Raw genomic sequence first — 57,671 nt, 5'->3', positions numbered from 1 at the left:
TCCATAACTTGTTACAATATATTATATAATAAACTTGCTAAAAAAGTAAATTTTTTACGAATAAATCAAGAAAGAAGAAAAAGGAGAAAAAATGTCAGAGTTTAAATTTGAGATAGAAGAAAAATTATTGGTTTTGTCAGAAAATGAAAAAGGCTGGACAAAAGAATTGAATCGAGTGAGTTTCAATGGTGCGCCAGCAAAATACGATATCCGTAGCTGGAGTCCTGACCATACAAAAATGGGGAAAGGGATTACGCTTTCCAATGAAGAATTTCAAGTATTGGTAGAGGCTTTTAAGGCTTAGTAAAGCGTAAATAGAATAAAGGCAAGAGAGTGAGAGACAGACGATCTATAAATGTAACTGTTGATGACTCTCTTTCTTGTTGTAAAAAATAAGGAATTTTACACAAAAACTTGAAAATACGCTTTCAAAATATTATACTATTAAATATAGACAATATATATAATATAGTGAACTTAAAATTTCAGGAGGTTTAGGATGCTTGAAATTCAGAATTTAGAAAAAAGTTTTGGGCAAAAACAAGTTCTGTTTGGTGTTGATTTTAAGGCTGAATCAGGACAAATCCTTGGTCTGATTGGAAAAAACGGTGCTGGGAAAACAACGATTTTTCATAGCATTCTGCGTTTTTTAGAATATAGCGGTAGGATTTCTTTTGAGGGCAAAGCTATTTCTCAAGACACTTATCGGGAAATTGGCTATTTACCAGAAGAACGAAGTTTGATGCCTAAGTTGACTGTCTATGAGCAGGTGCGTTATTTGGCGAATTTAAAAGGTGTATCAAGTGCAGTTGTGAGAGAAAAATTGCCTCAGTGGATGGAACGATTGCAAGTTAAAGGAAAATTGACTGATAAAATCAAGAGCTTGTCAAAAGGAAATCAGCAGAAAGTGCAGCTGATTATTACACTTTTACATGAGCCAAATTTGATTATCTTAGACGAGCCTTTCAGCGGTCTTGACCCAGTTAATACGGAGATTTTAAAGCAAGTTATTATTGAAGAAAAAGAGCGCGGAGCGACCATTATCTTTTCTGATCATGTCATGACAAATGTGGAAGAATTATGTGATAAGATCATCATGCTTCGTGATGGTAAAGTCATTTTGGATGGTAGTGTACAAGAAGTTCGTAATCGCTATGGGAAAACACGACTCTTTGTATCTAGTGCGCTTTCTCAAGCTGAATTAGAGGCGCTTCCTCACGTAAGCAAAGCCAGTCTGACCAATCAAGGAACATGGCGATTGATATTAGATGACGAAACAGCTGGGAAGGACTTGTTTGACTTGCTGACTAAAGGACAATATATTGCAACTTTTGACCAACAAGCTCCAACAATTGATGAAATCTTTAAATTAGAATCAGGGGTGGAAGTATGAAACAGACGTTAATTGTAATCAAAGAGACTTATCTTCGTCATGTCAAGTCATGGAGTTTTGTCTTCATGGTTCTTTCTCCTTTCATCTTTATTGGTCTTAGTTTTGGAGTTGGGTATCTTTCTTCCATGTCAAGCACCAATTCTAGCCGTATTGCTGTTGTAACAGACAATGCACAAATCAAGGAAGTTTTAAAAGATATCAAGAATCTGGACTTCGATTATAAAGATGAAGCAGCAGCCAAGAAAGCTATAAAAGACGGTGATGTCGGGGGGTATTTGCTGCTATCAGAAGCAAGCGGTCAAATTAAAGCAACCTATGTCGCTGATACAGGGATGAATGGCACTACAAAGGCAGCAATTTCACAGAAATTACTACAGTTACAGCAGGTTGCAAATATCAGCCAAGCTAATTTATCAGCAAACCAAGTTAAACTGCTTTCAAGGGGGATTGATTTTAAGGAAAAAATTGACGAAAAGAAAGAGGCTAAGAAAACGATTCAAACAGTTGTTGCAACAGCAATTGGTTTGATATTGTACATGATTCTCATTGTTTATACAAGCTCAACTGCGCAGGAAATTGCAAGCGAAAAAGGAACAAAGATTATGGAGGTTATTTTCTCCAGTATCAAGGCATCTGAATATTTTTATGGTCGAATGGCTGGAATTTTTGCAGTAATTTTGACACATGTAGGAATTTACGTGATAGGAGCAGTGCTCTTACTAATATTTTCTGACAAGGTTTCTTTTGTAAAAGAATTTTTGCAAGCTAATCCAAATTTGATGAAGCATCTAGGTGAAGCCATTTCTTTTAATACCATTGCTTTCATTACTTTAAGTGTCTTTTTGTTCGTTGTCCTATCTGCCTTTTTAGGCTCGATGGTAACGAGAATTGAAGATGTTGGGAAAGCTGTTCAGCCTGTTGTGATGCTAGTTGTACTAGGATTCTTGGGTGTAACAGCTCTTGGAAATGCAGGTGATACGATTTTACTTAAAGTTGGCTCGTATATTCCATTTATTTCAACCTTTTTTATGCCTTTCCGTGCTATCAATGGTTATGCAACTAGTTTGGAAGCGTGGATTTCCTTTGTGATTGCGTTCTTATTTACCACTGGAATGACGGTTTATATTGGTCGAATTTATTCCAGCTTGATTTTGCAAACAGATGATATTGGTATTTGGAAGAGTTTCAAAAAAGCTTTAGCTTATCGTTAAAAATAGTTCTCCACAAGTATTCTTGTGGGGATTTTTCTTGAAAAGGCATGCAGTCAATCGCTGTTGAAAAACTTTAAAAATGATATAATTAAACTATATTTTGACAGAAACAGGATGCTCATGAAATTACTTTATACAGATATTCGCAATCCCTTAACGAAGATTTTGGTGAAAGAAGCAGAACGCTTGGCACAGGAAGGTAAGCGCGTGTTTTATATTGCACCTAATTCTCTTTCATTTGAAAAGGAGAGCACTGTTTTGGCTCTTTTAGAAAACCATGCTTCCTTTGCTATTACAGTGACACGTTTTGCGCAGATGGCACGTTATTTTGTCCTCAATGATGTGCAAAAGGGAGAAAACATAGATGATATTGGGCTTAGCATGCTCTTTTATAAAGTGCTTTCAGAAATGAATGAGCATGATTTGAGGGTGTATGGTGGCATTCGGACGGATGCACAATTTATTCAGCAATTGGTTGAGCTCTATCATGAACTGCAAGTCGCTCAGATGAGTTATACAGACCTAGACTATTTGGAAGAAGCAGAGAAAAAAGCAGATTTAATCAAGATTTTTCAAGTAGTGATGTATCAGCTTAATCAGAGTGAATTTACTTCTGATTCAAATATCATAGCCTTTACCCATCATATTATAGCAGGTGATGTGGATGAGGAACTGCAGGATTTAGTCTTGGTTATTGATGGGTTTACGCGCTTTTCGGCTGAGGAAGCTTATTTGATCGAGATTTTGCATAATAAGGGTGTGGAAATTATCATCGGTGCTTATGCAAGTGAAAAAGCGTATCGTGCAAGTTTTCGAGAGGGCAATCTTTATCAGGCGAGTGTTGATTTCTTGCGACAGTTGGCAGGTAAATTTGAAGTGAAACCTGAATATATACCAGCAAGCCAGCCAGATGATGCTTTTGGAAAGATTTCAAAACTGTTAGAAAGTCGGTATGATTTCTCAGATGTTGACCTAAAGCTAACGGAGCAGGATCGCTCGCATGTGCAGATTTGGTCAACAGTCAATCAAAAAGAAGAATTAGAATATGTGGCAAAAAGCATTCGTCAGTTAGTTCATGATGGAGTTCGTTATAAGGATATTCGCGTTCTTTTGGGAGATGTGGAAGCGTATCATTTACAGTTAAAGACGATTTTTGATCAGTATCAAATCCCTTTTTATCTGGGACGAAGTGAGGCTATGGCCCATCACCCTTTGGTGCAATTTATTGAAGCTTTAGTGCGCCTAAAACACTACAATTTTCGAACGGAAGATTTGCTCAATCTCTTAAAAACAGGTCTTTATGGTCATTTAAAGCAAGAAGAACTAGACTTGTTTGAGCAATATATCCGTTTTGCAGACGTGAGAGGAATGAGTAAGTTTTCTAAAGAATTTACTCATAATCAACAACGAAAATTTAATCTAGTTCATATCAATCAATTAAGAAAAAATATAGTCACTCCTCTCTTGGAATTTTTTAAATCTCGCAGTCAAACAGCGACAGGCCTGCTTCAAAAATTTCATCAATTTTTAACAACAATTTCTTTTTCTCAGAATTTTGCTAGTTTAGTAGATTTTACGAATCCGCAAAATCAAGAACGGCAAGAAGAAGTTTGGAAAGCTTTTTGCCATGTTTTGGAACAATTTGCCAATGTCTTTTCAGCTAGCAAAGTCAATCTAGATGATTTTCTGACTCTGGTGCAGTCAGGAATGCTGTTATCTAATTATCGAACGATTCCAGCAACAGTAGACGTTGTGACCGTTCAGTCTTATGACTTGATTGAGCCGTTGTCAAGTCCTTTTGTTTACGCGATTGGTTTGATCCAAGACTATTTTCCCAAAATTGCACAAAATAAGACTCTTTTGTCAGATGAAGACCGTTTGTTGCTAAACGAAGTGACAGATGAGCATTCGGAATTGCTGATTGCTGCTCAGGAAAATCTCAAGAAAAATCGTTTTGTCGCCTTGTCACTTCTAAATGCTGCAACGGATAGATTGGTACTTTCCACTCCTCAGATTGTCAATGAAATAGAGAATGACATTTCTCCATATCTGTTGGAACTGCGTGAGCAACCAATTGCTTTGCCAATTGAGGTGAAGCATCCGCAGGCAACAAGTGATGATATTGGTACTTATCGTGCTTTATTGGCGAGGGTTATTGAGTTGAATCAAGGAGATATTGATAAAGAGCATTCTTTGACTGAGAAAGAACAGACTTTTTGGTCAGTAGCTGTACGAGTTTTGCGCAAAAAATTGGAAAGTGAAGGCATTTCGATTCCGAATGTCACGTCAAGTCTTGAGACAGAAACCTTGTCAGAGCAGACTTTGCAAATCCTTTATCCGCCTCATCAAGCATTTCTATTGTCGACTTCAGCTTTGACAGAATTTTATCGTAATCAGTATGCTTATTTTTTGAAGTATATTTTGGCTCTGCAAGAAGAAATGACAATTTACCCAGATGCGCGCAGTCATGGAAATTTTCTGCACCGTGTGTTTGAAAAAGTCGTGCACGATCAATCGAACGAGCAATTCGACATCCGTCTAGAAAAAGCCATTCAGGAAGTAAGCTGTGAACCGGAGTTTGAAGCTCTTTATACCGAAAGTGCCAAAGCATTGTTTGCTCATGAAGTTTTGCTTGACGCAGCGCGTGCGACAGGGCGTGTTCTAGAAAGAAATGATTTAGTAGAAACTATTCAGGAAGAGGCTGTTTTTGGGCAAGAGAGTGCAGAATTTTTAACCTTATCAGACGGACGCAACCTTCAAATTCGAGGAAAAGTTGACCGTATTGACCGATTGAGAAGTAATGACAGTCTGGGAATTGTGGATTATAAATCAAGTGACACAGATTTTGATTTTCAAAAATTTTTCAATGGTTTGAATTCTCAATTACCTACGTATCTAATGGCATTGAAACAAGAAAAGTGGACGAGTGATGAAGCACAGGTTTTTGGCGCCATGTATTTGCAGATGACCAATCCACTCGTACCTTTAGCGAAGACCAAGTCGCAGAGTGATGCAGTCAAAGAGGTGATGAAAACGTTAGAATACAAGGGGCTATTTCTATCGGAGCAAGCTTATCAGCTCAATGATTTGTATAATAAAAAGAAAGTCAATTTATTAAGTCAAGAAGAGCTAGAAACTTTGTTAGCTTATAATGCACTCTTGTACCGTCGTGCTGCCGAGCAGATATTGACAGGGCATTTTAAGATTAATCCTTATACAGAAAATGGCAAAAGTATTGCACCTTTTGTGGAACAATATAAGTCCATTACAGGTTTTGAAGCCAATCTTCATCTTTCTAGTGCCCGACATTTAGTGAAATTAGAAGGTAAGAACTCAACGGGTGAGAAGAAGCGTCAAGCATGGATAGAAAAGATGAAGGAGGAGTTAGAAAAATGAGACAAATTCCATTTTTGACTCAAGCAGAGATTCGTGCTTTGCAGGATCAGGAAGTTCAGTCTGACAAAGTTCAAAAACGTACACCAGAACAGATTGAAGCCATTTACTCTTCCGGTCAAAATATTCTGGTTTCTGCTTCTGCGGGATCAGGAAAAACCTTTGTTATGGTGCAGCGGATTATTGACCAAATTATGCGGGGCGTTCGTATTGAGCAGCTCTTCATTTCAACTTTCACCGTCAAAGCAGCTAGTGAATTAAAAGAGCGCTTGGAGAAAGAGCTGTCCAAGGCTTTGAAAGAAACAAATGATGAGGAATTAAAACAACACTTGGCTCAGCAATTAGCCGATATTCCGAATGCAGATATTGGAACCATGGACTCTTTTACCCAAAAAGTCCTGAATAAATATGGTTATCTATTGGAATTGGCGCCAAATTTTCGCATTTTGCAAAATGCGAGTGAGCAGTTATTGCTACAAAATGAAGTTTTTGAGCAAGTTTTTGAAGACTTCTATCAATCTGATCAGGCTGCTTTGTTTAAAAAATTAGTCAAAAACTTTACAGGTCAGAGAAAAGATTTGCTTGGTTTTCGCGAGCAGGTTTATAAGATTTATTCTTTTTTGCAGTCTACTAGGAGTCCAATAGAATGGTTGGAAAAAGACTTTTTGAAAGGCTATGAGTTTGCAGATTTCCAAGAAGAAAAAGCGCAACTTTTAGCACAAACAAAAGAAGCCCTCTTTGATTTAGAAGATTTTTTTAGCTATCATTTGGTTCATGAAGCCAAGGAATTTTCCAAAGCAAAATATCTTGAAAATGTGCAGCGTGTGCTTGATGACCTTGCAAGTTTACAAGGGCATTCCTCTGAGGAAGCCTATCTCACAACGCTCAATAACATTGTAGAAATATCGCGTGCCAGCAATGGAAAAGCCTTGACGAACAGCGGACGAAAAGAAGAATTAAAAGAAATTATTAACGCCTATAACGAAAAACGCAAAGAAAAAATTCAAGTTTTACGAGACTTGGCAGATCAATTTTATCGTTTTGAATTTCAAATGACCTACCATGAGGAAGCAAAAGAAATTTTACTTGTTTTGCAGCAATTTATGAAATCGTTTGTTACAAGCTATTTGAATCGCAAAAAAGAAGAAAATGCTTTTGAATTTGCGGACATTAGTCATTTTGCTATTCAGATTTTAGAAGAATGTTCGGATGTGCGTCAGTTTTATAGGAACAAATACCATGAAGTCATGGTAGATGAGTATCAAGATACTAACCACACGCAAGAGCGGATGCTAGAACTGTTATCAAATGGGGGTAATCGCTTTATGGTGGGGGATATTAAACAGTCTATTTATCGTTTTCGTCAAGCGGATCCGCAGATTTTCAATGAGAAATTCAAATTGTATCAAAGCGATAGTCAACAAGGGAAATTGATTGTCTTAAAAGAGAATTTTCGCAGTCATTTGGAAGTCTTGGAAGCCACCAATGATGTTTTTAAGCGCCTCATGGATGAAGAAGTGGGAGAAATTGATTACAATGAAACGCATTATCTGGTAGCTGGAAATCCTGATAAAAAAGAACCAAATCCCTTGTATCAGACAGAATTTCTCATTTATGATGGAGCGCTTGAGACAGATAATGAGGAGAACGACAAAGATGTTTCTTCTGTTTCTGCAGGAGAAGTGGCGCTGGTTATCAAAGAAATTATTCGCCTATACAATGAAGAAAATGTCCAATTTGAGGATATTACTTTGCTAACAGCTTCACGCACACGCAACGATGCGATTTTAGCTGAATTTGCTAAATATGGTATTCCTGTTGTTTCAGACGGTGGTGAGGACAATTACCTTCAGTCTGTTGAAGTCATGGTGATGTTAGACACCTTGCGTACGATTAACAATCCTCTTAATGACTATGCTTTAGTGGCGCTTTTAAAGTCGCCCATGTTCAACTTTACAGAAGATGAATTGGCACGTTTAGCTTTGCAAAAGAAGGTGACTGAGGCAAATTATGTTGTCCATCAGGAAAATCTATATGAGAAGTTGAAGAATACTCTGAATGGGTACGGTCAATATCCTGAACTTATCACGCCTCCTCTTTTAAAAAAAATCCAGCAGTTTCAAGAAACACTACAGGCTTGGCGAGAGTATGCAAAAACAAATTCGCTCTATGATTTGCTTTGGAAAATCTATCAAGATCGTTTTTATTACGATTATGCGGGAGCTTTACCAAATGGAGCGGGACGTCAAGCTAATCTCTATGCCCTTACTTTGCGAGCAAATGATTACGAAAAAATGAGTTTTAAAGGCTTGTCACGTTTTATCAGGATGATTGATAAGATTTTAGAAACTCAAAATGACTTGGCAAGTGTCGTTGTTGCAGCTCCGAAACACGCGGTTCGCCTGATGACAGTTCATAAGAGCAAAGGTTTGGAATTTAAATATGTCTTTTTGCTCAATATGGACAAAGTTTTCAATCGTAAAGATAGCAGTTCTGCTTTGATTCTCAGTCGTCAAAATGGCGTTGGTATCAAGTATGTAGCTGATGTAGCAGTAGATGTTGCTGATAAGTTAGCTCCAAACCATGTTCGTTTGTCTATTAATACTTTGCCTTATGAGCAAAATGAGCGTGAGATTCATCTAGCCAGTATTTCTGAGCAAATGCGTCTACTCTATGTCGCCATGACACGCGCTGAAAGGAAACTGTATTTAGTTGGTAAAGGTCATCAGAACAGTTTGGAGAAAAAAAGCTTCCCTACTCCAGTGAAGGGGCATTTAGCTGCATCTATCAGGCAAAGTATGACAAGTTTTCAAGATTGGATGTGGGCTTTACATGTAGTATTTGAGAAAGATAATCTAGCCTTTTCAACACATTTTGTGACAGATAGTGATTTGATGGATGAAAAAATAGGTCAACTGAAATTGAAAGACGCGATTATTGAAGAGAGTATGGTGCATAATCGCCAATCTGAGGATATTCGTAGGGCTTTGGATATTTTGGAAAATGTAGATCGATTGAATACCAAGTATCAAGCTGCCATCCATTTACCGAGTGTCCGAACACCGAGTCAAATTAAGAAATTTTATGAACCGATTATGGATACAGACGGCGTTGAAATTATGGAGAAAAGGAATCCGACCATTGTAGGAAAAGCTTCTTTTGAGCTACCAAATTTTGCTAAAAAAGCTCCAGTTACAGGAGCGCAAATCGGTAGCGCTGTCCATGAACTGATGCAGCGTATTCCTTTGGATCAAGCCCCTACGATAGCTATTTTGAGAAAAATTTTAAAACAGGTTCAGGCAGAAGAAAGTGTTAAAAAGAAAATTGATTTGCAAAAGATAGCTAGTTTCTTTGGGACTGAACTTGGACAGCTCCTTTTGAAGCATACAGACAGAGTATATCGTGAAGCTCCTTTTGCTATGTTAAAGCAGGATCCAGCAAGTGGACAATATTTTGTAGTCCGTGGGATTCTGGACGGTTATCTACTGCTGACGGACCGAATCATTCTCTTTGATTACAAGACGGATCGATATACAAATTCAAGTGAATTAGTGGAGCGCTACCAAGCACAATTAGCACTTTATGCTGAAGCTCTTAGTCGTTCATACAGTATTGAAAAAGTTGAAAAATACTTAGTGTTGTTAGGTGGAGCACAGCTTCAAATGGTGAAAGTAGAATAGATAAATCGCCCTCTTATTCACGAATGTTTTCTTCATAAAAATTAAAAATAGTTCCTAAATTTTGTGTTTTATTGAAAATATTGCTTGAAAATTTCAGAAAAGTTCGATAAAATAATAGTAAATCAGAGAGTGGAGGAAAAATATTTGAAATTAGATCGTAATTTTGCGATTTGCTACTATAAAATAAATAGAAAAGGCAGCATTGTGCGGCCTTTTTATAAAGCTATATAGACCTTTATGAAAATTTTCATTTAAGTAGCTTTGATATGTTAGTGGCTATTTAGTAGGAATGGAATGAAAATTTTAGAATTCCAACAAAATCTAGTTATTTTTAATAATAGTGAGTATTATTTGAAGAAAAGTTCGGTTTTGCGAATTTTTTGTAATAATATTGGAAATTTACTTGAAAAGCAATAGGAAAAATAGTAAAATAGAATTATAGAAAACGCTTACAAAGCGAGGTGAAAAAATGGATAGACAAGAAGCATTGAGAACTTTTACCACAGGTGAAAATTTCCATTTACAACACTATTTGGGGGTTCATCAAGATGAAGTTGATGGACAAAGCGGCTATACATTTCGTGTATGGGCGCCAAATGCTCAAAGTGTGCATTTGATTGGAGACTTTACTGACTGGTATGAAAATCAGATTCCTATGACACGCAATGAAGGTGGTGTTTGGGAAGTATTCACGGATTTGCCAAAGGAAGGAGATATTTACAAATACAATATTAGACGAAGCAGCGGTCAAGAAATTTTAAAAATTGATCCTTTAGCTATCTATTTTGAAAAACGTCCTGGTACAGGTGCAGTTGTTCGGACAATTCCTGAAAAGAAATGGAAAGATGGCTTGTGGTTAGCTCGCAGAAAACGTTGGGGATTTTTCTCACGACCTGTGAATATTTACGAAGTTCATGCAGGTTCTTGGAAGCAAAATGAAGATGGCAGTTCCTACTCATTTGCTCAATTAAAAGAAGAACTAATTCCTTATCTGGTTAAAATGAATTATACTCATGTGGAATTCATGCCACTAATGGCGCATCCACTTGGACTGAGCTGGGGTTATCAGCTGATGGGATATTTTGCACTTGAGCATACGTATGGAACTCCTGAAGAGTTTCGTGATTTTGTAGAAGAATGTCATGTGAATAATATTGGAGTTATCGTAGACTGGGTGCCGGGACATTTCACTATCAATGATGATGCTTTGGCTTATTATGACGGTACGCCTACATTTGAGTATCAAGATCATGACCGTGCCCATAATTACGGCTGGGGCGCTCTTAACTTTGACTTAGGAAAGAATGAAGTGCAGTCTTTCTTGATTTCTAGTATCAAGTTTTGGATTGACTTTTATCACTTAGATGGAATCCGTGTGGATGCTGTTAGCAACATGCTCTATCTAGATTATGATAGCGGTCCATGGCAACCAAATATTGACGGTGGCAATCGCAACTACGAGGGCTATTACTTCCTTCAACGCTTGAACACGGTTATCAAACTGGCTCATCCAGATGTCATGATGATTGCAGAGGAAAGCACGAGTGATACAAAGATTACAGGTATGGCAGAAATGGGTGGTCTTGGATTTGACTACAAGTGGAACATGGGCTGGATGAATGACATTCTGCGCTTCTACGAAGAAGACCCAATTTACCGCAAGTATGATTTTAATCTAGTAACCTTTAGTTTCATGTACGCTTTTTCTGAAAACTTCTTGTTGCCATTTTCTCATGACGAAGTGGTACATGGTAAGAAGAGTCTCATGCATAAGATGTGGGGAGATCGCTATAATCAATTTGCTGGTCTGCGAAATCTCTATACTTATCAAATATGTCACCCAGGGAAGAAATTACTATTCATGGGCAGCGAATGGGGACAATTCTTAGAATGGAAATGCGAAGAATCTTTAGAATGGCGTGATTTGGCAGATGATATGAACGCTAAGATGCAACATTTCACTTCTCAACTCAATCAGCTTTATAAAGAAAATCGTGTTTTATGGGAAAACGACTTGAATTGGGATGGCTTAGAAATTATTGATGCGGATAATACAGATCAAAGTGTACTTTCCTTTATTCGGAAAAATGACAAGGGAGATATGCTAATTTGCGTCTTTAATATGGCTCCGGTAGAGCGCAAAGACTTTACCATTGGTGTTCCGGTGACAGCCATATATGAAGAAATTTGGAATACTGAATTAGAAGAATGGGGAGGTGTATGGAAAGAGTATAATCAAACAGTTCAGTCTCAAGAAGGCTTGTGGAAGGATTATCCTCAGACGTTGACCTTTACTTTGCCAGCATTAGGGGCAAGTATTTGGAAAATTAAACGTCGTGTGAAATCAGCAAATGGAAGTAAGAAGTCCAAAAAGGAGTAACAGATGAAGAATGAAATGCTAGCTTTGATTCTTGCCGGTGGGCAAGGAACACGCCTTGGAAAACTCACTCAAAGTATTGCCAAACCAGCAGTACAATTTGGTGGACGCTACCGTATCATTGACTTTGCTTTGTCCAATTGTGCCAATTCAGGAATTCATAATGTTGGTGTCATTACTCAATACCAACCATTAGCTTTGAATAGTCATATTGGAAATGGTTCTAGTTGGGGACTGGATGGTATTAACACAGGAGTTTCTATTCTCCAGCCATATTCAGCAAGTGAGGGCAATCGTTGGTTTGAAGGAACTAGTCATGCGATTTATCAAAACATTGATTATATTGATACTATCAATCCTGAGTATGTCTTGATTTTGTCTGGTGACCACATTTACAAAATGGACTACGATGATATGCTTCAATCTCACAAGGACAACAACGCCAGTCTGACGGTAGCTGTTCTGGATGTTCCTTTAAAAGAAGCCAGTCGTTTTGGTATTATGAATACAGATGCCAATAACCGCATTGTCGAGTTTGAAGAAAAACCAGCTGAACCTAAGTCTACTAAGGCTTCTATGGGGATTTATATCTTTGACTGGAAACGCCTGCGTAATATGCTGGTAGCTGCTGAAAAGAGCAATGTAGATATGTCTGACTTCGGTAAGAATGTTATTCCAAATTATCTTGAATCCGGCGAAAGTGTCTATGCTTATGAATTTAAGGGATATTGGAAAGATGTTGGAACGATTGAGTCACTTTGGGAAGCCAATATGGAGTATATTGACCCAAACAATGCTTTAGACAGCCGGGATCGTCAATGGAAAATTTATTCACGTAACTTGATTTCTCCACCAAACTTCCTTGGAGAAAATGCTCATGTAGAAGATTCTTTGGTTGTGGACGGCTGTTTGGTAGATGGCACGGTTAAGCATTCCATTCTTTCTACGGAAGCTCAAGTGCGTAAAGATGCAGTTGTAGAAGATTCTGTGATTATGAGTGGTGCTATCATTGGTCAAGGTGCAAAAATCAAACGTGCTATTATCGGTGAAGGAGCTATCATTTCTGATGGTGTAGAAATTGATGGAACAGACGAAGTACAAGTTATCGGATACAATGAGAAAGTGGGGGTACCATCAGATGAAGATTGATAAATATTCAGCAATTTTAGGAAATACAGTTGGATTTCATGATATGTCTACTTTGACAAATCATCGTCCAGTTGCCAGTTTGCCGTTTGGTGGGAAATATCGTTTAATTGACTTTCCGTTGTCTAGTCTGGCCAATGCAGGGATTCGGAGCGTCTTTGGCATTTTCCAACAAGATAATATTAGTTCTGTCTTTGACCATATCCGTTCTGGACGTGAATGGGGGCTGTCTACTCTTTTGAGTCACTACTATCTTGGTATTTATAATACGCGCGTAGAAAGTTCTACTGTTGGTAAAGAATACTACGAGCAATTATTGACCTACTTAAAACGTTCGGGCAGCGATCAAACGGTAGCATTGAACTGTGATGTTTTGGTGAACATCGACTTGAACCAAGTCTTCCACTTACATGGTACAACTGATCAACCGATCACAGTTGTCTATAAAAAATTACCAAAAGAAGAAATTTCCGAAGTCAATGCTGTTTTGGAAATTGATGAAACAGATCATGTGAAAAATCACCATCTTTTTGATGATAAAAAAGATCAGGATTTGTACAACATGTCAACAGATATCTTTGTTGTGGATACACCCTGGCTGATTGAAAAATTAGAAATAGAAGCACAAAAAGAATTTCCTCAAAAATTACGTTATGTTTTACGTGATTTAGCTGCTCAGGAAAAAGCGTTTGCTTATGAATATACGGGTTATTTAGCAAATATTCATTCTGTCACTTCGTACTTCAATGCCAATATTGATATGCTTGATTCACAAAAATTCTATTCCCTTTTCTCTCCAAATCAAAAGATTTATACTAAAGTAAAAAACGAAGAGCCAACTTATTATGCAGTCGGTTCTAAGGTTTCAAATGCTCAATTTGCTTCCGGCAGTATTATTGAAGGAGAAGTTAGTGGTTCTGTCATTTCTCGGAATACTCGTATTAAAAAAGGAAGTCGTGTAAAAAACAGTATTCTTTTCCCACGTGTCCTTATTGGCGAAAATGCTGTTGTAGACTATGCAATCTTAGATAAGGGTGTTGAGGTTGCTGAGAATGTGACCGTTCGAGGAACAGTTGATAACCCAGTTGTTCTTAAAAAAGGCGAAAAAGTGACAGAGGATAGGATTCAATGAAAATTTTATTTGTAGCAGCAGAAGGTGCACCTTTTTCTAAAACAGGAGGTTTGGGAGACGTCATTGGCGCTCTCCCTAAATCTCTTGTGAAAGCTGGTCATGAAGTGGGAGTGGTGTTGCCTTATTACGATATGGTAGAGACTAAATTCGGCGACCAAATGGAAGACTTGTTCCATTTTGAAGTGAAGGTCGGTTGGCGTGGTCAATATGTAGGCGTGAAACGTACAGTTTTAAACGGTGTTACCTTCTACTTTATAGACAATCAATACTATTTCTTCCGCGGACATGTTTATGGCGATTTTGATGACGGCGAACGCTTTGCCTATTTCCAAATGGCAGCTGTTGAGTTAATGGAGAGAGTAGATTTCATTCCAGATGTATTGCATGTGCATGATTATCATACCGCAATGATTCCATTTTTAGTGAAAGAAAAATACCATTGGATTCAAGCTTATCATGGAATTCGGACTGTTTTAACCATTCACAATTTAGAATTTCAAGGGCAATTTTCTGATGGCATGCTCTGGGATTTGTTTGGAGTAGGCTATGAGCGTTATGCAGACGGTACCTTGCGTTGGAATAACTGCTTGAATTGGATGAAAGCAGGGATTTTGTATGCAGATCGGGTGACAACCGTATCACCAAGCTATGCGCATGAAATCATGACCCCAGAATTTGGCTGTGGTTTGGATCAAATTTTACGAATGGAATCTGGTAAAGTATCAGGTATTGTCAATGGAATCGATACAGATATTTATGATCCAGAAACGGACAATTTGCTGGAGTACCATTTTAATAAGGATGACTTATCTGGTAAGTTAGCAAATAAGCGTGCTTTGCAGGAAAAAGTTGGTCTGCCTGTGCGAGACGATGTGCCTTTGGTAGGAATTGTATCTCGTTTGACTCGGCAAAAAGGCTTTGATTTGGTTGTGGATCAGTTGCACAATTTACTGCAAGATGATGTGCAAATTGTTCTTTTAGGCACAGGAGACCCGTCTTTTGAGCAATCCTTTGCTTGGTTTGGTCAAGCTTATCCAGAAAAATTATCTGCCAATATTACGTTTGATGTGAAATTAGCCCAAGAAATTTATGCAGCTTGTGATATGTTCTTAATGCCAAGTCGCTTTGAGCCATGTGGATTGTCCCAAATGATGGCCATGCGTTATGGAACCTTACCTCTCGTACATGAAGTTGGTGGCTTGCGTGACACCGTTCAACCGTATAATGCCTACGAAGGAACAGGAACTGGATTTAGCTTTAATAATTTCTCAGGCTACTGGCTGAAATGGACATTTGATATGGCTGTCAGCCTCTATCATAACGATAAAGAAGCATGGTATAACCTTCAAATACAAGCTATGGAACGTGATTTTTCATGGGATACAGCTAGCCAAGCTTACAGTCATTTGTACCAATCTCTTTATTGATAGAAAGGAGTTTGCCGTTAAGAAATGGAACTAACAAAAGAGCAATTTCTTCATGATTTTAAGGACATTTTGCATGAAGAACAATTGATTAAAGTAGAAGATGCCACTTCGGCAGAACTGTTTCAAACCTTAGCACGTACAATTCGCAAATACATCACTCCTATGTGGTTGGAGCGACGAAACAAATTAGTAGAAGACAAGCAAAAAATTGCTTATTACTTTTCTATTGAATTTTTGCCTGGGCGAATGCTGGAAACCAATTTACTAAATCTTGGAATCCTCGATGTTGTCAAAGAAGGATTTGATGAATTAGGTGTTGATTTTACAGCTGTCAAACAGGCTGAGTACGATATGGCGCTAGGGAATGGCGGTTTGGGTCGCTTAGCAGCAGCTTTTATGGATTCATTGGCAACCACAGGTTATCCTGGATTTGGTAATGGAATTCGCTATCGCTATGGATTATTCAAACAAAAAATTGTGGACGGTTACCAAGTCGAGTTGCCTGATGATTGGTTTGGTAGTCTCGGAAATGTTTGGGAAACACGTAAGGATCACGATGTTGTAGATGTTAAAATCTTTGGAAATGTCTATCTGCAAGCCAACAAAGAAGAGCGAATGCTTCCCATTTATGAAAATTCGCAAACTCTCCGTGCAGTACCTTACGATGTACCACAAATTGGTTTTGGAAATGACGTTGTCAACAATCTTCGTCTTTGGGATGTCGAAATTCCTGAAGAATATGAATTAGACTATCCAACGATTGAAGCGCGTCGCAAGGTACAGGATATTACGGCCATTCTTTACCCAGATGATTCAAGTTATGAAGGAAAAGAGCTACGCTTGATTCAAGAATATTTCATGACCAGTGCCGGTTTGCAGACCATTATCAAATCCTATCGGAAACAAGGTCTGCCTTTAGAGCAAATTCATGAAAAGGTATCGGTTCATATTAACGATACACACCCAGCAGTTGCACCAGCAGAATTTATGCGACTTCTGTTAGATGATTGCGGTCTTGAATGGGCAGACGCTTGGAATGCGACAGTTCAGACGATGAGCTATACCAATCATACCATCCTTTCAGAAGCCCTAGAAAGATGGGATGCGGAGCTCTTTAAAAATGTTCTTCCTCGTGTTTATCAAATTATTCTTGAAATTGACAATCGTTATATTGCTGATATGGCTGCGCGTGGCATTGACCCACAAGTGATTGAACATACTCGGATTGTCAAAGATAATCAAATCCACATGGCGCATTTGGCGATTATTGGCGGTCATTCGGTCAATGGAGTGGCCAAACTTCACACAGAACTTCTCAAAGAAGATACGCTGCGTGATTTTTATGCTATTTATCCTGAAAAATTCAATAATAAAACGAATGGCATCATTCAACGTCGTTGGCTGCAAATTGCAGATGAACCATTGTCAAATGAAATTGATCGTTTGATTGGTAAGGGCTGGCGAACAAATATTCATGAATTGCGCAAACTTTTAGACTACAAAAATGATCAGCATGTTTTGAGCGAATTTTATAATGTTAAGCAGGAAGCTAAAGCACGTTTAGCAGCTTTCGTCAAAGAATCTACAGGAGTGGAAGTGTCAACGGAAGCTATCTTTGATGTGCAAGTGAAACGGCTTCACGCCTATAAGCGTCAATTGCTCAATTTGCTCCATATTCTTAAGCTATATTGGGATTTGAAAGATAATCCTGATAAAGATATGGTGCCGCGAGTTTTCATTTTTGGTGCTAAAGCAGCACCAGGTTATCATTTTGCAAAATCTGTTATTAAATTAATCAACGAAGTAGCAAATCTTGTGAATAATGATGAAAGTTTACAAGGCAAATTAAAAGTTGTTTTCCTTGAAAATTATCGTGTCAGTTTAGCTGAACTCATCATTCCTGCGGCAGATGTGTCAGAGCAAATTTCTCTTGCTTCCAAAGAGGCTTCAGGAACATCCAATATGAAATTCATGATGACAGGAGCCATTACACTGGCAACCCTTGACGGAGCTAATATTGAAATCAAAGATGAAGTTGGAGATGACAATATTGTGATTTTCGGTATGAACAAAAACGAAGTCTACGACCATTACGCACGTCATGATTATGATTCACGCGGTGTCTACGAAGACAATCCAGTCATTCGGCGTGTAGTTGATAGTTTCGTAAACGGAACCATTCCAAATGTCCGGAATGAAGGCGCTGAGATTTATGAAGCTTTGATTACACACAATGATGAATACTTCCTTCTAGAAGACTTTGCTTCGTACGTAGCTGCACAAGAAAAGATTGATCAACTCTATCGCGACAAAGAAAAATGGGCGCGTATGAGTCTTGTTAATATTGCAACGTCTGATAAATTCACATCAGATGATACGATTGAACAATACGCCAAAGAAATTTGGAACCTGAAAAAGGATTAAGTTAGGGGCTGGGACCTATCCAGCCTCTTTGTTGAAAAGTTAATTTATTTCATTTGATAGAGGAAGATTTTGTGAAGTATCAGATTTCAATAAATAAGAACAAGATTACTATTTTTTTATAAAGGTAGATTTATAGTGAAACAAACTTCGTGTTTTCGCTATCTAGGTTTATCATTATTGCAGAAATACCTTGCTTTTTTGGAAAATGAAGTAAATCCTTATAAAACGTTTCCAAAAGACAAAAACATTTGACAAAAAGAATTTTTAGGACTAAACTAAGTAAGTAAATTTTAAACATAAAGGAGAATTCATCATGAATTTAACATTTTTTGGATTATGTCTTGCCTGTATGGGTGTTTCGCTCGCTGAAGGTTTTTTAATGGCAAATCTATTTAAATCAGCATCACGTCAACCAGAAATCATTGGTCAGTTGAGAACGCTCATGATCATGGGGATTGCCTTTATCGAAGGTACTTTCTTCGTAACACTTGCGATGTCATTCATCATTAAATAAGAAAAGAAAGTTATCCTTTAGAAAAGGGGGTGGAGTTCGTTGGAAGAAAGTATAAATCCAACTATCACTTTAGGTCCTGTGACTTTTGATTTGACTCTACTTGCTATGTCTCTTCTAACTGTATTTATCGTATTTGCCTTTGTTTATTGGGCTAGTCGGAAAATGACGCTGAAGCCTTCTGGCAAACAAAATGTCTTAGAATACCTCTATGATTTTGTTATTGGCTTTACAAAGGGAAATATTGGCGATAAATATATAAAGAATTATTCTCTATTTATCTTTTCCTTATTCCTTTTCGTTGCAGTAGCTAACAATCTTGGTTTGATGGCAAAAGTGCAGACAACCAATGGTTATAATTTGTGGACATCTCCAACGGCCAATCTTGCCTTTGACTTAGGATTTTCATTTTTGATTACCTTAATTTGTCATGTTGAAGGGATTCGCCGACGGGGAGTGAAAGCTTATCTCAAGGCATTTGCGACACCTGCTGGAATGACTCCAATGAATATTTTGGAAGAATTCACTAATTTTGCCTCTCTGGCTCTGCGTATCTATGGTAATATTTATGCGGGTGAAGTTCTGTCTGGTTTGTTGTTAACTTTATCACAACAAGCTGCTGGTTGGTATCCAATTGCTTTTGTCTTGAATCTTGTTTGGACTGCTTTTTCAGTCTTTATTTCATGTATTCAAGCATATGTATTTACCATGTTGACATCTATGTATCTAGGTAAGAAAATTAACAGTGAGGAATAGAAAGGAGATAAGAGATGAATATTACTTTAGGTAGTCTTATTGGGGATTTTATCCTTGTAGCAGGCTCATTTCTTCTGTTAATCATTTTAATCAAGAAATTTGCCTGGGAGAATATCACAAGTACTTTTGAGCAACGTGCTAAAAAGATTTCAGATGATATTGATGGTGCAGAATCAGCTCGTCAAAAAGCAGAAGATTTAGCGCAAAAAAGAGAAACAGAATTAGCAGGTAGTCGTCAGGAAGCGACAACCATTATTGAGAATGCTAAAGAAACTGCTGAGAAAAATAAGGCAGGAATCTTGGCAGATGCAGCTGACGAAGCTGGACGTTTAAAAGAGAAAGCAAATCAAGAAATTGCTCAAACCAAAGCAGAAGCCTTGAACAGTATTAAAGGTGATGTAGCTGATTTGACTGTAAATCTTGCTAGTAAAATTTTAGGCCAACAGTTGGATCAAGAAGCTCACAAAGAGTTGATTGACCGCTACATTGACAAGCTAGGAGATGCTTAATGGACAAAAAAAGATTTGCGGTAATTGAAAAATATACCACACCTTTTGTCCAGCTTGTGATTGAAAAAGGGCAACAAAAAGATGTCTTTGAACAGCTTCATCAAATGAAAGACATTTTGGATGATACAAATTTAGTTGCCTTTCTATCACACATTGGTGTTGATGATACAGAAAAAGAAAAAAGCCTTCGCTATTTTCAAGGATCTGATTCGCTTTTGATTGACAACTTCATTGAAGTTATTATTCACAATCATCGTGAAGATCTTTTTTATGACATTTTAGTAGAAAGTCTTCATCAGCTTGAAATGATTAGTAATGAATTTGAAGTGACGATTAAATCCGTTCAGACTTTATCTGAGACTCAAAAATCCAAAATTATTCCAATTGTTGAACGAAAATTTGGATTGCAAGTTCGTTCCTTAAAAGAAGAACTTGATGCGAGTCTTATTGGTGGCTTTATCATCACTGCTAATAATAAGACAATTGATGCAAGTATTAAACGTCAATTACAAATAGTAAAAGAAAAATTGAAATAGAAAGTGGTGTGAATTTTGGCGATTAACGCACAAGAAATCAGCGCTTTGATTAAGCAACAAATTGAAAATTTCCAGCCAAATTTTGACGTCACGGAAACAGGGGTCGTCACTTATATTGGTGATGGAATCGCACGTGCCCATGGTCTTGACAATGCCATGAGTGGTGAGTTGTTGATTTTTGAAAATGGCTCATATGGTATGGCACAAAACTTAGAATCAACAGATGTTGGGATTATCATTCTAGGTGATTTTACTGATATTCGCGAAGGTGATACAATCCGTCGTACTGGTAAAATCATGGAAGTACCGGTTGGGGATGCTTTGATTGGGCGGGTTGTTGATCCACTTGGTCGTCCGGTTGATGGACTTGGTGAAGTCAAGACAGACAAGACACGCCCAGTTGAAACGCCTGCTCCAGGAGTTATGCAACGGAAATCTGTATCAGAACCTCTTCAAACGGGGTTGAAAGCGATTGATGCTTTGGTACCAATTGGTCGTGGTCAACGGGAATTGATTATCGGAGATCGTCAAACTGGTAAAACAAGTATTGCAATTGATGCGATTTTGAACCAAAAGGGACAAGATATGATTTGTATCTACGTTGCTATTGGACAGAAAGAGTCAACGGTTCGTACGCAAGTAGAAACGCTTCGTCAGTATGGAGCGCTTGATTATACAATCGTTGTGACGGCGTCAGCCTCTCAACCGTCACCATTGCTGTTTTTGGCTCCTTATGCTGGTGTGGCAATGGCAGAAGAATTTATGTATAATGGTAAACACGTTTTGATTGTTTATGATGATTTATCCAAACAAGCGGTTGCCTATCGTGAACTGTCACTTTTACTTCGTCGTCCACCAGGTCGTGAAGCTTTCCCTGGAGATGTGTTCTATCTTCACAGCCGTCTTTTGGAACGGTCTGCAAAAGTTTCAGATGAACTAGGCGGTGGCTCTATCACAGCGTTGCCGTTTATTGAAACACAAGCAGGAGACATTTCAGCTTATATCGCAACTAATGTGATTTCCATTACAGACGGTCAAATCTTCTTGAGCGATAGTCTCTTTAATGGGGGGGTTCGACCAGCTATTGATGCCGGCTCATCTGTATCGCGTGTAGGTGGTTCTGCTCAGATAAAAGCTATGAAGAAGGTAGCTGGTACACTCCGTATCGACCTTGCTTCTTATCGTGAACTAGAAGCCTTTACCAAGTTTGGTAGTGATTTGGATGCTGCGACACAAGCAAAGTTAAACCGTGGTCGTCGGACAGTAGAAGTATTGAAACAGCCTGTTCATGAACCACTACCAGTTGAAAAACAAGTGGTTATCTTGTATGCATTGACACATGGCTTCTTGGATAGTGTACCAGTTGATGATATTCTTCGTTTTGAAGCAGAATTGTTTGATTACTTTGATGCTCATCATGAAGGCATCTATGAAACTATTCGTCGGACAAAAGATCTTCCAGAAGAAGCTGCTTTAGATGCTGCAATTACTGAATTTATCAATCAGTCTAGCTTCAAGTAAGAAGAGAGGTGTCAGATGGCAGTTTCATTAAATGATATAAAAAATAAAATTGCATCCACAAAAAACACCAGTCAAATCACAAATGCTATGCAGATGGTGTCTGCTGCAAAGTTGGGAAAATCTGAAGAAGCAGCCAAAAATTTTCAAATCTATGCTTCTAAAGTCAGAAAATTATTGACGGATTTACTTCACGGACATGAAGCTCAAAATTCCAAATACCATCCTATGCTTGTTAGTCGTCCGGTTAAGAAAACGGCTTATATCGTTATCACATCGGATCGTGGCTTGGTAGGTGGTTATAATGCGACCATTCTCAAATCCATGATGGAACTTTTTGCGGAATACCATGATAAAGATGATTTTGTCATTATTTCAATCGGAAGTATGGGTTCGGATTTCTTTCGTGCTCGTGGTCTTCAACCAATTTATGAACTGCGTGGTTTAGCAGATCAACCAAGCTTTGATGAAGTCCGTAAAATCATTAACAAAACGGTTGAAATGTATCAAAACGAATTATTTGATGAATTGTATGTTTGTTATAATCATCACGTCAATAGTTTAACAAGCCAAATGCGTGTTGAACAAATGCTTCCAATTGTGGATTTGGATCCAAATGAAGCAGATGAAGACTACGTTTTGAATTTGGAATTGGAATCAAGTCGTGATGTCATTTTGGATCAATTGTTGCCTCAATTTGCTGAGAGTATGATTTATGGGGCAATTATTGATGCGAAAACTGCTGAAAATGCAGCAGGAATGACCGCCATGCAGACAGCAACAGATAACGCAAAGAAAGTTATCAGTGATTTAACGATTCAGTATAACCGTGCTAGACAAGCTGCTATCACGCAAGAAATTACTGAAATTGTGGCGGGTGCAAGTGCACTAGAATAGTGTCACATAAAATAAATAGATAGAGGAGAAAAGAATGAGCTCAGGCAAAATTGCTCAGGTTATCGGACCAGTCGTTGACGTTTCGTTTGCAGCTGGTGATAAATTACCTGAGATAAATAATGCACTTGTAGTCTATAAAAATGACGAAAATAAATCAAAAATCGTCCTTGAAGTGGCTCTTGAGCTTGGTGATGGAGTGGTTCGAACTATTGCCATGGAATCCACTGATGGGTTGACTCGTGGCATGGAAGTTCTAGATACTGGTCGACCAATTTCTGTTCCAGTTGGGAAAGAAACACTTGGTCGCGTCTTTAACGTTTTAGGCGATACCATTGATTTGGATACTCCATTTGGTGAAGATGCAGAACGTCAACCAATCCATAAAAAAGCTCCAACTTTTGATGAGTTATCTACTTCATCAGAAATCTTAGAAACAGGAATAAAGGTTATTGACCTTTTAGCTCCCTACCTCAAAGGTGGGAAAGTCGGCCTCTTCGGTGGTGCTGGCGTTGGGAAAACTGTCTTGATTCAAGAGTTGATTCATAATATAGCCCAAGAACACGGTGGGATTTCAGTCTTTACTGGTGTTGGGGAACGGACTCGTGAAGGGAATGACCTGTACTGGGAAATGAAAGAATCTGGTGTTATCGAAAAGACAGCTATGGTCTTTGGGCAAATGAATGAACCGCCTGGAGCACGTATGCGTGTAGCTTTGACTGGGTTAACGATTGCAGAGTATTTCCGTGATGTGGAAGGTCAAGATGTTCTTTTATTCATTGACAATATCTTCCGTTTCACTCAAGCAGGTTCTGAAGTGTCAGCCCTTCTTGGTCGTATGCCATCAGCTGTGGGTTACCAACCAACCTTGGCTACTGAAATGGGGCAATTACAAGAACGTATTACATCAACGAAAAAAGGTTCTGTTACCTCAATTCAGGCTATCTATGTGCCAGCTGATGACTATACTGACCCTGCGCCAGCTACAGCTTTTGCTCATTTAGATTCAACAACTAACCTTGAACGGAAATTGGTACAATTAGGTATTTATCCAGCAGTAGATCCGCTTGCTTCTAGCTCACGTGCGCTTGCTCCTGAAATTGTCGGTGAAGAGCATTATGCTGTTGCAGCAGAAGTAAAACGCGTCCTTCAACGTTACCATGAATTGCAAGATATTATTGCTATTTTGGGTATGGATGAATTGTCAGACGAAGAAAAGACCTTAGTTGCTCGTGCACGTCGGATTCAGTTCTTCTTATCACAAAACTTTAATGTGGCGGAACAATTCACCGGTCAACCAGGCTCTTATGTGCCAGTTGCTGATACGGTTCGTGGCTTTAAAGAAATTCTTGAAGGTAAATATGATCATCTTCCTGAAGATGCCTTTCGCGGCGTTGGTTCTATTGAAGATGTGGTTGCTAAAGCTGAAAAAATGGGATTCTAAGAGGTGACTTATGGCTCAAATGACAGTACAAATCGTTACACCTGACGGTCTGGTTTTTGATCATCATGCAACGTTTGTTTCCGTTAAAACTCTTGATGGAGAAATGGGGATTTTGCCGCATCATGAAAACATGATTGCTGTTTTGGCTGTCGATGAGGTCAAAGTGAAGCGGATTGATGAAGAAGATCATGTCAATTGGATTGCGGTGAATGGTGGAATTGTCGAAGTTGCTGATAATTTGATTACCATCGTTGCAGACTCTGCTGAACGCGCTCGTGATATTGACATCAGTCGTGCTGAAAGAGCAAAATTGCGTGCCGAGCGTGCCATTGAAGAAGCACAGGAAAAGCATTTAATTGACCAAGAACGTCGTGCCAGAATTGCCCTTCAACGTGCCATTAATCGAATTAACGTTGGAACAAGATTATAATACGAAAAGGCCAATTGGCCTTTTTATAATGGCGTTTTTGCTATCAGTACCTGATTTGTGTCTGATAGTTTGCTCTCATCTATTTTTTTGGTATAATGGGGATATGATTCAGTTAATTTTTACGCTTAGTAGCTACATGATTTTTATTTTTCTTTCATTTCACTTGCTTTCTACTGTTGTGAATTGGGAAAAACTATTAAAGGTGAATGCTGACAATGCTCTTAAGATTCGATTTCTAATTTTATTGTTTAGTATTGCGTTAGGGTTTTTGCTCAGTTCTTTCTTCCTCAGTCTCTATACATTGGGACGAGATGTGTTTAATAGTAATTTATAGGATAAGAAAAGAAATATAATAGGTGTTTTGGAGAAATATGGATAAAATTATTATACAAGGCAGTTCGAATCCATTAGTCGGTTCGGTTAAAATTGAAGGTGCCAAAAATGCTGTTTTGCCTTTGCTTGCAGCAACTATTCTAGCGACGACAGGGAAAACAACTCTAACCAATGTTCCGGTTCTATCTGATGTATTTACGATGAACAATGTGGTTCGTGGATTGAATACAAAAGTGACTTTTGAACAAGAAGAAAACAGGATTACGGTGGATGCTACACAGCCGTTGAGCGAAGAAGCTCCTTATAAATATGTGAGTAAAATGCGTGCTTCTATCGTGGTATTAGGTCCGATTTTGGCAAGAAATGGTTATGCCAAAGTTTCTATGCCTGGTGGCTGTACGATTGGAAGTCGTCCTATTGACCTTCATTTGAAAGGATTGGAGGCAATGGGAGCTGAAATTAAGCAGACGGCTGGATTTATTGAGGCCAAAGCTAACCGATTGCATGGAGCTCATATTTACATGGATTTTCCAAGCGTGGGTGCAACGCAAAATATCATGATGGCAGCAACTTTAGCGGATGGTGTAACAGTGATTGAAAATGCAGCGCGCGAACCGGAGATTGTTGATTTAGCTGTTTTATTGAACAAAATGGGGGCTAAAGTTCGTGGTGCTGGTACAGAAACACTAACCATTACTGGAGTTGAGGAGCTGATGGGGACAAGCCACAGTGTAGTACAAGACCGCATTGAAGCCGGGACTTTTATGGTAGCCGCTGCTATGACTGGCGGTAATGTCCTTGTGCAAGATGCTATTTGGGAGCATAATCGTCCACTTATTGCGAAATTGCTAGAAATGGGTGTGTCTGTTACGGAGGAAGATGAGGGTATCCGTATTCAATCTGACATTTCTAAACTAAGAGCAGTCAATGTCAAAACTCTTCCTCATCCTGGTTTTCCGACAGATATGCAGGCACAATTTACAACTTTGATGACGGTTGCTAAGGGTGAATCCACTATGATTGAGACTGTTTTTGAGAATCGTTTCCAACATCTGGAAGAAATGCGTCGAATGGGTTTACACTCGGAAATTATGCGAGATACAGCTCGTATCGTTGGTGGTCAAGCTTTGCAAGGAGCTGAAGTGATGTCAACGGACTTGCGTGCGAGTGCTGCGCTAATTTTGACAGGTTTGGTTGCAGACGGTGAAACAAAAGTAGGTCAACTAACTCATTTAGATAGAGGTTATTATCAATTTCATAAAAAACTGGCTAATTTGGGTGCAAATATTAAGCGAGTGAAGGAAGAAGACGATGAATAATAATTTGAAATATGTTAAAAAACAAGTCGGAATTGTTTTGGCAGTCTTATTGTTTGGTTTGATTTTGTTTGCAGTTGGATTAGTGGTAGGATATGGTGGTAAGGATCCGTGGTCAATTTTATCACTAGATAAATGGCATACCATTATCAGCAAATTTACAGGACGATAATCTTAATAGCAAAAAGAGGCAAAATAAAAACTAACTTCTTATTCAAAAATGTTCGATTACAAGACGCAGTAATTGCGTGACTTCTAGTTGTTGAGTGTATCAGTTTTTAGAGGGCAATAACTTTGAGGGAGTGAGACAAAAGTCGTGATTTCGTAGAAATTGACTTTGTAGTCCCACCCCCTCCTATTTATTTAAAGGGGAGTAGAAATGGCGAGAAAGAAATCCAACCAGAAAGTAGCGCAAAGTGTAGCAGGCGTATTTCTTGCACTTGTTCTTGCGCTGGGAGGTTATTCTTTTAGCAATTATCATAATCATAGCAGTACGAAGCATTCTGACAGCACTGCTATTAACAGGAGTATTCGTAAGAATTATGCAGCACCCAGTCAAGAATTAGCACAGAGCGTTTTAACAGAATCTGTTAAACGACAGCTCAAAGGGAAAATCGAGTGGAATGGCGCAGGGGCTTTTATTGTCAATGAGAATAAAAATGATTTAGATGCTAAAGTGGGAAGTATTCCTTATGCGGATAATAAGACAAAATTGGTCAGAGGTCGAACTGTTCCAACGGTAGCAAATGCTCTTTTGTCCAAAGCTACTCGTCAGTATAGGAATCGTGAAGAAACAGGTAATGGTTCAACAACTTGGACACCTGCTGGCTGGCATCAGGTGAAGCATTTATCGGGTGAATATCATCATGCAGTTGATCGTGGACATCTGCTGGGTTATGCCTTGATTGGTAACTTGAAAGGCTTTGATGCTTCGACTAGCAATCCCAAAAATATTGCGGTGCAAACGGCTTGGGCGAATCAAGCAAATGCTAGCCATTCTACAGGTCAAAATTTTTATGAAACGAAAGTACGTAAAGCTCTTGATAAAAATAAACGAGTTCGGTATCGAGTGACCTTGATTTACGCAAGTGAGCAGGATTTAGTACCGGTTGGTTCACATATTGAAGCCAAGTCTAGCGACGGTAGTTTGGAAATAAATGTCTTTGTGCCAAACGTACAGACAGGAATTCGATTAAATTATCAGACAGGAGAAGTGACGGTCACCAACTAAATTTGGAGTTAATAGCCCATATGCTTTTGCATTTTTATCATCTTTTTGTTATACTGTTTTTGCATAGGCGTGCTTTGGCACGCTCTATTTTGTCTAAAAAGTGTATAAGTGCTTTTTTATTGCGGATTATTTTATGATGTAGGGAGGAGAAACATGAAGTATATTTGGTCTTATTTGAAAAAATATCCAAAATGGTTGCTATTGGATTTCTTTGGTGCTGTCTTCTTTGTTGTGGTGAATCTCGGTTTACCGACTGTTTTAGCACGGATGATTGATGAAGGGATTAACCAAGAAGACAGCAACCGTTTGTATTATTGGGCGATTGTGATGCTTATTGTGATTTTGTTGGGAATTTTGGGGCGGATCGTGCTTTCTTATGCAGCTGGTAAGTTGACAACGAGTATGGTGCGTGATATGCGTAATGACATCTACGACAAATTGCAAGAGTATTCCCATCATGAATACGAGCAGATTGGTGTTTCATCCTTAGTGACACGGATTACCAGTGATGCTTTTGTTTTGATGCAGTTCGCAGAGCAATCCCTAAAAATGGGTGTCATTACACCAATGATGATGATGTCTAGTGTGATGATGATTTTTTTCACTAGTCCTTCCTTGGCTTGGATTGTTGCAATTTCTGTTCCTTTCCTCGGCATTGTCGTTTGGTATATAGCAGTCAAGACTCGTCCTTTATCAGAAAAACAACAAAAAACTTTAGATAAAATCAATCAATACGCACGTGAGAATTTAATGGGGTTGCGCGTTATTCGTGCTTTTGCTCGAGAAGAATTTCAAGAAGAGCGTTTTGCTTCACAAAATGACATTTATGCGAATAATTCGAATCGTCTGTTCAAGTTAACTGGTTTGACAGAACCTCTTTTTGTTCAAATTATCATCGCGATGATTGTTGCCATTGTCTGCTTTGCTTTAAAACCACTAGGTACAGGAGATTTGCAAATTGGCGATTTAGTTGCTTTTATCGAATACAGTTTTCATGCATTGCTGTCATTTCTGTTGCTGTCTAGCTTGTTTACTATGTATCCTAGAACTGCTGTTTCGAGTGAACGGTTGAAAGAAGTAATGGAAATGCCCATTTCAATCAATCCAAACGAAGATGGTGTGACTGAGACAGACAGTCATGGTTATTTAGAGTTTGACAATGTTACCTTTGCATATCCTGGTGAAACAGAGAGTCCAGTCTTGCATAATATTTCCTTCAAAGCAAAACCTGGTGAAACAATTGCCTTTATTGGTTCAACAGGTTCAGGGAAATCATCTCTGGTGCAGTTAATTCCACGCTTCTATGATGTAACTTTAGGAAAAATTTTAGTGGATGGGGTAGATGTGCGATCCTATAATCTAAAAGCATTGCGGCAGAAGATAGGCTTCATTCCACAAAAGGCTTTGCTGTTTACGGGAACAATCGCAGAAAATCTGCGGTATGGGAAAGAACATGCCAGTTATGAAGAATTGACACAAGCGGCAGATGTAGCACAAGCTAGAGATTTTATCGAAAGTAAGGAAGAACGCTTTGAAACCCATTTAGCTGAAGGGGGAAGCAATCTCTCAGGTGGGCAAAAGCAACGCCTTTCTATCGCACGTGCTGTCGTGAAAGAACCAGATATTTATATCTTTGATGATTCATTTTCTGCGTTGGACTATAAGACCGATGCCATTCTTCGAAGTCGACTCAAAGAAGTTACGCAAAATGCTACTGTATTGATTGTAGCACAACGTGTGGGAACCATAATGGATGCAGATCAGATTATTGTTCTGGATAAGGGAGAAATCGTCGGGCGCGGAACACATGAAGAATTGTTGCGACAAAACGATATCTATCGCGAAATTGCTAATTCTCAGCTTAATAGTCAATCACTAACAGAAGAATAGGAGGGAAAGATGAAACAACATAGTTTTATGCGCTTGTGGAGTTACTTAAAAGTTTATAAACTCTCAGTAATCTTTGCTATCTTTTTGAAGGTGGTGAGTATTGTGATGAGCGTGCTAGAGCCTTTTGTACTTGGTCTTGCTATTACAGAATTGACACGAAATGTGCTGGACATAGCAAAAGGAGTCGAAGGCGCCAGCATAAACACAACATATGTCTTTGGGGTAATGGCACTTTACCTTTTGCGTGGTTTATTCTATGAAATTGGGGCTTACTATTCTAATTATTTTATGACCAATGCAGTGCAAAATACAGTACGTGACATGCGCAATGAGTTGAGTTCTAAAATTAATCAAATTCCAGTTTCTTACTTTGATAAGCATCAATTTGGAGATTTGCTAGGGCGCTTTACCAGTGATGTAGAGACTGTCTCAAATGCGCTTCAACAATCATTCTTACAAGTTGTAAATGCGGTTTTGACCATTACCTTAGTTATCGGAATGGTCTTGTATCTTAATTTTCAACTGGCTTTGATAGTGATTGCTAGCATTCCGTTGACCTATTTTGGGGCGAACTTTATTTTGAAAAAATCACAACCGTATTTTAAAAAGCAAGCAGATACGCTAGGTGTCATGAATGGATTTGTTCAAGAAAATCTAACTGGTTTTAATGTGCTGAAACTCTATGGTCGTGAAGAAACATCTTCAGACGATTTTCGAGAAATCACGGAAAACCTCCAAGAAGTCGGGTTCAAAGCTAGTTTTATTTCTGGCTTGATGATGCCAATTTTGAACGCAATTTCAGATTTGACTTATCTGCTTGTAGCGGTCGTTGGTGGTTTGCAAGTCATTTCTGGACAATTAACAATTGGGAACATGCAAGCTTTTGTACAATATGTATGGCAAGTAAACCAACCAATTCAAAATTTAACGCAGTTAGCTGGGCAATTACAAAGTGCTAAGTCTTCGCTGGATCGTGTTTTCCAAGTATTAGATGAACCAGACGAAGTAACGGATATAAAAGAGCAATTAGAACATGATTTGACAGGACAGGTTAGTTTTCAACATGTTGATTTTCAATATGTAGAAAGCAAACCGCTCATTCGCGACTTCAATTTGGAGGTAAAGCCGGGTGAAATGGTAGCAATTGTCGGTCCGACCGGTGCTGGAAAGACCACCCTCATCAATCTACTTATGCGCTTTTACGATGTAACAGCAGGTTCAATTTCTGTTGATGGTCACGATATTCGTAACTTATCGCGCCAAGATTACCGCAAGCAATTTGGCATGGTCTTGCAAGACGCTTGGCTCTATGAAGGGACAGTCAAGGATAACTTGCGTTTTGGAAATCTGAGTGCAACAGATGAAGAAATTGTGGACGCTGCCAAAGCTGCTAATGTAGATCATTTCATTCGGACACTTCCAGGTGGTTATAATATGGAAATGAATCAGGAGTCTAGCAATATCTCGCTGGGGCAAAAACAATTATTGACCATTGCGCGCGCACTATTGGCAAATCCCAAAATCTTAATTTTGGATGAAGCAACCTCGTCGGTTGATACGCGCTTAGAGCTCTTGATTCAAAAAGCGATGAAGAACCTCATGCAAGGACGGACAAGCTTTGTCATTGCTCACCGCTTATCGACAATTCAAGAAGCTGATAAAATTTTAGTGCTTAAAGACGGACAAATTATTGAACAAGGAACTCATGAATCACTTCTAGCTGATAGAGGCTTCTATTATGATTTATATACGAGCCAATTTGCTAAGAAAGAAGCTTAGTAAGTAAGAGAATAGACAAAGCCTCTCAAAGTAATGAAAACACGACCTCAGTCTAGACTAGCAGTTAGCTAATTTGGACGAGTTCGTGTTTTTTTATTTTTGATCGTACTAAGATTGAACGGCAATCATTTTGTATCGCGACTATTTTTCACAACATCTTTGAGGGGACAGTCCATTTCTTCGATCAGTTTGGGAGATGTAGGGAATAGGTTTCGTTTTACATGTCAGCTAGGCTGATAACAAGAACGTGTTTTATACATAGTTGTCCTAGTCGATAGCAAGCATTCATTTTAGTTTGCCCGTTATCCTAGTTGATAGTTTTTAATCATGGCTTGTGAATGGTTCCATTAAGGCAAATAGCTGCAAAGATTACATTATCGAAAGAGATTAATCAGCCAAATAATGAAATAAAATCCAAGAAAAATAGCGTGCCATTTCCAATAGAGTACAATCAGTCCGATTGTTTCGCGAATCCAAGCTGATGGGAGAAAATAAAGAGCAGTCCTAGATCCGATGCTTCGCCCTTTTAAGCCAAGTTTTCGCATGTAAATACCAGCTCGCAAAGAGTGGAAAGAATTGGTGATGACCAAGCAATAGTAATTTTCCTTACTTTTTTCGTCTAAAATAGTTTTGCTAAACTGCAAATTTTCTAAGGTATTGGTTGACTGCCGTTCAATTATAATATCCTCTTGTGGAATACCTACTTGCCTTAAATATTGCGCCATTGCTTCTGCTTCTGCTATTGGTTCATCGACACCTTGTCCTCCAGAAACGACAATTTTGGGATGGTTATGAAATTTTTCATACATCGTCTTCCCCTTTTCGAGTCGTTGAGCGAGAAGAGGCGGTATTCGGTCACCAATCAATCCTGAACCTAAGATGATAAGATAGTCCGGACGTTTTATGACGGGGAATATATTATAAACAAAACCGTAAAGGATATAGGACGCATAAAGATAGCTACCATAAATTAGAAGTCCATTTGTAAGAGATAGAATCTTATGAAGAAAGATAAAATGAGGGAAGAAAAAAGTAAGCACTAGGGAAAGAGCAATGGTGATACCATAAAAGAGGGAGAGGAGATTAGCTATATGCCTACCTTCATAAATCATCATCTGCCGGCCATTAAAAATGAGATAACTAGATGGAGCTATGACACTCAATGGAATGAAAAAGGCTAGGATGAGTAAAATAAGCATTGTTAGATTTCTATTGGCAAGTTGCTCAATATGGACTACAAAACGACCAGAAATAATTAGGGCGAATAAAATAAGAATGATACTAAGGAAATATGCATGGAAGAGTCGCCTTGGCTCTATATAAAATAAAATGAAAAAAAGCAGAGCAGGAAGAAACCAAACAAGATGCAATACCATAATGTGATAACAATCCTTTCAAACAGATTCCTTTTTAGTATAGCATAAAAGTTCCTGTAAAAAAGTAGATTTAAAAAACAATGGACTTAAAAATTGAAATATTATTAAAAAATATGGTATAATATTTTTATGTCTTGGGGTCGTTACGGATTCGACAGGCATTATGAGGCACATTTTGCGACTCATCGAGCGGATGTAAAGCGCCAGTTAAATATAACTGCAAAAAATAATAATTCTTACGCTTTAGCTGCCTAAAAAACAGCCAGCGTGACCAGATTTGGATCGCTCGTGTTCGATGACAGGTCTTAATAATAGCGAGATACGATTAAGTCTTGTCTAGGGACTTGATAAGAGATTAATAGACTCGCTTGGCTTTGGCTTGAGTTATGTGTCAAAGCGAAGTTAAATCCAATACATAACCTATGGTTGTAGACAAATGTGTTGGCAGGTGTTTGGACGTGGGTTCGATTCCCACCGGCTCCATTTATAAACGTGGAAGATTACTCAAGAGGTTTAAGAGGCTGTGTTGGAAACGCAGTAGGCGTGTAAAAGCGTGCGTGGGTTCGAATCCCATGTCTTCCGTTTTGGTACAAAACGCTCATTGGTGGCGTTTTTTTACTAGAAGATAAAATGAGTGAGAAACGAATTCACTCATTTATTTTTTGAAAAATATTGAAATTTTTCTGAAAAGTAGTAGACTGTTACTAGAAAGTTTGGAGGTTTCTTGTGAAATTATATGTACAATTGATGATTATTTTTTCGATTTCTTTGATAGGAGAAGGGATTTCCTATCTTTTTCATTTGCCGATTCCAGGAAGTATTATCGGTTTAATTTTTCTTTTTTTGGCTTTGCAATTTAAGATTTTACGATTGCGGCATGTGAGCATGGTGGGAAACTTTTTATTAGCCAATATGACGATTCTATTTTTGCCGCCGGCTGTAGGAATTATGGATAAATTTCATGTCATTGCTCCTTATTTATTGCCGATTGTTTTGATTATTGTCGGAGCGATTGTCATTAATGTGATTGTCATTGCTGTGGTTGTTCATTTGATTAAAAATCGCTTTGAAGGCGACTACGGAGAAGGAGAAACAAGAAATGTCTAATTTGTGGGGCAATCCCTTATTTGGTTTGGCTTTATCGATCTTTGCTTATTTAGTAGGAATGCTGATATTTCGCAGATTTCCTCATCCATTGACAACTCCTTTGTTGCTCGCCACCATATTTGTTATTGTATTTTTAAAATTGACAGGAATTTCCTACAAGAATTACTATGTTGGTGGGACCTATTTAAATAATCTCATTGTGCCATCAACGGTTGCGTTAGGAATTCCTTTGTATAAAACATTTCATCTCATGAAACACCACGCCAGAAGCATTTTGCTTGGTACTTTTGTAGCAGTAGTGGTTAATACCAGTTTTACAGCTTTGGTCGCAAAGGCTTTTGGAATGGATTTTTTCTTAGCCATTTCACTCTTTCCAAAATCAGTCACAACAGCTATGGCGGTTGGAATTACGGATAAAATGCAAGGGCTAACGACAGTGACTTTGGTGGTCGTAGTAGCAACAGGAATCTTGACAAGTGTGATAGGCCCGACTGTTTTAAGAATTTTAAAAATCAAAGATCCAGTTGCAGTGGGTTTAGCTCTTGGAGGAACGGGTCACGCTGTTGGCACTGGAACAGCCTTTAAATACGGACAAGTTGCAGGAGCTATGGCTGGTCTGGCTATTGGAGTGACAGGGATTATGTATGTCATTGTCAGTCCGATTGTCGCAAGTATTATTTTGAAATAGAAAGAGTTAGAACGACTTGTCATTTTTAATAGAATAAAAAATCTTGTACTAAGAAACTTTTCTGCCCTATTTCCTAAAAAACATGGTATAATAGGGAGTAAAAACTTTTTGATAGAAAGACAGTTATGGATTTAAAAGATTATATTGCAACCATTGAAAATTATCCACAAGAAGGAATTTTATTTCGTGATATTAGCCCATTGATGGCAGATGGAAATGCATACAGCTATGCCATTCGAGAAATTGTTCAATATGCTACAGACAAGAAAATTGACATGATTGTTGGTCCAGAAGCGCGTGGTTTTATTGTTGGATGTCCAGTAGCTTATGAGCTTGGTGTTGGTTTTGCTCCAGTACGTAAGCCTGGGAAGTTACCCCGTGAGGTTATCTCAGCTAGTTATGAAAAAGAGTACGGTATAGATACCTTAACAATGCATGCAGACTCCATCAAATCTGGACAACGTGTACTGATTGTTGACGACCTCCTTGCAACGGGCGGAACGGTTAAGGCAACGATTGAGATGGTTGAACGACTAGGTGGTATCGTTGCAGGCTGTGCTTTCCTTATTGAATTAGATGAGCTTAAAGGTCGCGAAGCAATTGGCGACTACGATTATAAGGTTCTCATGCACTATTAAGATATAAGTGAAAGCCAGATCCTCTTTAAGCGAAAATGTCATTTAAAATTAAGAAATTATTAGCTGTCGACATTTTAAGATCTGAGAATATCTTGATTTTGAATTTAATGCCGCAAAAAATAGTGACAGAAACGCAGTTGTTGCGCTAGATCCCCATATCCCAGAAAATTATTTCAACTCTATGTTTGCGATGGAATCTAGCTGAGGCACTGTTCTTCAACAATTGTATCAACTATGCTGTTTACCAAGAAACGCCATTTGACTGGGAAAATGCAGCTAATGTCGCTTTCTTGTTTGCTTATTTATAAGAGGTGTTATGACTTATTTATCAGCGTATAAGACGGGCAATTTAGTATTGCCAACAGAGCTTCTTTTTCATTTTCATGAGATATTTGATAATAGTGATGATTTTTTAGTTTGGCAATTTTTCTATTTGCAAAATACAACGTCATTAGAAGAGATTTCCCCTAATCGGATTGCGGAAAGTATTGGGAAGTCAGTCACAGAGGTCAATCGTTCTATGTCAAATTTGACAGAAAAAGGGTTGTTGCAGTACAAAACGATTGTACTTAATGGTGAGATTGAGGCTGTTTTTGATGCACTGCCAGCACTTGAACGATTGGATGAAATTGTAGAAAGTCACTCAACGGTCGCACAGCCTATTTCTCAAAATAAATTAAAAGACTTGGTTGAGACTTTCCAAAGAGAATTAGGTCGTCTCTTGACACCATTTGAAATAGAAGATTTAACAAAAACAATTCAAGATGATAAGACCAGCCCAGAACTCGTCACAGCTGCTCTTCGAGAAGCTGTTTTTAACGGCAAAGCAAATTGGAAGTATATCCAAGCCATCTTACGAAATTGGCGTCGTGAAGGTATTACAACAGTAAGCCAAGTCGAAGCGAAGCGAGAGGAACGTGAAACGACCAATCCGCAAAATATCACCGTTTCAGATGATTTTTTGAATGCTATGGATTTGTGGCGTGATTAAGATGTTGAAGTTTATTTTTCATGAAAAATTGAGCATGAAATAAGTAATAGTAAAAAAATGATAATGAAGGCTCTATAATTTCTGTAGTGATAAAATCCACTTCAGAGATGATAGAGCTCATTTTTGATGCTGATTTATCCAAAGTTGAGTCTCTAGCTAATGATTGAATAGTAGGAGGATATAGAAAACTGAGTATAAAAATGCCAATGCCTAATCATTTGGATGAGAGAAATTTTTTAATTTTTCAGAAAAATATTTAGTTATTCCTTCTAAAAGCATTTTAGATTTTTCCATTAAAACTAAAAAATGCAAGCGTTTTAGATAAAAATTAGAAAAAGGATTGCTAAAAATGAAAAGGTAGTATAGAATGGAATTAGTGAGAAATAATATAATAAAAGGAGTCGTTATATGAACTATAAAGAAGTTTATGAACAATGGCTAAACAATGATTTTTTCGATGAAGAAACAAAAGCTGATTTGTTATCTATTAAGGATAATGAAGCTGAAATTGAAGATCGATTTTATAAGGGACTTGAATTTGGGACAGCCGGTCTTCGTGGGAAATTGGGTGCTGGTACCAACCGTATGAATAAATATATGGTAGGAAAAGCAGCACAAGCATTGGCTGAAACACTAAAAGATCATGGTGAAGAAGCTGTTAAAAGAGGTGTTGCAATCAGCTATGATGTTAGATATAAATCAAAAGAATTTGCTGAACTAACATGCTCTATTATGGCTGCACACGGAATCAAAACATATATTTACAATGGAATTCATCCCACACCAATGTGCTCATATGCGATTAGAAAATTGCACTGTAAGGCTGGTGTGATGGTGACAGCTAGTCATAATCCACAAGAATACAATGGCTATAAAGCATATTGGGAAGAAGGGTCACAAATTTTAGATGACATTGCAGGCCAAATTGCAGGTCACATGGATGAAATTGTCAACTTTGAAGACATCAAATCTATTCCTTTTGAAGAAGCCCTGGAAAGTGGTCTTGCAAATTATATTGATGCATCTGTCGAAGAAGATTACTACAAAGAAGTTCTTAACTTGACCATCAATGAAGATGTTGATAAATCTATCAAAGTTGGCTATACGCCTTTGAATGGTACAGGAAACATTCCGGTTAGGGAAATTTTAAAAAGAAGAGGTTTTGAAAATATCTATGTCGTGAAGGAACAAGAATTTCCTGATCCAGATTTTACAACAGTTGGTTATCCCAATCCAGAATTTCCCAAAGCATTTGCCTATTCTGAAAAACTTGGAAAAGAAAATGATTGTGATATTTTGATTGCCAATGACCCAGACTGCGATCGTGTTGCGCTGGAAGTAAGAAATGCAAACGGTGATTATGTCTTTTTAAATGGAAATAAGATTGGTGCTTTGCTTTCTTATTATATTTTCTCACAACGTTCTGCTCTCAATAATTTACCTGAAAATCCTGTCATGGTGAAATCTATTGTTACAGGTGATTTATCTAGAGCGATTGCGAAGAAATATGGTATTGAAACAGTAGAAACCCTGACTGGATTTAAAAATATTTGTGGCAAAGCCAACGAGTATGATCGTACTAAAGAAAAAACGTATGTTTTCGGTTACGAAGAAAGTATCGGTTTCTGTTATGGAACATTTGTTAGAGATAAAGATGCTGTCAGTGCTTCTATGATGATCGTGGAGATGGCTGCTTACTTTAAGAAACAGGGGAAGACTCTGTTAGATGTTTTAAATGATATCTATGCAGAATTTGGTTTCTATAATGAAAGACAAGTTTCTCTTGAGTTAGAAGGTGTAGAAGGTCAAGAGAGAATCGCTCGCATGATGGAAGAATTTAGAGAACATCCTTTGACAACAGTTGGAGCAATGGAACTTGAAAAAGTGATTGACTTTAAAGATGGCTACCTTGATTTTCCAAAACAAAACTGTTTGAAATATTACTTTAAAGATGGTTCATGGTATGCACTCAGACCGTCAGGGACCGAACCTAAAATCAAACTATACATCTATTCAATTGGTAAAGACGAAAAGGAAAGTGTTAAAAAACTCGATCTCATCGAAAAGGCTTGCCGAGAAAAAATGGATAGCGTGAAATAGGTGCATATAAAAACTTGAAGTTCTCTTTTGAGAACCTCAAGTTTTTTTGCGTTTTAAAGACTAGTCGAATGTTTTGGTTGTACTTTTTGTTCTGGATAGATATAATTCATAGCATTGTTGATGGCTGTAGGAGCTTCCCCAAGACCAGTTGCAATCAAATCAATTTTACCATCATAGCTGCAACAATCTCCAGCAGCATAGATTCCTACAACAGAAGTTTCTTGTTTGCTGTTCACAATAATCTTATGACGATTAAGCTCCAATCCCCAGTTTTTTAAGTTCCCAACAGATGATTTAAAGCCATAATTGACGAAAAGTTGATCCAGCGGAAGAAGCTCCTTTTCATCACTCTTTACTTTAGTGATTTCAAGATGAGTAAGTTTGTTTCCTTCGCCGATAAGCTTATTTGGTACAAATGGTGTTTTGATTGTTACATTTGAAGCTTTTAATTCATTCACACTATGTTCTAAAGCTCGGAAGGTGTCTCGACGATGGATGATATGTGTCGGAGCGATTTTATCAAAAGCAAGTGCCCAATCCACTGCAGAATCACCACCTCCTAGAACCACAATGTTTTGTCCAGCGTATTGATTGATATTGGAAACGTGATAATGAATGTTTTCAAATTGTTCTACATTGTCCAAATCAAGTGAGCGAGGTTTAAAAGCTCCACCTCCCATGGCAATTAAAATTGCTCTTGAAATGTGTTTTCCTTTACTTGTCGTCAAGGAAAACAATCCATCATTTTTTTCAATATCTAATACTGTCTCATCAAGGTGAATGCTTGTTTCAAACGTTTTCAGTTGCTCAATTAAACGTTCAGTCAGTTCTTCACCAGTTAAATCAGTAAAACCAGGAACATCCAGAATTTTCTTTTCAGGATAGAGAATGGCGGGCTGTCCACCGAGCTGAGGAAGTGAATCAATCACATTCACCTTTGCTTGACGCATGTGTGCATAAAAAGCAGCAAAAAGTCCCACGGGACCTCCACCAATGATCGTAATATCAAAAATTTCAGACATGATTTCTCCTTAAAATGATAACGTATTTCTATTTTATCACAAAATGTAGGAAAACTATAAAGAATACGTGTTAGCAGGAATGAATTATGATACAATAGTTACAGATTATATTATTAATTAAGGAGAAATACATGCAAGCAGTTGCACATTTTATTGAAACATTTGTTCCAAATCACTATACGATTTTTTTAGATTTGAATCGGGAGCAAAAAACATTTACAGGTAAGGTAACTATTAGCGGAGAAGCAAAAGGTGAAAAAATCTCACTTCATCAGAAAGATTTAGTGATTCAATCTGTCGAAGTAGCTGGTCAATCACGCCCATTCTCTGTAGATAATGAAAATGAAGCAGTTTATATTGAGCTTGGTCATTCAGGAACTGTTGAAGTAACTCTCTCTTATACAGGTAAAATTACAGATAATATGACAGGAATTTATCCTTCTTACTATACTGTTGATGGAGTTAAAAAAGAAGTGCTTTCTACTCAGTTTGAAAGTCATTTTGCGCGTGAAGCTTTTCCAAGCGTAGATGAGCCAGAAGCAAAAGCAACTTTTGATCTTTCTTTGAAATTCGACCAAGTAGCAGGAGAAATAGCGCTTTCAAATATGCCGGAAATTGATGTAGAAAATCGGAAAGCAACTGGTATCTGGACATTTGCAACAACGCCTCGTATGTCTTCTTACCTCTTAGCATTTGCAGCTGGCGATTTGCAAGGTGTTACAGCTAAAACAAAGAATGGCACTTTGGTAGGGGTATACTCTACTAAAGCGCATCCTGCTTCAAACTTAGAGTTTGCCCTAGATATTGCAGTTCGCTCTATTGACTTTTATGAAGAATATTATGGGGTGAAGTATCCAATTCCTCAATCCTTACATGTAGCTTTACCAGATTTCTCTGCAGGTGCTATGGAAAATTGGGGCTTGGTCACTTATCGTGAGGTTTACCTCTTAGTAGACGAAAATTCAACTGTTACTAGTCGTCAGCAAGTAGCTCTTGTGATTGCTCACGAATTGGCGCACCAATGGTTTGGTAACTTGGTCACAATGAAATGGTGGGATGATCTTTGGCTCAATGAAAGCTTTGCCAACATGATGGAATATGTCTGTGTGAATGCCATTGAACCAACTTGGAACATCTTTGAGGATTTCCAAACAAGTGGCGTTCCTCTGGCTCTAAAACGGGATGCGACTGACGGTGTTCAATCTGTCCATGTGGAAGTAAAACATCCAGACGAAATCAATACCTTATTTGATCCTGCGATTGTTTACGCTAAAGGAAGTCGTCTCATGCACATGCTTCGTCGTTGGCTAGGAGATGAAGCTTTTGCAAAAGGCTTGAATGCTTATTTTGCCAAACATCAATATGGTAATACAATTGGTCGTGACTTATGGAATGCTCTTGGTGCAGCTTCAGGACGTGACGTAGCAGCCTTTATGGATTCGTGGCTAGAACAACCAGGCTATCCTGTTTTGACAGCGATTGTGGAAAATGACACTCTCAAAATTTCTCAAAAACAATTCTTTATTGGTGAAAAAGAAGAAAAAGGTCGTCTATGGGTTGTACCATTGAATAGTAATTGGACTGGTATCCCAGATACTCTAGAAACAGAAACGCTTGAGATTCCAAATTATACAGCTCTTGCAGCTCAAAATGAAGGAGCACTTCGTTTTAATACAGAAAATACAGCGCATTACATTACTGATTATCAAGGCGAATTGCTAGACAATATTTTGGCAACTATTACAGACTTAGATAATACAAGTAAGTTGCAAGTGGTGCAAGAACGTCGTTTGTTGGCTGAAGCTGGTTTCGTTTCATTTGCAGACTTGATTCCAGTGGTTAAAAAATTGACCAATGAAAGATCTTATCTTGTAGTATCTGCTGTGAAAGCTGTGCTAAATAGTTTGAAGACTTTTGTGGACGAAGGGACAGAAACAGAGGTTGCTTTTAAGAAATTACTTGTTAAGTTGAATCAAGCTAACTTTGACCGACTTGGTTTTGAAGCTAAAGCAGGCGAAACAGATGAAGATGAATTGGTTCGTCAAATCGTTGTAGCGAATATGATTGCGGCTGATGATGAAAAAGCGAGTCAAAAAGCTAGCCAAATTTTTGAAGCTTATCACGATACTTTGGAAAAACTTCCTGCAGCCACTCGCTTGCAAATTTTGATTAACCAAATCAAACGCCATGAGACAAAAGAATTGACCGATAAATATTTAGCAAAATACATTACAACGGTTGACGGCAACTTCCAACGTCAATTGGCTTCGGCTCTTTCTTATACGAAGAACGAAACAACACTCACTCAACTTTTAGAAGAATGGAAAAATAAAGATATTGTAAAACCGCAGGATTTAGCAATGAGCTGGTATTTTACTTTCTTACAACATGATTTCACACAAGGAACTGTCTGGACTTGGGCGCGTGACAATTGGGATTGGATTAAGGCAGCTCTTGGTGGAGATATGAGTTTTGACAAATTTGTCATTTATCCAGCAAGTACCTTTAAGACGCATGAACGTTTAGCAGAATACAAAGCCTTCTTTGAACCACAATTATCTGATTTGGCAATTAGCCGTAACATTAGTATGGGAATCAAAGAAATTTCCGCTCGTATTGATTTAATTGACAAAGAAAAAGCAGCTGTTGAAGCAGCAATCAAAGCGACAGTATAACAGTATAGAAAAGAAAAGGTTGAATGCGAATTTCAGCCTTTTCTTATTGTATTTCGATATTTTATTAAAAATGATAGTTTTTGAAAGAAAATGCTTGACTTTGAAATAAATTGGTGTATAATGAATCTGTAAACGATTGCAGGAAGGGGTGGAATTATCTTAAAATCAGAGCGAAAACAGGTAATTTTAGAGGAAATTAATCGTCATCAAGTTGTTTCACTAGATACTTTAGTTCGTCTATTAGACACGTCTGAATCGACAGTTCGTAGAGATTTAGATGAATTGGAGAGTGAAAGAAAACTACGCCGAATTCACGGTGGTGCAGAAAATATTCATTTCCTTCAAGAGGAAGAAAGCAATCAAGAAAAATCTATCAAAAACGTTCAAGATAAATTACGAATTGCTCAAAAAGCAGCGGAATTGATTCAAGAACAAGATGTTATTTTTATTGATGCTGGAACGACAAATGAATTGTTAGTGAATGAACTTTCAAATAAACATATGACAGTTGTGACCAATTCTATCCACCATGCGACAAAATTAGTTGAGAAAAACATTCCAACAGTTATTATCGGAGGGGTGGTTAAAAGCTCAACAGACGCTAGTATCGGGGGGGTTGCTTTGAATCAAATCGGCCAGTTGAATTTCAACAAAGCCTTTATTGGTATGAATGGAATTGATGAAAATTTCTATACAACACCTGATATGGAAGAAGGAGCAGTCAAACGAGCGATTCTTGAAAACGCCAAGCAGACCTACATCTTAGCTGATGCTTCAAAAATCGGCCATTCCTCTTTCGTGAAAGTCGCCCCTATCAAACGTGCTAGCATTATTACGAGTGCATGTGCCAATGAGCAATTGGAAAAGATAAAAGAAAAAACGGAGGTTATTGAAGTATGATTTATACTGTTACGCTTAACCCTTCTATTGACTATATTGTCCGTTTGGATAAGGTCAATGTTGGAAGCGTGAATCGTATGGAAAGCGATGATAAATTTGCTGGTGGCAAAGGCATCAATGTCAGTCGTGTGCTCAAACGTTTGGGAATTGATAACACAGCGACTGGCTTTATAGGTGGTTTTACTGGAAAATTTATTACTGATACTTTGGAAAATGAAGCGATTGCGACTAATTTTGTTCAAGTGTTAGAGGATACGCGCATCAATGTGAAAATTAAAGCAGATGCTGAAACAGAAATCAATGGAACGGGTCCGACCGTCTTACCAGAGCAATTAGCAGAATTGAAAGAGATCCTTTCAGGACTGTCAGAGCAAGATACAGTGGTGTTTGCAGGATCAAGCAACAAAAATCTGGGGAATGTCGTCTATAAAGAGTTGATTCGTTTAACAAGACAAACTGGCGCACAGGTCGTTTGCGATTTTGAAGGACAAACACTTATTGATTCACTGGAATTTCAGCCATTATTGGTCAAACCAAACAATCATGAACTGGGTGATATTTTCGGAGTGAAGCTGGAAAAGCTGGATGAGATTGAGAAATATGCTCGTGAAATTCTAGCCAAGGGAGCCCAACATGTCATTATTTCTATGGCAGGTGATGGAGCGCTTTTGGTAACAAAGGACGGAGCTTATTTTGCAAAGCCAATCAAAGGAATCGTAAAAAATTCTGTTGGGGCTGGTGACTCCATGGTTGCAGGCTTTACTGGTGAATTTGTTCGTTCAGGAAATGCTGTTGAAGCTTTTAAGTGGGGAGTAGCTTGCGGAACTGCAACAACCTTCTCTGATGATTTGGCGACAGCCGATTTCATTAACAAAACGTATGAAAAAGTAGAGGTAGAAAAAATATGAAGATTCAAGACTTACTGAGAAAAGATGTGATGTTGCTTGATTTACAAGCGACTGAAAAAACAGCTGCTATTGATGAAATGATTCATCGTTTAGTTGACAGTGGTTATGTGACAGATTTTGAAACATTCAAAGAAGGAATCTTGGCTCGTGAAGCTTTAACGTCAACAGGCTTAGGGGACGGAATTGCCATGCCACACAGCAAAAATGCCGCAGTAAAAGAAGCAACAGTTCTCTTTGCAAAATCAAACAAAGGTGTGGATTATGAAAGTTTAGACGGGCAACCGACAGATTTATTCTTCATGATCGCTGCACCAGAAGGAGCGAATGATACCCACTTGGCTGCACTTGCAGAATTGTCCCAATACCTGATGAAAGATGGATTTGCAGATAAACTTCGTCAAGTGACTTCACCAGACGAAGTGATTGCGTTATTTGACCAAGCGTCTGATAAAGCAGCAGAGTCTGCAACGGTAGAAACGGCAAGCAAAGATGGTGATTTTCTTGTTGCAGTTACAGCATGTACAACAGGTATTGCACATACTTATATGGCTCAAGAAGCGCTTCAAAAGGTAGCCGCCGAAATGGGAGTTGGTATCAAAGTCGAAACCAATGGTGCCAGTGGTATCGGAAACAAACTGACAGCAGAAGATATTCAAAAAGCAAAAGCAGTTATTATTGCAGCTGATAAAGCTGTAGAAATGGATCGATTTGATGGGAAACCACTGATTAATCGTCCGGTTGCTGATGGTATTCGTAAAACAGAAGAATTGATTAACTTGGCATTGTCAGGAAAAGCAGAGGTATATCATGCAGCCAATAAAGCAGCTGCGTCCTCTTCAGCGAATGCAGCAGGCGGTTTCTACAAACACTTAATGAGTGGTGTTAGCCAAATGCTTCCATTTGTTATTGGTGGTGGTATTATGATTGCTATTGCCTTCTTGATTGACCAAGCGATGGGAGTTCCAAAAGATCAATTGGCAAATCTTGGAACTTACCATGAGCTTGCAGCTATGTTTAAGAATATTGGTGGTTTGGCTTTTGGCTTTATGCTTCCTGTTCTTGCTGGTTATATCGCTTATTCTATTGCTGAAAAGCCAGGTTTGGCACCAGGGTTTGTAGCAGGTAGCATGGCTTCGGCAGGTCTTGCTTTTGGAAAAATTCCATTTGCAGCAGGCGGGAAAGCAACCCTTGCTCTTGCTGGCGTCCCTTCTGGTTTCCTTGGAGCCCTAGTGGGTGGTTTCCTTGCAGGTTACGTTGTAAACTTTCTTAAAAAAGCCTTGAGTGGTCTTCCAAAATCACTAGAGGGCATCAAGTCCATTCTACTTTACCCGCTGTTGGGAATCTTGCTAACTGGCTTCTTGATGTTATTGGTGAATATTCCAATGGCAGCTATCAATACTGGATTGAATAGTTTCCTAGAAGGTTTATCTGGTAGTTCAGCTGTCCTTCTTGGACTCGTTGTAGGTGGTATGATGGCTATTGATATGGGTGGTCCTTTCAATAAGGCGGCCTATATCTTTGGTACAGGAACTCTTGCAGCAACTGTTTCAACAGGTGGTTCAGTTGTGATGGCAGCAGTTATGGCTGGTGGTATGGTTCCTCCTCTAGCAGTCTTTGTTGCAACGCTTTTATTCAAAGACAAATTCACCGAAGAAGAACGTAATTCAGGTTTGACAAACATTGTTATGGGGCTATCATTCATCACTGAAGGTGCCATTCCATTTGGTGCTGCTGACCCTGCTCGCGCTATTCCAAGCTTTATGGTTGGCTCTGCCTTAGCAGGTGCCCTTGTCGGCATGGCTGGTATTAAACTAATCGCGCCACACGGAGGTATCTTTGTTATTGCACTTACTTCAAATGCTCTTCTCTATATCATCTTTATCTTGATTGGCGCAATTGTAAGTGGTGTGTTATTCGGAGCACTTCGCAAACCATTGAATAAATAATGATGAGTTTCATCATTCTAGGAGTTGGAGAAAAAATTCTCTGACTCCTTTTTAATCCTAAAAGAAACATTGGCAGAAGAAGATTTTCATACTGATTAAAATAGTCAGGTGCTGGAAAATATGATATAATTTTACTAACGCATATTTTGAGGAGAAACGAAATGGAATTACAACGTGAAAAAGAATTTGTTAGTCAATATCATTATGACGCTCGTAATTTAGAATGGGAAAAAGAAAATGGAACTCCAGAAACAAAAGTGGACGTCAATTTTCAATTGTTAAATCAGGATCAGGAGGGGCAAGTGACCTCTATCGTTGTAATTGTGAGTTTTATGATTGTCTTTGATGCTTTTGTCATTAGTGGAACAATCTCGCAAGTCAATCATATTCTTGGGCGAATTGTGAACGAACCGAGTGAATTTGAGCAGGATGAGGTGGAGCAATTAGCTCAGCCAAGTTTGGCTGTATTAAATCGTTTGACCTATGAAGTGACAGAAATCGCCTTAGATTTACCAGGAATCAATTTGGAGTTTTAATGCATGAAATTAGCTGTAATTACTGATTCGTCTGCATATTTAAATAATAAAGTAGTCGAAAATGAGCATTTATTTGTCCTAGATATTCCCGTTAGTATAGACGGGGTTGAGTATATTGAAGGAAAAAATCTTTCTGCTAGTGAATTTTATCAAAAAATGGCAGCTTCTAGTGAATTGCCAAAGACGAGCCAACCGAGTATTGCTAGCTTAGTAAATATCCTTTCTTTAGTAGAAGGACAAGGTTATACTCATGTCATTGGTTTGTTTTTATCGAGTGGAATTTCTGGTTTTTATCAAAATATCCAGTATTTGAAAGATGAATTTCCAAGTTTAGAAATTGCTTTTCCGGATTCAAAAATCACAAGTGCGCCACTTGGAATGATGGTGGAGCATATTTTGAACTGGACTAAACAGGGATTATTGTTTGAACAAATTTTAAACAATCTTGAAGTTCAAATTAAGGGAATTGGTGCTTTCATCATGGTAGATGACTTAAATCACTTGGTGAAGGGTGGTCGTTTGTCTAACGGCGCTGCAATTCTTGGAAACTTGCTCAGTATCAAACCAATTCTTTACTTTAATGACGAGGGGGTCATTGAGGTTTATGAAAAAATTCGTACCGAGAAAAAAGCTACGAAACGTCTGGTTGAGATTGTCAGAGAACAGACTGCACAAGGAAATTACCAGGTGATGATTATTCATGGAAATGCACGGGAAAAAGCAGAACTTCTACATAAATTATTAGTAGAAGAGCGAATTACTGGAGAAATTCCCATTGCAACATTTGGCAGTGTGATTGGAACTCATTTGGGAGCAGGAAGTATTGCTCTTGCTTATATCCCGATTGTCTAAGGTGCAATTCGCCTATCCTAAAAGGCTTTATGGGAAATGCCTATAAGTTGGTGATAGAGCGTATTAAGAGCATGGCTTTGCTTCTGTGGTTAGAGTGATTGGGATGAAATTACAAAGTTCATCGAACCTTCACAGGCAATATGGCTAGGAGATATGCTTGCTCCTAATTTTGCTAAGGGATAGATTTTCCTGATAGTGTGTTCAATTAAGTTTAAGTAGTAAATAATTTTCAAATGAGCCACATCATGATTAGAAAAATATGACGATTGGAATATTTATTATGAGATTAGAAAATCTGCCTTCTGAATTTCAGGAGGCTTTACCAGTATTAAAGAAGATCAAGAATGCCGGTTTTGAGGCGTATTTTGTCGGTGGGTCAGTCCGCGATGCCTTATTGAATCGACCGATTCATGATGTGGATATTGCGAGTTCCAGTTATCCAGAAGAAACTAAACGTATTTTTGAACGAACGATTGATGTTGGGATTGAGCACGGGACAGTTTTAGTATTAGAGGATAATCATGAATACGAAGTGACGACTTTTCGGACCGAGGATATTTATGTAGATTATCGTAGACCTAGTCATGTTACCTTTGTTCGTTCTCTAAAAGAAGATTTAAAGCGGCGCGATTTTACGATCAATGCTTTGGCTTTAGATGAAACAGGGAATGTGATTGATTTATTTGAAGGATTGAATGATCTAAAACATCAGATTTTACGTGCTGTAGGAACACCTTCGGAGCGTTTCACCGAAGATGCCTTGCGTATCATGCGAGGATTTCGTTTTCAGGCTACTCTGGGTTTTGCGTTAGACAAAGATACATTCAATGCCATGAAAATGTGTGCTCCGCTATTAGAAAAAATTTCTGTAGAGCGGACTTTTATTGAATTTGATAAATTACTGACAGCGTTTTATTGGCGTAAAGGATTGAAAAGTCTGATTGCCAGTGGTGCAACGGATTATTTACCTGACATGCGCAGCAGCCAATCACAATTGGAAACGATGTTTGATGTTGAAGCAGATTTTAAATTTACGAGTTCAGAGCAAGCCTGGGCTGCTCTTCTAATGGTTCTTCAAGTAAAAAATGTTAAAAAATTCCTAAAGCATTGGAAAACTTCAAATGAATTTCAAAAACGCGTAGAGCAAATTGTTACGATTTATACCATTCGCCAAACGCATTTTCTGAATAAGGAAGAATGCTATCGTTTTGAACTGGACCTGATGATACAAGCAGAAGAAATTCGTCAAGCACAGGGATTAGCTGTTGATTTTGAAAAGATTTATCTTACTTATAATTCACTAACGATTCATGATAAACATGAGATTGTCGTCAATGGTGGCCTGTTAATCAAAAAGTTTGGTTTTAAGCCTGGACCTGCTTTAGGACAGCTCTTGACTGAGATTGAGATGGCTATTGTGAATGGCGTCTTGGACAACTGCCTTGAAGCTATTTTAGCTTTTGTAGAGGAGAAAAGATGAGTGACTTTATTGTTGAAAAGTTGACTAAAACGGTAGGAGATAAGACTGTTTTTAAAAATATTTCCTTTATTATTCATGGTTTGGATCGCATTGGCTTGATTGGGGTTAATGGAACTGGAAAAACAACTCTTTTGAACGTTCTGTCTGGAAAATCTGGATTTGACGGGGATGTCAATCCCTTTTCTGCTCATTCAGACTATAAAATCGGTTACTTAACTCAAGAACCGCACTTTGATGACAATAAAACGGTGCTAGATACAGTTTTGTCTAGTAATTTACGAGAAATGCAGCTCATTCGTGAGTATGAGCTACTACTATCTAACTATGATGAAAATAATCAGTCTCGTTTAGAGAAAGTGATGGCTGAAATGGATGCTCTTCAGGCCTGGGAAATCGAAAGTCAAGTTAAGACAGTTTTGTCTAAGCTGGGTTTGAACGACTTATCTGCTAAGGTTGGCGATTTATCAGGAGGTTTGCGACGTCGCGTTCAATTGGCGCAAGTTCTGTTAGGAGATGATGACTTATTGCTCTTTGATGAACCAACCAACCATTTGGATATTGATAGCATTGAATGGCTGACGAATTTTTTGAAGAATTCCAAAAAGACAGTTCTTTTTATTACCCATGATCGTTATTTTTTAGATTCTGTTTCAACTCGAATTTTTGAGTTAGACAGTGGTAGTTTAGTTGAATATCAAGGAAATTATCAGGATTATGTCCGTTTGAAGGCAGAACAAGACGAGCGAGATGCTGCCCTTCTCCATAAAAAGCAGCAACTGTATAAGCAAGAATTGTCCTGGATGCGCCGTCAGCCACAGGCCAGAGCAACCAAGCAGCAAGCACGAATCAACCGTTTTCATGACCTTAAGAAAGATTTAGCGGGTCAGATAACTGACAGTAGTTTGGAAATGAATTTCGAAACCAGTCGTATTGGTAAGAAAGTGATTGAATTTAAAAATGTGGACTTTGCTTATGGTGACAAGAAGATTCTTTCTCATTTTAACTTATTGATTCAAAATAAAGATCGGCTTGGAATTGTGGGTGATAACGGTGTTGGAAAATCGACCTTGCTCAATCTGATTGCCGGGAAATTAGCACCTCAATCTGGTCAACTTATGATTGGTGAGACAGTTCGTGTGGCTTATTTTTCACAGCAAATTGAAGGATTAGATGGGTCTAAACGTGTTATCAATTTCTTGCAAGAAGTGGCTGAGGAGGTTAAAATAGGCAATGGAACAACGTCAATTGCGGAACTATTGGAGCAATTCCTCTTCCCGCGCTCTACTCATGGTACTTTGATTGAAAAGCTTTCTGGTGGAGAGAAAAAGCGTCTTTATCTACTGAAACTTCTCTTGGAAAAGCCGAATGTCTTGCTTCTTGATGAACCAACCAATGATTTGGACATTGCAACTCTAACAGTACTGGAAAACTTTTTGCAGAGTTTTGCTGGACCAGTTATTACTGTTAGTCACGATCGGTATTTCCTTGATAAAGTAGCAGATAAGATTTTAGCTTTTGAAGAGGGAACTATCAGAGAGTACTTCGGTAATTATACGGATTATTTAGATGAAAAAGCTTTTCTGGCTGAGAGTTCTGCCATTTCCCAAAAGACTGGAAAGGAAAAGCCAGTGAAGGTGCGTGAGGAGAAGAAGCGCATGAGCTATTTTGAAAAGCAGGAGTGGGAGTCTATTGAGGGTGATATAGAGAAACTTGAAGAGGAAATTGCAACTATTGAGCGGAAAATGCTGGAATATGCTTCGGACTTTGGTCGACTCGCTGAACTCCAAAAAGAACTGGATGTTAAAAATGATTTCCTTTTGGAGAAATATGAGCGCTACGAATACTTGAGTGAGTTAGTATAGAATTAACAGCTACATATATGTATCATGAGTATCATTACATCTTTAAATAAGCTCTATTTACAAATCCTATAAAATTTGGTATAATACCAATTAATTAAATAAGAATCCGCAAGACTAGTAGCTTAGGGGAAGTTTGACAGGGAGAAGAACCAGAGACTGAGAGTTCTTTAGATGAAAACTAGGTGAATTCACTTGCAAAGGGATTTAGAATTAAGGTCTGGAAAACCAGATGAAAACGGATGGTACCGCGTGTCAACGCTCCGCTTATGGAGTCTGACAAGCGGTTTTTTATATTTGGAGGAATTATGTCAACCATTGAGGAACAATTAAATAAGCTTAGAGAAGAAACTCTGGCGTCGCTGAAAAAAATTTCAACTGAAAATGAAAAAGAAATGCAGAATCTGCGTGTTTCTGTCCTTGGAAAGAAAGGCTCTTTAACAGAAATTTTAAAAGGTATGAAAGATGTCTCTGCTGATATGCGTCCGATTATCGGGAAACATGTCAATGAAGCACGGGATGTATTGACCGCTGCTTTTGAAGAATCTGCAAAACTATTGGAAGAGCAAAAAGTTGCTAATCAGCTGGCTAGGGAGTCAGTAGATGTAACGCTTCCGGGTCGGAAAATTCTTGCTGGGAATCGTCATGTTCTTAGCCAGACAAGTGAAGAAATTGAAGATATTTTTATTGGGATGGGTTATCAAGTTGTAGATGGTTTTGAAGTCGAAACAGACTATTACAACTTTGAGCGGATGAATTTACCAAAAGACCACCCAGCGCGTGATATGCAGGATACTTTCTATATTACAGAAGAAATTTTACTGCGGACTCACACTAGTCCGGTTCAAGCTCGAGCGATGGATGCACATGATTTTTCTAAAGGACCTTTGAAGATGATTTCGCCAGGGCGTGTGTTCCGACGGGATACGGATGATGCAACGCATTCTCATCAATTTCATCAAATTGAAGGTTTAGTTGTCGGAAAAAATATTTCTATGGCAGATCTTCAAGGAACATTGGAGCTCATTGTGCAAAAAATGTTTGGTGAAGAGCGTCAGATCCGTCTGCGTCCATCTTACTTCCCATTCACAGAGCCTTCTGTTGAGGTGGATGTTTCCTGCTTCAAATGCGGTGGTCAAGGGTGCAATGTTTGCAAAAAGACTGGCTGGATTGAAATTATGGGAGCCGGAATGGTGCACCCTCGTGTTCTTGAAATGAGTGGCATTGATCCGGATGTTTATTCTGGTTTTGCCTTTGGCCTTGGGCAAGAACGTGTGGCTATGTTGCGCTACGGAATCAATGACATTCGCGGATTTTATCAAGGAGATGTTCGGTTCTCAGAACAATTTAAATAAATGTATGTTAATAAAAGTAAAAGAAGAACAGGCTGAAGTTCTAAGAGCACTAGAAGTGCAGACTTATCTAGAAACTTTTGGCCCTTACATCAAGGCAGAAGACATGCAAGATTATTTTGCGCATGAGCTCTCACTTGAGCGGATTCAGAAGGATTTGGCACTGGTAGAGTCAGAGACCTATTTTGCGTTAGATGAAACAGAGAAGATTGTTGGTTTTCTCAAATTTAACTGGGGGCAGGAACAGACTGAACCAGTAGAGGCAGACTATTCAATGAGGAATGCTTTTGAGGTGCATCGTATCTATGTTTTGAAACCGTATCAAGGACAAGGTTTTGGCAAGGAAATGTTTGAATTTGCCCTGCAGGAAGCTATGAAACGAAAATGTTCATGGGTGTGGCTAGGCGTTTGGGAAAAGAATTTTAAGGCCCAAAACTTTTACTTTAAATATGGTTTTGAGCGTTTTAGTGAGCATAAATATGTGACAGGTGAAACGGTTGACATTGATTGGCTCATACGGAAAAAATTAAAATAATTGAGAAAGCGTTGAGCACTGTTTTCGTGTTCTCAATAGCTCTGCGAATTAAAAGAAAGGAAATAAATATGAGGTGAAATTTTTGAGAAAAAGCAAAAAATTCTCAAAGATTTTGATGTACTCATATAGATGAATTATGCTAGTAAGTTATAAATGGTTAAAAGAACTAGTTGATGTAGATGTGCTAAGTGAAGAATTAGTTGAAAAAATGTCAACAACAGGAATAGAAGTAGAAGGGGTTAGTTCATCTGCTGAGGGATTGTCAAACATTGTCGTTGGTGAAGTGGTCAGCTGTGAAGATGTGCCTGAGACGCACTTGCATGTATGTCAAGTGAACGTGGGAGAAGAAGCACTTCGACAAATCGTTTGTGGCGCTCCAAATGTACGAGCAGGGATCAAGGTTATGGTAGCTCTTCCCGGAGCTCGTATTGCGGATAATTACAAGATTAAAAAAGGAAAAATCCGCGGTTTAGAATCTCTTGGAATGATTTGTTCTCTTGGAGAATTAGGTATCTCTGACTCGATTGTTCCAAAAGAATTTTCTGAAGGGATTCAAATTTTGCCAGAAGAAGCTGTACCAGGGGATTTGGTTTTCCCTTATCTTGACTTGGATGATGAAATTATTGAACTTTCTATCACACCGAACCGTGCGGATGCTCTTTCAATGCGCGGGGTAGCATATGAGGTTGCAGCGATTTATGACAAATCAGTTCATTTTCAAGATTTTCCGTTACTAGAGACAGATAGGCAAGCAGCAGAACAACTATCTGTTGCCATTGAAACAGAAAAGGCGCCTTTTTATGCAGTGCGTATTTTAGAGAATGTTACCATTACTCCAAGTCCGCAGTGGCTTCAAAATCTACTTATGAATGAGGGAATTCGCCCAATCAATAATGTAGTAGATGTGACAAATTATATGTTGCTATATTTTGGTCAACCAATGCACGCCTTTGATTTAGATACTTTTGAAGATAATCAAATTGTCGTACGTGAAGCACGTGCAGGTGAAAAGTTAGTAACTCTTGATGATGAAGAGCGTGATTTAGAAACGAGTGATCTTGTTATTACCGTAGCAGATAAGCCTGTAGCATTGGCTGGTATTATGGGTGGAAGTGAAACGGAAATCTCCCCTAAATCAAGGCGTGTAGTGCTTGAGGCAGCAGTTTTTGATGGAACTTCCATTCGTCAGACGAGTGGGCGTCTCAATCTTCGCTCAGAATCATCCTCTCGTTTTGAAAAAGGAATTAACCTAGCAACAGTAACAGAAGCCCTCGATGCGGCAGCTAGCATGATTGCAGATCTTACAGGAGCAAATGTACAAGCTGGCATCGTTTCAGCAGGTCAAGTGGACACATCGGATGTTGAAGTTGCTTCAACATTGGCAGATGTCAATCGTGTGCTTGGAACAGAATTGACTTATACTGATATTGAAAATGTTTTTCGCCGTCTTGATTTTGGTCTTACTGGTAATGCAGAGAAATTCACAGTGAGTGTACCACCTCGTCGTTGGGATATTCATATTGAAGCTGACCTTTATGAAGAAATTGCACGTATTTATGGTTATGATAGATTGCCGGCAACATTGCCTAAAGATGACGGAACTGCTGGCGAATTAACAGAGACCCAAAAACTTCGTCGCAAAGTTCGTACTATTGCAGAAGGTGCTGGTCTGACGGAAGTCATCAGCTACGCCCTAACCACTCCTGAAAAAGCTATGCAATTTAGTATGAAGCCAAGTAACTTAACAGAATTGATGTGGCCGATGACAGTAGAACGCAGTGTTCTTCGGCAAAATATGGTAGCTGGTATTTTGGATACTGTTGCTTATAATATTGCACGAAAAAATAAAGATTTAGCGCTGTACGAAATCGGAAAAGTCTTCGAGCAAGCTGGAAATCCAACAGCAGAATTGCCAACTGAAATCAATAGCTTTGCCTTTGCTTTGACAGGTTTGGTATCTGAAAAAGATTTTCAAACTTCTGCTGTACCAGTTGATTTCTTTTATGCAAAAGGAGTTCTGGAAGCACTGTTTGACCGCCTAGGACTGAAAGTAGAATACACAGTGACGCAAGCATTAGCCAGCATGCACCCGGGACGTACAGCAGCCATTTTGCTGGACGGACAAGTCATTGGCTTTGTTGGTCAAGTTCATCCAGTAACTGCTAAGGATTATAATATCCCAGAAACGTATGTAGCAGAAATCAACTTAACAGCTATTGAAAAAGCGATTCAACCAGGAAAACCATTTGTAGAAATTACTAAATTCCCAGCTGTAACACGTGATATTGCTTTGCTTCTTAAAGCAGAAATCAGCCACAAAGAGGTGGTTGCAGCTATTGAAGCTGCTCGTGTGAAGCGCTTGACAGATATTAAATTGTTTGATGTTTTCTCAGGCGAAAAACTTGGGCTTGGTATGAAGTCCATGGCCTACACTTTGACTTTCCAAAATCCAGAGGATACTTTGGAAGATGAAGAAGTGGCTCGCTATATGGAAAAAATCCAAAAATCCCTTGAAGAAACGATTGGTGCAGAAGTGCGGTAATACTAGAACTAGGAGTGAGACAGAACTAAAAATTTTAGTTCTTAGTCTCACTTCTATTTTTATCTTGTAAATCTTTCTTCTTCAAAAAATATGGTGTATAATAAGGGCAAAGTTTTTTATAAATAACTTGACATAGGAGAAAATAATGACAGTTTTTGCGAAACTTTGGAAAGCATTTTCTGACTTGCCAGAAGTGACAGCTATTGCTTTAGGAGGTTCTCGTAGTGGAGAAACTTATGATGAGACTTCGGACTATGATTTATATATTTATTGCACAAGCATTCCAGATGAAAATAGCCGAGAGTCGATTTTAACTAAATATTGTTCTTACATGGAAATGAGCAATCAGTTTTGGGAATTGGAAGATGATTGTACCTTAAATAATGGTGTTGATATTGATATTCTTTACAGGAATATCTGTCATTTTGCAACAGATCTTGAAAATGTTATAGAAAAATACCAAGCCGGGAATGGCTACACTACCTGCTTTTGGCACAATTTAAAAACTTGCAAGATTCTGTATGATGCGGATGGAGAATTAGGTAAATTGCAAGAACGGTTTAACGTTCCTTTTCCTCCGAAATTAAAAGACAATATCATTTCACGAAATCTTAGTTTGTTAACCGGACATTTGCCGTCCTACGATACGCAGATTTTAAAAGCAGCAAAACGAAAAGACTTTGTTAGCGTTAATCACCGTGTTACAGCTTTTTTAGAATCCTATTTTGACATTATTTTTGCAGTTAATGAATTGACCCACCCCGGCGAAAAGAGAATGATGTCGTATGCAAAAGCTCATGCAAGCCTTCTTCCCAATCAATTTGAGAAATCTTTAAATGCCTTATTAATGAGCATCACTGCTAGTCCTGAAATTCTTGCAAAACAATTAAGAGAAATAATTGTAAATTTAGAGAGAATTTTATCATAAAATCGGCTGGAATTGAGTATAAAAAAAACGGTTTAAGCCGTTTTTTGTATTTAGTAGATTTTTCTTGAAATCATTATAAAAAGCTCCTTTAGTAGTTTCTTCTGCAGAGAGAGTCAAAAATATTTTGGGCAATCAATTGATCGGCTGTATCTAGCAATGTTTGCCGTGTAGTCATTTTATTTTCTTCTCTCTAATTCATGAATTTTTCCTATTTCTTTAAAATTTTTTCCATGATTGTTTGTTGGGGCTTTAGATCTAAACGTTCATAAAAGCGCAAGGCAGCGACATTATCATTCCATACATCAAGGGTTAAGTTGTAACAGCCAATTTCTTGGGCAAATTCTTCTGCAAAATGGCAGAGTTGCTCACCAATTTTTTGACCACGAGCATTTTCATCAACGCAAAGGTCTTCAATAAAAAGCGTTTTGATAGGTGTTTGTGCGAGACTTTGTGGTTCTTTAATGATACAAAAGAGATGACCTAAGATTTTTCCTTCTTCATTTTCAAAGACAAAGATTGGTGTATTTTCCTGAGACATCAGTGTTTTCAACTGTTCATCGTTGAATTTGCGACCACTCTCTTTGAAAATATCTGGTCGGACTTTATGATGAACAAGCAAGACTTGCTCTAAAAGATGATTGAGTACTGGAATATCGCTTGGGATTGCTTTTCTAATAGGCATAGTGAACTCCTTTTGTGACCGCCGGTCATTTTTATATAAAATATTATATGACTATCAGTCATTTTTGTTAAGAACAAAATTCAAAAAATTTTTGAGTCATATAAAAATAACCTGCTATGAGCGAGTTTTAAGATTGTTTGTACAATATTTATTTTATTAGCTTAAAGTAAGGATGGTTTTTTAAATTTTTAAAAATAGGAATAGTAACAAGACTAATTACGATAAGTTTTATGAGATCTGGTAGGATAAAAGGAATAATTCCAACAGTGATAGCTTTATCTAAGCTAAATCTTGCTAATAACATTAAACCAAGTACGCCGCCGACAAAAACCAGAGCATCTCCGAGTAGATTGGCTAAGAAAATCGTTAAAAAACTGCTATCTTTTGAAATCAGACCAGCTGTTACCAAAGCATAGAACAAGTAAAACCAGAGATAGCCTGCGTTTGGTCCAACAAGTGCCTGCAATCCGCCACTTCCGCCTGCAAAAACAGGGAGTCCAATAGCACCTAAAAGAAGATAAAGTGTAACTGCTAATAGAGCTTCTTTTCGATGAAAAATAGTGGCTATTAAGCCAACTGCCATATTTTGCAGAGCAAAAGGAACTGGACCGATAGGAATGGTAATCTGAGCAAGGACAGTTATCAAAGCTGCACCAATAGCTGGCAGGACAAGTGTAAATGATTTCTTCATTATTGTAACCCTTTACTTTATAATATGGTAACTATTATAAAGTAAATACGAAAAATGTCAAGTAATAAATAAAAAGGTGAAAGCATAAACTGAATTCACCTTTTGTCGAAGTAGTTTAATTATTTTTTGCGGTATATTACTTTTCCTTTATTTTTGTTGCGAAAGTATAATATCAAAAATGCAATTAGTCCAAAGATATTTAAAAAGATAAGTAAGATAGTTACAAGAATTATTTTTACTTTTTTCATAGGAAAACCTCCTAAAATAGGTTTGATATGATCAGAACAAAGATTTACATCTTTATCGACTAAAAAATCAAAGAAAAAAGGGAGGCTGGGACAAAAGTTTTCAACTTCTGAAAGAGTTTCGTGATAAACAAATGACGCAGTAGCTGATTGGACTCTTTCTTCGTTGTTCAAGCTCGCAAGAGTTCCTAATCATCTTTGCGGGGGTGGGACTACGAACTTAAAATTTTTAATTTTGAGTTCTGTCCCACTCCCTTTTTGTATGTCTGAACTCGGATTAAGTTATGG

47 protein-coding genes, 1 tRNA gene, 1 other RNA gene and 1 pseudogene (1 of these 50 running past the window's edge) are annotated in these 57,671 nt (G+C 38.2%); 44 read left to right on the top strand and 6 right to left on the bottom strand.

Annotated elements, in window-relative coordinates; genetic code table 11:
- On the bottom strand, nucleotides 1-5 hold the start of the coding sequence (locus HMPREF1514_RS03790; protein ID WP_037565830.1) for a hypothetical protein. The gene continues 337 nt to the left of window position 1, outside the view; 5 of the gene's 342 nt are visible here — the first part of the coding sequence; its start codon is at nucleotides 3-5; its stop codon lies beyond the left edge, outside the window.
- Nucleotides 6-91: 86 nt separating this feature from the next.
- Between HMPREF1514_RS03790 and HMPREF1514_RS03785 the strand changes: the two genes are divergently transcribed.
- From HMPREF1514_RS03785 to HMPREF1514_RS03675, 24 genes are all read left to right on the top strand, one after another.
- Entirely contained in the window at nucleotides 92-304 is a 213-nt protein-coding gene (locus HMPREF1514_RS03785) for a YdbC family protein (protein ID WP_003069777.1), read from the top strand.
- 195 nt (nucleotides 305-499) lie between these two features.
- On the top strand, nucleotides 500-1,393 hold the full coding sequence (locus HMPREF1514_RS03780; RefSeq protein ID WP_037597336.1) for an ABC transporter ATP-binding protein: 894 nt from the start codon (nucleotides 500-502) through the stop codon (nucleotides 1,391-1,393).
- Complete coding sequence (locus HMPREF1514_RS03775) at nucleotides 1,390-2,604, top strand: ABC transporter permease (protein ID WP_037597335.1); 1,215 nt, start codon at nucleotides 1,390-1,392, stop codon at nucleotides 2,602-2,604. The genes HMPREF1514_RS03780 and HMPREF1514_RS03775 overlap by 4 nt, the downstream gene beginning before the upstream one ends.
- A 120-nt stretch (nucleotides 2,605-2,724) precedes the next feature.
- On the top strand, nucleotides 2,725-6,000 hold the full coding sequence (gene rexB, locus HMPREF1514_RS03770; RefSeq protein ID WP_037597334.1) for an ATP-dependent nuclease subunit B: 3,276 nt from the start codon (nucleotides 2,725-2,727) through the stop codon (nucleotides 5,998-6,000).
- Nucleotides 5,997-9,677 carry a helicase-exonuclease AddAB subunit AddA gene (gene addA, locus HMPREF1514_RS03765; RefSeq protein ID WP_037597424.1) on the top strand — a complete coding sequence of 1,227 codons (3,681 nt, stop codon included), beginning with the start codon at nucleotides 5,997-5,999 and terminating at the stop codon, nucleotides 9,675-9,677. Before rexB ends, addA begins: the two co-directional genes overlap by 4 nt.
- Nucleotides 9,678-10,146: 469 nt before the next feature.
- Entirely contained in the window at nucleotides 10,147-12,057 is a 1,911-nt protein-coding gene (glgB, locus tag HMPREF1514_RS03760; protein WP_037597332.1) for a 1,4-alpha-glucan branching protein GlgB, read from the top strand.
- A 3-nt stretch (nucleotides 12,058-12,060) separates the two neighbouring features.
- Nucleotides 12,061-13,203 carry a glucose-1-phosphate adenylyltransferase gene (locus HMPREF1514_RS03755; protein WP_003025294.1) on the top strand — a complete coding sequence of 381 codons (1,143 nt, stop codon included), beginning with the start codon at nucleotides 12,061-12,063 and terminating at the stop codon, nucleotides 13,201-13,203.
- Nucleotides 13,193-14,332: a glucose-1-phosphate adenylyltransferase subunit GlgD gene (gene glgD / locus HMPREF1514_RS03750; protein ID WP_037597331.1), complete on the top strand. Its 1,140-nt coding sequence runs from the start codon at nucleotides 13,193-13,195 to the stop codon at nucleotides 14,330-14,332. Before HMPREF1514_RS03755 ends, glgD begins: the two co-directional genes overlap by 11 nt.
- On the top strand, nucleotides 14,329-15,759 hold the full coding sequence (glgA, locus tag HMPREF1514_RS03745; protein WP_037597329.1) for a glycogen synthase GlgA: 1,431 nt from the start codon (nucleotides 14,329-14,331) through the stop codon (nucleotides 15,757-15,759). Before glgD ends, glgA begins: the two co-directional genes overlap by 4 nt.
- Before the next feature lie 24 nt (nucleotides 15,760-15,783).
- A complete protein-coding gene (locus HMPREF1514_RS03740) occupies nucleotides 15,784-18,183 on the top strand; it encodes a glycogen/starch/alpha-glucan phosphorylase (RefSeq protein ID WP_037597325.1) in 2,400 nt (799 codons plus the stop codon).
- Between the two features lie 313 nt (nucleotides 18,184-18,496).
- On the top strand, nucleotides 18,497-18,697 hold the full coding sequence (locus HMPREF1514_RS03735; RefSeq protein WP_003025282.1) for a F0F1 ATP synthase subunit C: 201 nt from the start codon (nucleotides 18,497-18,499) through the stop codon (nucleotides 18,695-18,697).
- 39 nt (nucleotides 18,698-18,736) lie between these two features.
- Nucleotides 18,737-19,450: a F0F1 ATP synthase subunit A gene (gene atpB / locus HMPREF1514_RS03730; protein ID WP_003025280.1), complete on the top strand. Its 714-nt coding sequence runs from the start codon at nucleotides 18,737-18,739 to the stop codon at nucleotides 19,448-19,450.
- A 14-nt stretch (nucleotides 19,451-19,464) separates the two neighbouring features.
- Entirely contained in the window at nucleotides 19,465-19,959 is a 495-nt protein-coding gene (gene atpF, locus HMPREF1514_RS03725; RefSeq protein WP_003037243.1) for a F0F1 ATP synthase subunit B, read from the top strand.
- Nucleotides 19,959-20,495: a F0F1 ATP synthase subunit delta gene (locus HMPREF1514_RS03720; RefSeq protein WP_037597322.1), complete on the top strand. Its 537-nt coding sequence runs from the start codon at nucleotides 19,959-19,961 to the stop codon at nucleotides 20,493-20,495. The genes atpF and HMPREF1514_RS03720 overlap by 1 nt, the downstream gene beginning before the upstream one ends.
- Before the next feature lie 15 nt (nucleotides 20,496-20,510).
- Nucleotides 20,511-22,016: a F0F1 ATP synthase subunit alpha gene (gene atpA / locus HMPREF1514_RS03715; RefSeq protein ID WP_003069752.1), complete on the top strand. Its 1,506-nt coding sequence runs from the start codon at nucleotides 20,511-20,513 to the stop codon at nucleotides 22,014-22,016.
- A 15-nt stretch (nucleotides 22,017-22,031) separates the two neighbouring features.
- Nucleotides 22,032-22,910 carry a F0F1 ATP synthase subunit gamma gene (locus HMPREF1514_RS03710; RefSeq protein WP_003069751.1) on the top strand — a complete coding sequence of 293 codons (879 nt, stop codon included), beginning with the start codon at nucleotides 22,032-22,034 and terminating at the stop codon, nucleotides 22,908-22,910.
- 34 nt (nucleotides 22,911-22,944) lie between these two features.
- On the top strand, nucleotides 22,945-24,351 hold the full coding sequence (atpD, locus tag HMPREF1514_RS03705) for a F0F1 ATP synthase subunit beta (protein WP_037597319.1): 1,407 nt from the start codon (nucleotides 22,945-22,947) through the stop codon (nucleotides 24,349-24,351).
- Nucleotides 24,352-24,361: 10 nt separating this feature from the next.
- Nucleotides 24,362-24,781 carry a F0F1 ATP synthase subunit epsilon gene (locus tag HMPREF1514_RS03700; RefSeq protein ID WP_003069748.1) on the top strand — a complete coding sequence of 140 codons (420 nt, stop codon included), beginning with the start codon at nucleotides 24,362-24,364 and terminating at the stop codon, nucleotides 24,779-24,781.
- A 103-nt stretch (nucleotides 24,782-24,884) separates the two neighbouring features.
- Entirely contained in the window at nucleotides 24,885-25,115 is a 231-nt protein-coding gene (locus HMPREF1514_RS09160) for a DUF1146 family protein (RefSeq protein ID WP_084635981.1), read from the top strand.
- A gap of 37 nt (nucleotides 25,116-25,152) precedes the next feature.
- Nucleotides 25,153-26,433 (top strand): UDP-N-acetylglucosamine 1-carboxyvinyltransferase, encoded by a 1,281-nt coding sequence (gene murA, locus HMPREF1514_RS03695; RefSeq protein ID WP_037597318.1) that lies wholly within the window; start codon nucleotides 25,153-25,155, stop codon nucleotides 26,431-26,433.
- Nucleotides 26,426-26,602 (top strand): DNA-directed RNA polymerase subunit beta, encoded by a 177-nt coding sequence (locus tag HMPREF1514_RS03690; RefSeq protein WP_003069742.1) that lies wholly within the window; start codon nucleotides 26,426-26,428, stop codon nucleotides 26,600-26,602. Before murA ends, HMPREF1514_RS03690 begins: the two co-directional genes overlap by 8 nt.
- Nucleotides 26,603-26,809: 207 nt before the next feature.
- Nucleotides 26,810-27,661: a DNA/RNA non-specific endonuclease gene (locus HMPREF1514_RS03685; protein ID WP_003069740.1), complete on the top strand. Its 852-nt coding sequence runs from the start codon at nucleotides 26,810-26,812 to the stop codon at nucleotides 27,659-27,661.
- 153 nt (nucleotides 27,662-27,814) lie between these two features.
- Nucleotides 27,815-29,551, top strand: a complete 1,737-nt coding sequence (locus tag HMPREF1514_RS03680; RefSeq protein WP_037597315.1) for an ABC transporter ATP-binding protein — start codon at nucleotides 27,815-27,817, stop codon at nucleotides 29,549-29,551.
- Between the two features lie 9 nt (nucleotides 29,552-29,560).
- Nucleotides 29,561-31,330 (top strand): ABC transporter ATP-binding protein, encoded by a 1,770-nt coding sequence (locus tag HMPREF1514_RS03675; RefSeq protein ID WP_037597314.1) that lies wholly within the window; start codon nucleotides 29,561-29,563, stop codon nucleotides 31,328-31,330.
- 374 nt (nucleotides 31,331-31,704) lie between these two features.
- Here the strand turns inward: HMPREF1514_RS03675 and HMPREF1514_RS03670 are convergent, their stop codons facing one another.
- Nucleotides 31,705-32,706: a YdcF family protein gene (locus tag HMPREF1514_RS03670; protein ID WP_037597312.1), complete on the bottom strand. Its 1,002-nt coding sequence runs from the start codon at nucleotides 32,704-32,706 to the stop codon at nucleotides 31,705-31,707.
- A 136-nt stretch (nucleotides 32,707-32,842) separates the two neighbouring features.
- On the opposite strand from HMPREF1514_RS03670, the gene ssrA reads away from it, so the two are divergent.
- From ssrA to HMPREF1514_RS03640, 8 genes and pseudogenes are all read left to right on the top strand, one after another.
- Nucleotides 32,843-33,192: a transfer-messenger RNA gene (gene ssrA / locus HMPREF1514_RS09155) on the top strand.
- Between the two features lie 8 nt (nucleotides 33,193-33,200).
- Nucleotides 33,201-33,288: transfer RNA gene (locus tag HMPREF1514_RS03665), tRNA-Ser, on the top strand.
- A 144-nt stretch (nucleotides 33,289-33,432) separates the two neighbouring features.
- Nucleotides 33,433-33,813 carry a CidA/LrgA family protein gene (locus HMPREF1514_RS03660; protein WP_003069732.1) on the top strand — a complete coding sequence of 127 codons (381 nt, stop codon included), beginning with the start codon at nucleotides 33,433-33,435 and terminating at the stop codon, nucleotides 33,811-33,813.
- The gene (locus tag HMPREF1514_RS03655; RefSeq protein WP_037597311.1) at nucleotides 33,806-34,501 is read left to right on the top strand and encodes an LrgB family protein; all 696 of its coding nucleotides are present in this window, start codon (nucleotides 33,806-33,808) and stop codon (nucleotides 34,499-34,501) included. The genes HMPREF1514_RS03660 and HMPREF1514_RS03655 overlap by 8 nt, the downstream gene beginning before the upstream one ends.
- Before the next feature lie 125 nt (nucleotides 34,502-34,626).
- Nucleotides 34,627-35,139 carry an adenine phosphoribosyltransferase gene (locus HMPREF1514_RS03650; RefSeq protein ID WP_006267445.1) on the top strand — a complete coding sequence of 171 codons (513 nt, stop codon included), beginning with the start codon at nucleotides 34,627-34,629 and terminating at the stop codon, nucleotides 35,137-35,139.
- A gap of 35 nt (nucleotides 35,140-35,174) precedes the next feature.
- Nucleotides 35,175-35,285 (top strand): annotated as a pseudogene (locus tag HMPREF1514_RS09805) (homoserine O-succinyltransferase); the annotation flags it as partial.
- Nucleotides 35,286-35,455: 170 nt separating this feature from the next.
- Nucleotides 35,456-36,130, top strand: a complete 675-nt coding sequence (locus HMPREF1514_RS03645) for a DnaD domain-containing protein (protein WP_003069724.1) — start codon at nucleotides 35,456-35,458, stop codon at nucleotides 36,128-36,130.
- Nucleotides 36,131-36,538: 408 nt separating this feature from the next.
- Nucleotides 36,539-38,230 (top strand): phospho-sugar mutase, encoded by a 1,692-nt coding sequence (locus HMPREF1514_RS03640; protein WP_037597309.1) that lies wholly within the window; start codon nucleotides 36,539-36,541, stop codon nucleotides 38,228-38,230.
- Between the two features lie 53 nt (nucleotides 38,231-38,283).
- On the opposite strand, the gene HMPREF1514_RS03635 is transcribed toward HMPREF1514_RS03640, so the two are convergent.
- Complete coding sequence (locus tag HMPREF1514_RS03635; RefSeq protein WP_037597305.1) at nucleotides 38,284-39,252, bottom strand: NAD(P)/FAD-dependent oxidoreductase; 969 nt, start codon at nucleotides 39,250-39,252, stop codon at nucleotides 38,284-38,286.
- Between the two features lie 131 nt (nucleotides 39,253-39,383).
- On the opposite strand from HMPREF1514_RS03635, the gene HMPREF1514_RS03630 reads away from it, so the two are divergent.
- The 12 genes from HMPREF1514_RS03630 to HMPREF1514_RS03575 all read left to right on the top strand — a co-directional run bounded on the left by HMPREF1514_RS03630 (nucleotide 39,384) and on the right by HMPREF1514_RS03575 (nucleotide 55,765).
- Nucleotides 39,384-41,927: a M1 family metallopeptidase gene (locus HMPREF1514_RS03630; protein ID WP_037597303.1), complete on the top strand. Its 2,544-nt coding sequence runs from the start codon at nucleotides 39,384-39,386 to the stop codon at nucleotides 41,925-41,927.
- A 156-nt stretch (nucleotides 41,928-42,083) separates the two neighbouring features.
- On the top strand, nucleotides 42,084-42,827 hold the full coding sequence (locus HMPREF1514_RS03625) for a DeoR/GlpR family DNA-binding transcription regulator (protein ID WP_037566155.1): 744 nt from the start codon (nucleotides 42,084-42,086) through the stop codon (nucleotides 42,825-42,827).
- Complete coding sequence (gene pfkB, locus HMPREF1514_RS03620; RefSeq protein ID WP_037597302.1) at nucleotides 42,824-43,735, top strand: 1-phosphofructokinase; 912 nt, start codon at nucleotides 42,824-42,826, stop codon at nucleotides 43,733-43,735. The genes HMPREF1514_RS03625 and pfkB overlap by 4 nt, the downstream gene beginning before the upstream one ends.
- Nucleotides 43,732-45,681, top strand: coding sequence for a PTS fructose transporter subunit IIABC (locus HMPREF1514_RS03615; protein ID WP_037597300.1), 1,950 nt, complete (start codon nucleotides 43,732-43,734; stop codon nucleotides 45,679-45,681). Before pfkB ends, HMPREF1514_RS03615 begins: the two co-directional genes overlap by 4 nt.
- A 161-nt stretch (nucleotides 45,682-45,842) precedes the next feature.
- Nucleotides 45,843-46,217, top strand: a complete 375-nt coding sequence (locus tag HMPREF1514_RS03610) for a DUF1149 family protein (protein WP_003069715.1) — start codon at nucleotides 45,843-45,845, stop codon at nucleotides 46,215-46,217.
- A gap of 3 nt (nucleotides 46,218-46,220) precedes the next feature.
- On the top strand, nucleotides 46,221-47,069 hold the full coding sequence (locus tag HMPREF1514_RS03605; protein ID WP_037597297.1) for a DegV family protein: 849 nt from the start codon (nucleotides 46,221-46,223) through the stop codon (nucleotides 47,067-47,069).
- 280 nt (nucleotides 47,070-47,349) lie between these two features.
- Nucleotides 47,350-48,549 carry a CCA tRNA nucleotidyltransferase gene (locus HMPREF1514_RS03600; protein WP_006270585.1) on the top strand — a complete coding sequence of 400 codons (1,200 nt, stop codon included), beginning with the start codon at nucleotides 47,350-47,352 and terminating at the stop codon, nucleotides 48,547-48,549.
- On the top strand, nucleotides 48,546-50,411 hold the full coding sequence (locus HMPREF1514_RS03595; RefSeq protein ID WP_037597296.1) for an ABC-F family ATP-binding cassette domain-containing protein: 1,866 nt from the start codon (nucleotides 48,546-48,548) through the stop codon (nucleotides 50,409-50,411). Before HMPREF1514_RS03600 ends, HMPREF1514_RS03595 begins: the two co-directional genes overlap by 4 nt.
- 305 nt (nucleotides 50,412-50,716) lie before the next feature.
- Entirely contained in the window at nucleotides 50,717-51,763 is a 1,047-nt protein-coding gene (gene pheS / locus HMPREF1514_RS03590) for a phenylalanine--tRNA ligase subunit alpha (protein ID WP_003069711.1), read from the top strand.
- Nucleotides 51,764-51,767: 4 nt separating this feature from the next.
- Complete coding sequence (locus HMPREF1514_RS03585) at nucleotides 51,768-52,295, top strand: GNAT family N-acetyltransferase (RefSeq protein WP_037591094.1); 528 nt, start codon at nucleotides 51,768-51,770, stop codon at nucleotides 52,293-52,295.
- A 136-nt stretch (nucleotides 52,296-52,431) separates the two neighbouring features.
- Entirely contained in the window at nucleotides 52,432-54,837 is a 2,406-nt protein-coding gene (pheT, locus tag HMPREF1514_RS03580; protein ID WP_037597294.1) for a phenylalanine--tRNA ligase subunit beta, read from the top strand.
- A gap of 145 nt (nucleotides 54,838-54,982) precedes the next feature.
- Entirely contained in the window at nucleotides 54,983-55,765 is a 783-nt protein-coding gene (locus tag HMPREF1514_RS03575) for a nucleotidyltransferase domain-containing protein (RefSeq protein ID WP_037597293.1), read from the top strand.
- Nucleotides 55,766-55,973: 208 nt separating this feature from the next.
- On the opposite strand, the gene HMPREF1514_RS03570 is transcribed toward HMPREF1514_RS03575, so the two are convergent.
- From HMPREF1514_RS03570 to HMPREF1514_RS09435, 3 genes are all read right to left on the bottom strand, one after another.
- Nucleotides 55,974-56,447: a GNAT family N-acetyltransferase gene (locus tag HMPREF1514_RS03570; RefSeq protein ID WP_003069702.1), complete on the bottom strand. Its 474-nt coding sequence runs from the start codon at nucleotides 56,445-56,447 to the stop codon at nucleotides 55,974-55,976.
- A 148-nt stretch (nucleotides 56,448-56,595) separates the two neighbouring features.
- The gene (locus tag HMPREF1514_RS03565) at nucleotides 56,596-57,138 is read right to left on the bottom strand and encodes a biotin transporter BioY (RefSeq protein ID WP_003069700.1); all 543 of its coding nucleotides are present in this window, start codon (nucleotides 57,136-57,138) and stop codon (nucleotides 56,596-56,598) included.
- Between the two features lie 119 nt (nucleotides 57,139-57,257).
- Nucleotides 57,258-57,557, bottom strand: a complete 300-nt coding sequence (locus tag HMPREF1514_RS09435; protein WP_156921866.1) for a hypothetical protein — start codon at nucleotides 57,555-57,557, stop codon at nucleotides 57,258-57,260.
- Nucleotides 57,558-57,671: the final 114 nt, after the last annotated feature.

It is taken from the genome of Streptococcus sp. AS20 (assembly GCF_000524255.1).
GTDB classification, from domain to species: domain Bacteria; phylum Bacillota; class Bacilli; order Lactobacillales; family Streptococcaceae; genus Streptococcus; species Streptococcus constellatus.
The sequence above is the reverse complement of the archived record's forward strand: the minus strand, read 5'-3'. Positions and strand labels throughout refer to the sequence as shown.

Excerpts from the sequence above, each read along its gene's own strand:
- HMPREF1514_RS03565 (WP_003069700.1), bottom strand. The coding sequence starts at position 57,138 with ATGAAGAAATCATTTACACTTGTCCTGCCAGCTATTGGTGCAGCTTTG.
- atpD (WP_037597319.1), top strand. The coding sequence starts at position 22,945 with ATGAGCTCAGGCAAAATTGCTCAGGTTATCGGACCAGTCGTTGACGTT.
- HMPREF1514_RS03685 (WP_003069740.1), top strand. The coding sequence starts at position 26,810 with ATGGCGAGAAAGAAATCCAACCAGAAAGTAGCGCAAAGTGTAGCAGGC.
- HMPREF1514_RS03640 (WP_037597309.1), top strand. The coding sequence starts at position 36,539 with ATGAACTATAAAGAAGTTTATGAACAATGGCTAAACAATGATTTTTTC.
- HMPREF1514_RS03585 (WP_037591094.1), top strand. The coding sequence starts at position 51,768 with ATGTTAATAAAAGTAAAAGAAGAACAGGCTGAAGTTCTAAGAGCACTA.
- HMPREF1514_RS03735 (WP_003025282.1), top strand. The coding sequence starts at position 18,497 with ATGAATTTAACATTTTTTGGATTATGTCTTGCCTGTATGGGTGTTTCG.
- HMPREF1514_RS03610 (WP_003069715.1), top strand. The coding sequence starts at position 45,843 with ATGGAATTACAACGTGAAAAAGAATTTGTTAGTCAATATCATTATGAC.
- HMPREF1514_RS03675 (WP_037597314.1), top strand. The coding sequence starts at position 29,561 with ATGAAACAACATAGTTTTATGCGCTTGTGGAGTTACTTAAAAGTTTAT.
- HMPREF1514_RS03655 (WP_037597311.1), top strand. The coding sequence starts at position 33,806 with ATGTCTAATTTGTGGGGCAATCCCTTATTTGGTTTGGCTTTATCGATC.
- HMPREF1514_RS03680 (WP_037597315.1), top strand. The coding sequence starts at position 27,815 with ATGAAGTATATTTGGTCTTATTTGAAAAAATATCCAAAATGGTTGCTA.
- addA (WP_037597424.1), top strand. The coding sequence starts at position 5,997 with ATGAGACAAATTCCATTTTTGACTCAAGCAGAGATTCGTGCTTTGCAG.
- glgA (WP_037597329.1), top strand. The coding sequence starts at position 14,329 with ATGAAAATTTTATTTGTAGCAGCAGAAGGTGCACCTTTTTCTAAAACA.
- HMPREF1514_RS09160 (WP_084635981.1), top strand. The coding sequence starts at position 24,885 with ATGATTCAGTTAATTTTTACGCTTAGTAGCTACATGATTTTTATTTTT.
- HMPREF1514_RS03755 (WP_003025294.1), top strand. The coding sequence starts at position 12,061 with ATGAAGAATGAAATGCTAGCTTTGATTCTTGCCGGTGGGCAAGGAACA.
- HMPREF1514_RS03605 (WP_037597297.1), top strand. The coding sequence starts at position 46,221 with ATGAAATTAGCTGTAATTACTGATTCGTCTGCATATTTAAATAATAAA.
- glgD (WP_037597331.1), top strand. The coding sequence starts at position 13,193 with ATGAAGATTGATAAATATTCAGCAATTTTAGGAAATACAGTTGGATTT.
- HMPREF1514_RS03615 (WP_037597300.1), top strand. The coding sequence starts at position 43,732 with ATGAAGATTCAAGACTTACTGAGAAAAGATGTGATGTTGCTTGATTTA.
- HMPREF1514_RS03720 (WP_037597322.1), top strand. The coding sequence starts at position 19,959 with ATGGACAAAAAAAGATTTGCGGTAATTGAAAAATATACCACACCTTTT.
- atpF (WP_003037243.1), top strand. The coding sequence starts at position 19,465 with ATGAATATTACTTTAGGTAGTCTTATTGGGGATTTTATCCTTGTAGCA.
- pheT (WP_037597294.1), top strand. The coding sequence starts at position 52,432 with ATGCTAGTAAGTTATAAATGGTTAAAAGAACTAGTTGATGTAGATGTG.
- HMPREF1514_RS03575 (WP_037597293.1), top strand. The coding sequence starts at position 54,983 with ATGACAGTTTTTGCGAAACTTTGGAAAGCATTTTCTGACTTGCCAGAA.
- HMPREF1514_RS03670 (WP_037597312.1), bottom strand. The coding sequence starts at position 32,706 with ATGGTATTGCATCTTGTTTGGTTTCTTCCTGCTCTGCTTTTTTTCATT.
- HMPREF1514_RS03600 (WP_006270585.1), top strand. The coding sequence starts at position 47,350 with ATGAGATTAGAAAATCTGCCTTCTGAATTTCAGGAGGCTTTACCAGTA.
- rexB (WP_037597334.1), top strand. The coding sequence starts at position 2,725 with ATGAAATTACTTTATACAGATATTCGCAATCCCTTAACGAAGATTTTG.
- HMPREF1514_RS03630 (WP_037597303.1), top strand. The coding sequence starts at position 39,384 with ATGCAAGCAGTTGCACATTTTATTGAAACATTTGTTCCAAATCACTAT.
- HMPREF1514_RS03635 (WP_037597305.1), bottom strand. The coding sequence starts at position 39,252 with ATGTCTGAAATTTTTGATATTACGATCATTGGTGGAGGTCCCGTGGGA.
- murA (WP_037597318.1), top strand. The coding sequence starts at position 25,153 with ATGGATAAAATTATTATACAAGGCAGTTCGAATCCATTAGTCGGTTCG.
- HMPREF1514_RS03785 (WP_003069777.1), top strand. The coding sequence starts at position 92 with ATGTCAGAGTTTAAATTTGAGATAGAAGAAAAATTATTGGTTTTGTCA.
- pfkB (WP_037597302.1), top strand. The coding sequence starts at position 42,824 with ATGATTTATACTGTTACGCTTAACCCTTCTATTGACTATATTGTCCGT.
- HMPREF1514_RS03710 (WP_003069751.1), top strand. The coding sequence starts at position 22,032 with ATGGCAGTTTCATTAAATGATATAAAAAATAAAATTGCATCCACAAAA.
- glgB (WP_037597332.1), top strand. The coding sequence starts at position 10,147 with ATGGATAGACAAGAAGCATTGAGAACTTTTACCACAGGTGAAAATTTC.
- HMPREF1514_RS03775 (WP_037597335.1), top strand. The coding sequence starts at position 1,390 with ATGAAACAGACGTTAATTGTAATCAAAGAGACTTATCTTCGTCATGTC.
- HMPREF1514_RS03570 (WP_003069702.1), bottom strand. The coding sequence starts at position 56,447 with ATGCCTATTAGAAAAGCAATCCCAAGCGATATTCCAGTACTCAATCAT.
- HMPREF1514_RS03645 (WP_003069724.1), top strand. The coding sequence starts at position 35,456 with ATGACTTATTTATCAGCGTATAAGACGGGCAATTTAGTATTGCCAACA.
- HMPREF1514_RS03595 (WP_037597296.1), top strand. The coding sequence starts at position 48,546 with ATGAGTGACTTTATTGTTGAAAAGTTGACTAAAACGGTAGGAGATAAG.
- HMPREF1514_RS03740 (WP_037597325.1), top strand. The coding sequence starts at position 15,784 with ATGGAACTAACAAAAGAGCAATTTCTTCATGATTTTAAGGACATTTTG.
- HMPREF1514_RS03690 (WP_003069742.1), top strand. The coding sequence starts at position 26,426 with ATGAATAATAATTTGAAATATGTTAAAAAACAAGTCGGAATTGTTTTG.
- HMPREF1514_RS03780 (WP_037597336.1), top strand. The coding sequence starts at position 500 with ATGCTTGAAATTCAGAATTTAGAAAAAAGTTTTGGGCAAAAACAAGTT.
- HMPREF1514_RS03700 (WP_003069748.1), top strand. The coding sequence starts at position 24,362 with ATGGCTCAAATGACAGTACAAATCGTTACACCTGACGGTCTGGTTTTT.
- pheS (WP_003069711.1), top strand. The coding sequence starts at position 50,717 with ATGTCAACCATTGAGGAACAATTAAATAAGCTTAGAGAAGAAACTCTG.
- HMPREF1514_RS03650 (WP_006267445.1), top strand. The coding sequence starts at position 34,627 with ATGGATTTAAAAGATTATATTGCAACCATTGAAAATTATCCACAAGAA.